Annotated in this window: 49 protein-coding genes (1 of these 49 cut by a window edge); 10 read left to right on the top strand and 39 right to left on the bottom strand. The window is 60.7% G+C overall.

Annotation, left to right across the window (positions count from 1 at the left end):
* From GM79_RS03945 to GM79_RS03920, 6 genes are all read right to left on the bottom strand, one after another.
* Window positions 1-181, bottom strand: partial view of a hypothetical protein gene (locus GM79_RS03945; protein WP_152559812.1) — the 5' portion only. The gene continues 245 nt to the left of window position 1, outside the view; 181 of the gene's 426 nt are visible here — the first part of the coding sequence; it begins with the start codon at window positions 179-181; the stop codon falls past the left edge of the window.
* A 90-nt stretch (window positions 182-271) separates the two neighbouring features.
* Window positions 272-943: a lipoprotein signal peptidase gene (locus tag GM79_RS03940; protein ID WP_051718482.1), complete on the bottom strand. Its 672-nt coding sequence runs from the start codon at window positions 941-943 to the stop codon at window positions 272-274.
* A 132-nt stretch (window positions 944-1,075) separates the two neighbouring features.
* The gene (locus GM79_RS03935) at window positions 1,076-1,747 is read right to left on the bottom strand and encodes a lipoprotein signal peptidase (protein WP_051718481.1); all 672 of its coding nucleotides are present in this window, start codon (window positions 1,745-1,747) and stop codon (window positions 1,076-1,078) included.
* A 167-nt stretch (window positions 1,748-1,914) separates the two neighbouring features.
* Entirely contained in the window at window positions 1,915-5,370 is a 3,456-nt protein-coding gene (gene ileS / locus GM79_RS03930) for an isoleucine--tRNA ligase (protein WP_035559560.1), read from the bottom strand.
* Window positions 5,371-5,471: 101 nt separating this feature from the next.
* The gene (locus GM79_RS03925; RefSeq protein ID WP_035559557.1) at window positions 5,472-7,919 is read right to left on the bottom strand and encodes an efflux RND transporter permease subunit; all 2,448 of its coding nucleotides are present in this window, start codon (window positions 7,917-7,919) and stop codon (window positions 5,472-5,474) included.
* Window positions 7,920-8,211: 292 nt separating this feature from the next.
* Window positions 8,212-9,714, bottom strand: coding sequence for a glycine--tRNA ligase (locus GM79_RS03920; protein ID WP_035559553.1), 1,503 nt, complete (start codon window positions 9,712-9,714; stop codon window positions 8,212-8,214).
* Between the two features lie 185 nt (window positions 9,715-9,899).
* On the opposite strand from GM79_RS03920, the gene GM79_RS03915 reads away from it, so the two are divergent.
* Window positions 9,900-11,303, top strand: a complete 1,404-nt coding sequence (locus tag GM79_RS03915) for an inorganic phosphate transporter (protein WP_035559550.1) — start codon at window positions 9,900-9,902, stop codon at window positions 11,301-11,303.
* Between the two features lie 185 nt (window positions 11,304-11,488).
* Here the strand turns inward: GM79_RS03915 and GM79_RS03910 are convergent, their stop codons facing one another.
* The 14 genes from GM79_RS03910 to GM79_RS03845 form a co-directional block, all read right to left on the bottom strand.
* Window positions 11,489-11,974, bottom strand: coding sequence for a hypothetical protein (locus tag GM79_RS03910; RefSeq protein ID WP_051718480.1), 486 nt, complete (start codon window positions 11,972-11,974; stop codon window positions 11,489-11,491).
* A 182-nt stretch (window positions 11,975-12,156) separates the two neighbouring features.
* Window positions 12,157-12,651 (bottom strand): DUF4385 domain-containing protein, encoded by a 495-nt coding sequence (locus GM79_RS03905; RefSeq protein ID WP_035559547.1) that lies wholly within the window; start codon window positions 12,649-12,651, stop codon window positions 12,157-12,159.
* Window positions 12,652-13,682: 1,031 nt separating this feature from the next.
* Entirely contained in the window at window positions 13,683-15,311 is a 1,629-nt protein-coding gene (locus tag GM79_RS22725) for an Ig-like domain-containing protein (protein ID WP_051718479.1), read from the bottom strand.
* Window positions 15,295-15,570: a hypothetical protein gene (locus GM79_RS03895; protein ID WP_152559811.1), complete on the bottom strand. Its 276-nt coding sequence runs from the start codon at window positions 15,568-15,570 to the stop codon at window positions 15,295-15,297. The genes GM79_RS22725 and GM79_RS03895 overlap by 17 nt, the downstream gene beginning before the upstream one ends.
* The gene (locus tag GM79_RS03890; protein WP_035559542.1) at window positions 15,570-16,475 is read right to left on the bottom strand and encodes a class I SAM-dependent methyltransferase; all 906 of its coding nucleotides are present in this window, start codon (window positions 16,473-16,475) and stop codon (window positions 15,570-15,572) included. The genes GM79_RS03895 and GM79_RS03890 overlap by 1 nt, the downstream gene beginning before the upstream one ends.
* Window positions 16,476-16,669: 194 nt before the next feature.
* A complete protein-coding gene (locus GM79_RS24590; RefSeq protein ID WP_152559810.1) occupies window positions 16,670-16,882 on the bottom strand; it encodes a hypothetical protein in 213 nt (70 codons plus the stop codon).
* Between the two features lie 119 nt (window positions 16,883-17,001).
* Window positions 17,002-18,870, bottom strand: a complete 1,869-nt coding sequence (gene mnmG, locus GM79_RS03880; protein ID WP_035559536.1) for a tRNA uridine-5-carboxymethylaminomethyl(34) synthesis enzyme MnmG — start codon at window positions 18,868-18,870, stop codon at window positions 17,002-17,004.
* A gap of 192 nt (window positions 18,871-19,062) precedes the next feature.
* Entirely contained in the window at window positions 19,063-19,788 is a 726-nt protein-coding gene (locus GM79_RS03875; protein WP_235183912.1) for an arginine-tRNA-protein transferase, read from the bottom strand.
* Between the two features lie 101 nt (window positions 19,789-19,889).
* Window positions 19,890-20,384 carry an rRNA maturation RNase YbeY gene (gene ybeY / locus GM79_RS03870; RefSeq protein ID WP_081867541.1) on the bottom strand — a complete coding sequence of 165 codons (495 nt, stop codon included), beginning with the start codon at window positions 20,382-20,384 and terminating at the stop codon, window positions 19,890-19,892.
* A 6-nt stretch (window positions 20,385-20,390) separates the two neighbouring features.
* On the bottom strand, window positions 20,391-20,837 hold the full coding sequence (locus GM79_RS03865; protein WP_035559534.1) for an ATP-binding protein: 447 nt from the start codon (window positions 20,835-20,837) through the stop codon (window positions 20,391-20,393).
* A 122-nt stretch (window positions 20,838-20,959) separates the two neighbouring features.
* Window positions 20,960-24,469, bottom strand: a complete 3,510-nt coding sequence (locus GM79_RS03860; protein ID WP_235183911.1) for a DUF4175 family protein — start codon at window positions 24,467-24,469, stop codon at window positions 20,960-20,962.
* Between the two features lie 236 nt (window positions 24,470-24,705).
* Window positions 24,706-25,473, bottom strand: a complete 768-nt coding sequence (locus tag GM79_RS03855; RefSeq protein WP_035559530.1) for an exodeoxyribonuclease III — start codon at window positions 25,471-25,473, stop codon at window positions 24,706-24,708.
* 60 nt (window positions 25,474-25,533) lie between these two features.
* Window positions 25,534-25,917: a hypothetical protein gene (locus tag GM79_RS03850; RefSeq protein WP_035559527.1), complete on the bottom strand. Its 384-nt coding sequence runs from the start codon at window positions 25,915-25,917 to the stop codon at window positions 25,534-25,536.
* A complete protein-coding gene (locus GM79_RS03845; RefSeq protein ID WP_035559524.1) occupies window positions 25,914-26,294 on the bottom strand; it encodes a carboxymuconolactone decarboxylase family protein in 381 nt (126 codons plus the stop codon). The genes GM79_RS03850 and GM79_RS03845 overlap by 4 nt, the downstream gene beginning before the upstream one ends.
* Window positions 26,295-26,497: 203 nt before the next feature.
* On the opposite strand from GM79_RS03845, the gene GM79_RS03840 reads away from it, so the two are divergent.
* Window positions 26,498-27,193 (top strand): ComF family protein, encoded by a 696-nt coding sequence (locus tag GM79_RS03840; RefSeq protein ID WP_035559520.1) that lies wholly within the window; start codon window positions 26,498-26,500, stop codon window positions 27,191-27,193.
* A 174-nt stretch (window positions 27,194-27,367) separates the two neighbouring features.
* Here the strand turns inward: GM79_RS03840 and GM79_RS03835 are convergent, their stop codons facing one another.
* The 3 genes from GM79_RS03835 to GM79_RS03825 all read right to left on the bottom strand — a co-directional run bounded on the left by GM79_RS03835 (window position 27,368) and on the right by GM79_RS03825 (window position 30,993).
* Window positions 27,368-28,636: an SUMF1/EgtB/PvdO family nonheme iron enzyme gene (locus tag GM79_RS03835; RefSeq protein WP_035559516.1), complete on the bottom strand. Its 1,269-nt coding sequence runs from the start codon at window positions 28,634-28,636 to the stop codon at window positions 27,368-27,370.
* A 69-nt stretch (window positions 28,637-28,705) separates the two neighbouring features.
* Entirely contained in the window at window positions 28,706-29,752 is a 1,047-nt protein-coding gene (locus tag GM79_RS03830; RefSeq protein ID WP_051718477.1) for a PorP/SprF family type IX secretion system membrane protein, read from the bottom strand.
* A gap of 92 nt (window positions 29,753-29,844) precedes the next feature.
* The gene (locus GM79_RS03825; RefSeq protein WP_035559512.1) at window positions 29,845-30,993 is read right to left on the bottom strand and encodes an OmpA family protein; all 1,149 of its coding nucleotides are present in this window, start codon (window positions 30,991-30,993) and stop codon (window positions 29,845-29,847) included.
* A 609-nt stretch (window positions 30,994-31,602) separates the two neighbouring features.
* On the opposite strand from GM79_RS03825, the gene GM79_RS03820 reads away from it, so the two are divergent.
* On the top strand, window positions 31,603-34,635 hold the full coding sequence (locus GM79_RS03820) for an AsmA-like C-terminal region-containing protein (RefSeq protein ID WP_035559509.1): 3,033 nt from the start codon (window positions 31,603-31,605) through the stop codon (window positions 34,633-34,635).
* A 112-nt stretch (window positions 34,636-34,747) separates the two neighbouring features.
* Window positions 34,748-35,593: a DUF4382 domain-containing protein gene (locus tag GM79_RS03815; protein ID WP_072008526.1), complete on the top strand. Its 846-nt coding sequence runs from the start codon at window positions 34,748-34,750 to the stop codon at window positions 35,591-35,593.
* Window positions 35,594-35,677: 84 nt separating this feature from the next.
* On the opposite strand, the gene GM79_RS03810 is transcribed toward GM79_RS03815, so the two are convergent.
* The 8 genes from GM79_RS03810 to fumC all read right to left on the bottom strand — a co-directional run bounded on the left by GM79_RS03810 (window position 35,678) and on the right by fumC (window position 41,616).
* Window positions 35,678-36,298 carry a thioredoxin family protein gene (locus GM79_RS03810; protein ID WP_035559506.1) on the bottom strand — a complete coding sequence of 207 codons (621 nt, stop codon included), beginning with the start codon at window positions 36,296-36,298 and terminating at the stop codon, window positions 35,678-35,680.
* 86 nt (window positions 36,299-36,384) lie between these two features.
* The gene (locus GM79_RS03805) at window positions 36,385-36,882 is read right to left on the bottom strand and encodes a DinB family protein (RefSeq protein WP_035559503.1); all 498 of its coding nucleotides are present in this window, start codon (window positions 36,880-36,882) and stop codon (window positions 36,385-36,387) included.
* An 83-nt stretch (window positions 36,883-36,965) separates the two neighbouring features.
* The gene (locus tag GM79_RS25955) at window positions 36,966-37,427 is read right to left on the bottom strand and encodes a DUF6970 domain-containing protein (RefSeq protein ID WP_235183910.1); all 462 of its coding nucleotides are present in this window, start codon (window positions 37,425-37,427) and stop codon (window positions 36,966-36,968) included.
* A 133-nt stretch (window positions 37,428-37,560) separates the two neighbouring features.
* Entirely contained in the window at window positions 37,561-37,974 is a 414-nt protein-coding gene (locus GM79_RS03795; protein ID WP_081867544.1) for a diacylglycerol kinase family protein, read from the bottom strand.
* Window positions 37,967-38,560, bottom strand: coding sequence for a GNAT family N-acetyltransferase (locus GM79_RS03790; RefSeq protein WP_035559500.1), 594 nt, complete (start codon window positions 38,558-38,560; stop codon window positions 37,967-37,969). Before GM79_RS03790 ends, GM79_RS03795 begins: the two co-directional genes overlap by 8 nt.
* Before the next feature lie 158 nt (window positions 38,561-38,718).
* Window positions 38,719-39,309, bottom strand: coding sequence for a DinB family protein (locus GM79_RS03785; protein ID WP_051718488.1), 591 nt, complete (start codon window positions 39,307-39,309; stop codon window positions 38,719-38,721).
* Window positions 39,310-39,406: 97 nt separating this feature from the next.
* Window positions 39,407-39,997 (bottom strand): Crp/Fnr family transcriptional regulator, encoded by a 591-nt coding sequence (locus tag GM79_RS03780; protein ID WP_051718475.1) that lies wholly within the window; start codon window positions 39,995-39,997, stop codon window positions 39,407-39,409.
* A 224-nt stretch (window positions 39,998-40,221) separates the two neighbouring features.
* A complete protein-coding gene (gene fumC / locus GM79_RS03775) occupies window positions 40,222-41,616 on the bottom strand; it encodes a class II fumarate hydratase (protein ID WP_035559497.1) in 1,395 nt (464 codons plus the stop codon).
* Window positions 41,617-41,836: 220 nt separating this feature from the next.
* Here fumC and GM79_RS23635 point away from each other — a divergent pair, with 220 nt between their 5' ends.
* The 3 genes from GM79_RS23635 to GM79_RS03760 all read left to right on the top strand — a co-directional run bounded on the left by GM79_RS23635 (window position 41,837) and on the right by GM79_RS03760 (window position 45,057).
* Window positions 41,837-42,226 (top strand): dodecin family protein, encoded by a 390-nt coding sequence (locus tag GM79_RS23635; protein ID WP_072008525.1) that lies wholly within the window; start codon window positions 41,837-41,839, stop codon window positions 42,224-42,226.
* A 192-nt stretch (window positions 42,227-42,418) separates the two neighbouring features.
* The gene (locus tag GM79_RS03765; protein WP_035559494.1) at window positions 42,419-43,891 is read left to right on the top strand and encodes a hypothetical protein; all 1,473 of its coding nucleotides are present in this window, start codon (window positions 42,419-42,421) and stop codon (window positions 43,889-43,891) included.
* Between the two features lie 77 nt (window positions 43,892-43,968).
* Complete coding sequence (locus tag GM79_RS03760; RefSeq protein ID WP_035559493.1) at window positions 43,969-45,057, top strand: proline iminopeptidase-family hydrolase; 1,089 nt, start codon at window positions 43,969-43,971, stop codon at window positions 45,055-45,057.
* A 116-nt stretch (window positions 45,058-45,173) separates the two neighbouring features.
* Here the strand turns inward: GM79_RS03760 and GM79_RS22720 are convergent, their stop codons facing one another.
* Both GM79_RS22720 and GM79_RS03750 read right to left on the bottom strand, forming a co-directional pair.
* Entirely contained in the window at window positions 45,174-46,352 is a 1,179-nt protein-coding gene (locus GM79_RS22720; RefSeq protein WP_051718474.1) for an energy transducer TonB, read from the bottom strand.
* Entirely contained in the window at window positions 46,339-47,025 is a 687-nt protein-coding gene (locus tag GM79_RS03750) for an RNA polymerase sigma factor (RefSeq protein ID WP_161787112.1), read from the bottom strand. The genes GM79_RS22720 and GM79_RS03750 overlap by 14 nt, the downstream gene beginning before the upstream one ends.
* A 102-nt stretch (window positions 47,026-47,127) precedes the next feature.
* On the opposite strand from GM79_RS03750, the gene GM79_RS03745 reads away from it, so the two are divergent.
* A complete protein-coding gene (locus GM79_RS03745; protein ID WP_035559490.1) occupies window positions 47,128-49,116 on the top strand; it encodes a vWA domain-containing protein in 1,989 nt (662 codons plus the stop codon).
* Between the two features lie 105 nt (window positions 49,117-49,221).
* On the opposite strand, the gene GM79_RS03740 is transcribed toward GM79_RS03745, so the two are convergent.
* The 3 genes from GM79_RS03740 to GM79_RS03730 form a co-directional block, all read right to left on the bottom strand.
* On the bottom strand, window positions 49,222-50,286 hold the full coding sequence (locus tag GM79_RS03740) for a DUF6268 family outer membrane beta-barrel protein (RefSeq protein ID WP_035559488.1): 1,065 nt from the start codon (window positions 50,284-50,286) through the stop codon (window positions 49,222-49,224).
* A gap of 104 nt (window positions 50,287-50,390) precedes the next feature.
* Complete coding sequence (locus tag GM79_RS03735; RefSeq protein ID WP_035559617.1) at window positions 50,391-50,846, bottom strand: DUF2147 domain-containing protein; 456 nt, start codon at window positions 50,844-50,846, stop codon at window positions 50,391-50,393.
* 230 nt (window positions 50,847-51,076) lie between these two features.
* Window positions 51,077-51,886, bottom strand: coding sequence for a porin family protein (locus GM79_RS03730; protein WP_035559486.1), 810 nt, complete (start codon window positions 51,884-51,886; stop codon window positions 51,077-51,079).
* A 417-nt stretch (window positions 51,887-52,303) separates the two neighbouring features.
* On the opposite strand from GM79_RS03730, the gene GM79_RS03725 reads away from it, so the two are divergent.
* Together GM79_RS03725 and GM79_RS03720 are read left to right on the top strand one after the other, a co-directional pair.
* Entirely contained in the window at window positions 52,304-52,711 is a 408-nt protein-coding gene (locus GM79_RS03725) for a BlaI/MecI/CopY family transcriptional regulator (protein WP_035559482.1), read from the top strand.
* Entirely contained in the window at window positions 52,689-54,056 is a 1,368-nt protein-coding gene (locus tag GM79_RS03720; RefSeq protein WP_161787111.1) for a TonB family protein, read from the top strand. Before GM79_RS03725 ends, GM79_RS03720 begins: the two co-directional genes overlap by 23 nt.
* Before the next feature lie 180 nt (window positions 54,057-54,236).
* Here the strand turns inward: GM79_RS03720 and GM79_RS03715 are convergent, their stop codons facing one another.
* From GM79_RS03715 to GM79_RS25345, 3 genes are all read right to left on the bottom strand, one after another.
* On the bottom strand, window positions 54,237-55,181 hold the full coding sequence (locus GM79_RS03715) for a WD40 repeat domain-containing protein (protein ID WP_161787110.1): 945 nt from the start codon (window positions 55,179-55,181) through the stop codon (window positions 54,237-54,239).
* A 4-nt stretch (window positions 55,182-55,185) separates the two neighbouring features.
* The gene (locus tag GM79_RS22715; RefSeq protein WP_051718472.1) at window positions 55,186-56,622 is read right to left on the bottom strand and encodes a WD40 repeat domain-containing protein; all 1,437 of its coding nucleotides are present in this window, start codon (window positions 56,620-56,622) and stop codon (window positions 55,186-55,188) included.
* Between the two features lie 82 nt (window positions 56,623-56,704).
* Window positions 56,705-57,052: c-type cytochrome (locus GM79_RS25345; protein WP_035559472.1), on the bottom strand; the 348-nt coding region annotated here is incomplete at its 5' end.

Here is a 57,052-nt window from a genome sequence, read left to right as displayed (position 1 = left end):
CTTCGACAACTTCAAATTTGAAGGTAGAGGCTGCCAAACTATAACCGCACTGTGCACACAACTTATCGGGAGTAAAGTCGATGAGTCGAGCTTTCAACTTTTGAAAAGTAGATTCCGGTTTTGAATTTTGACCACAAGCTAAGCAGGGAATAAGTAACAGGAATAATAGCGCGATTTTCATTATGCAAGAACGTCATAGTGATGCAGACCTTTTAACGAAGCGGTAGAGATGCTTCGACTGCGCTCAGCATGACGGTCTACTTCTCCCCTACTACGCCAGCTTCTCAGCGTCTGGAGCGACTAAGGTCGCGCTTTCGTGGTGCGGGGCGGCTACGGGCTGCGATTCGTTGAAAAAGCGGCTCTGGTTGAGCAGAATCAGCGCTACGCCGATGAAGATGGAGGAATCGGCGATGTTGAAGATGGGGAAACCGTTGCTGTAGCTGCCGCCGATGAGGGGCCAGGATTTGGGGAAATACCCCACGTAGAGCGGCACGTAAATCATGTCGATGACCTGGCCGTAGAACCAGCGCGTGGGCGAGCCCAGCGGGGCATTATTGTAGATGACGCCGTAGAAAATCGAGTCGATGAGGTTGCCGAGCGCGCCGCCAAGGATAAGGGCCATGCAGGCTATGTAGCCGGCCGCCACGCGCTGCCGGCACAGGCGAATGATATAGTATACCAAACCCAGTACGGCGAGGCTACGGAAGGCCGTAAGAATTAGCTTGCCATAAGGAGCGGGCAGCTGCGCGCCGAAAGCCATGCCGGGGTTCAAAATGTAGTTTAGCTTAACGACCTGGCCAAGAACCGGGATTTCGCCGGCCGAACCGGGCTGCATATAGGTATGCACCGCCCACTTCGAAAGCTGGTCGATGACGATAATGAACAGCGCCAGCAGGAAGAACCTGACGGTGGAATGGGGACGGGGAATAGTGGTTGGGTGCATTTCAGACAGTTTCCGGAGGCCGCGGCAAACGGGCGAGTAAAACGCAAAAGAACGTCATACAGAACGTAGTGAAGCCTCTTCATTGCTTCGACTGCGCTCCGTATGACGTTCCGGGCTGGCTCTAAAGGGCTGTTAGGCCCGGTTCTCCGCATCAGGCATTCCCAGCGGGCTTTGCTCGGCAGTTCCGGTTTTCTCCTCCTCTTCCTGCTTGAAAAAACGGCTCTGATTGAGCAGAATCAAGGCCACACCGACGAAAATGGAAGCATCGGCAATGTTGAAGATGGGCCAGAGCGAAACGTACTTCCCTCCTATCAGCGGCCAGTTTTGGGGTAGAAAGCCTTCGTAAATGTCCACGTAGAGCATGTCAATCACCTGGCCGTAGAACCAGCGCGTGGGCGAGGCAAAAGGGGCATTGTCGTAGATGATGCCGTAGAAAATCGAGTCAATCAGGTTGCCCACTGCCCCACCCATAATGAGGGCCATGCAGGCAATATACCCTCCCGAAGCGCGCTGCTTGCAGAGGCGGATAATGTAGTAGCTCAGGCCAAACACGGCCACCAGGCGAAAAGCCGTGAGCACCAGCTTGCCGTAGGGCGCCGGCAGTTCGGCCCCGAAGGCCATGCCGGGGTTCAGCGTGTAATGCAGCTTGAACCAGTTGCCAAAAACGGGGATTTCGCCCGCCATACCGGGCTGCATGTAGGTGTGCACGGCCCACTTCGAGAGTTGGTCGATGACGATGATGAACAGCGCCAGCAGAAAGAATTTGGCCGCCGTTTGCTGGCGATTGGAGAGGATTGGGTGCATTCAGGCGGTGCCAAAAGTGGCGGGAGCGACGGACTGTTTTATTACCGTCTTTTTATACCTTTTATAACTGACTGTCTGCGCTTTTAAGCTTAAATAGACGAGCTTATCAAGCGTTTGTGCGGCAGAGGACTCGCCGGGGATTTCACCACCCGACAAGTCGTTCAGCATCAGTCAGTTGCGACTTCCAAAAGGACCGGAACAGAGTAATCATCGAATTCGAGGACCGAGTCGCCGTTCACATCGGCGGCGAAGGTGAGGGCGAGAGCCTGCGTTTCGGTGCGGATGTAGTCGCCGAACGCGGCCACGGCGGCCATTAGCTCGGGCTGCTGGTCAGCGAGGGTGACGCGGATTTTGTCCTGCACTTCCAGGCCCGAGTCTTTGCGCAGGTTCTGGAGGCGGTTCACGAGCTCGCGGGCGAGGCCTTCCTGGCGTAGCTCGTCGGTCAGGGTCACGTCGAGGGCCACGGTGAGGGGGCCGTCGGTGGCTACGAGCCAGCCGGGCAGGTCGTCGGTGCGGATTTCCACATCGTCGGGGGCTAGAGTAATGGGCTGGCCATCAACTTCTACGGCGAGGCTTCCCTCCTTCTCCAGCTTTGAGATTTCGGCCGCCGTCATGGCCTGAATGCGGGCACCCACGGCTTTCAGACGCGGGCCGTATTGCTGGCCGAGACGCTTGAAATTGGGCTTCACCGACTTCACCAGCACGCCGCTTTCGCTCTCGTCGTCCAGGAATTCGATGTGCTTCACGTTGATTTCGGCGCAAATCAGGTCCTCCACGAGGCCGACTTGCTCCTTGGTCGAGTCGTTCAGCACCGGCACCAGGATGCGTTGCAGGGGCTGGCGCACCTTCAGCACCGACTTTTTGCGCAGCGAGTGGGCCAGCGAGCTGATGCGCTGGGCCAGCTCCATGCGCTCCTCCAGCTTGGGGTCGATGCGGGTTTCGTCGGCTTCGACCAGCAGCGTGAGATGCACAGATTCAATGCCCTGGCCGCCGGTGAGGTTGCGGTACAGCCACTCGGCGAAGAAGGGCGCGATGGGCGACATGAGCTGCGCCACAGTCTGCAGGCACTCGTTTAGCGTCTCGAAGGCGGCGCGTTTGTCGGTCGTCAATTCGCCTTTCCAGAAGCGGCGGCGCGAGAGGCGCACGTACCAGTTCGAGAGCTGGTCGGTCACGAAATCCTGGATGGCGCGGGCGGCTTTCGTGGGGTCGTAGCTATCTAGGTGGCCGCGTACTTCCGATATCAGCGACTGTAATTTGCTCAGAATCCAGCGGTCCAGCTCGCTCAGGTCGGCGTGCGGCACGCGGGCTTTCTCATCCATTTCGAACGCATCCAGATTCGCGTAAAGCGCATAGAATGAGTACGTATTGAAGAGCGTGCCGAAGAAGCGGCGCTGCACTTCGGTCACGCCGGCCGGGTCGAACTTAAGGTTGTCCCACGGTGGCGCGTTGGCGATGAGGTACCAGCGGGTGGCATCGGGACCGAACTGCTTGATGGTGGCAAACGGGTCGACGGCGTTGCCGAGGCGCTTGCTCATCTTCTGGCCGTCTTTGGCCAGCACGAGGCCATTGGCGATGACGTTTTTGAAGGCCACGGAGTCTTCCAGCATCACGGCCAGGGCGTGCAGCGTGAAGAACCAGCCGCGCGTCTGGTCCACGCCTTCGGCAATGAAATCGGCGGGGAAATTCTTCTGGAACTTCTCGCCGTTTTCAATCGGATAGTGCCACTGCGCGTAGGGAACGGCCCCGGAGTCGAACCACACGTCGATGAGGTCGGCCTCGCGGTACATGGGCTGGCCGGTGGGGCTCACGAGGAAAATATCGTCGACGTAGGGCCGGTGCAGGTCGATTTTTTCGCCGTTGGCGTAGGGGTTGTGGGTCATGACTTCGGCCGCTACGGCCTTGTCAATCTCCGCCTTCAGCTCAGCGATGCTGCCGATGCAGATTTCCTCGGTCCGGTCCTGGGTGCGCCAGATGGGCAGCGGGGTGCCCCAGTAGCGCGAGCGGCTGAGGTTCCAGTCCACCAGGTTTTCGAGCCAGTTGCCGAAGCGGCCGGTGCCGGTGCTTTCGGGCTTCCAATTGATGGTTTTGTTGAGCTCGATGAGGCGGTCCTTCACCGCCGTGGTCTTGATGAACCAAGAATCGAGCGGGTAGTAGAGCACGGGTTTGTCGGTGCGCCAGCAGTGCGGGTAGGTGTGCTCGTACTTCTCCACTTTGAAGGCCGTGCCGTCGCCCTTCATCTTGATAACGATGCTCTCGTCCAGCGTTTTGTAGTCGGCACCCGACTCGTCGTGGCCGTCGTAGTTCTTCACCCAGCGGCCTGCAAATTCGCCCATTTGGGGCACGTAGCGGCCCGTCCGGTCCACGATTGGACCGAGCGTGCCTTCGGCATCCGGCACCATCAGCGCCGGGATGTCCGCCAACTGTGCGGCCCGGAAGTCATCGGCCCCAAACGTGGGCGAGATGTGTACGATGCCGGTGCCGTCCTCCGTGGTCACGAAGTCGCCGTTGATGACGCGGAAAGCCCGCTCCTCCCCTTCAAACGGCGTGAAATCGAACAAACGCTCGTACTTGATGTCGATGAGGTCGGCACCGGTAAAGTCGCCTAGAATTTGCCAAGTAGCAATCTTGCCCTTGTTATAAACCAGGTTCCTATCTTCTTCGGGCAGATAATCAGGCAGGGTATCCTGACCTTCCTGCGACGGAACAGTTTTTACCCAAATCTTATCGCCAACATTAACATCATCGATGTTGTGTCCTGCTAAATCGAAATATGCGCTAAAACGACTTTTAGCAAGAACTACTACTTGTTTCTTGTAAGTATATGGATTGTAGCAACCTACAGCCACATATTTAATTTTAGAACCAACAGCAAGGCCAGTATTTGCAGGTAGTGTCCAAGGCGTAGTCGTCCAGGCTAGGATGAATGTTTCGGCAGCTTCTCCAGCAGCAAAAAGCTTCTCAGAAACTGGTCCTCGCTTCACCTTGAACTGCGCCACTACGGTCGTGTCTTTCACGTCCTTGTACGTCCCCGGCTGGTTCAGCTCGTGCGACGAAAGGCCGGTGCCGGCGGCCGGTGAGTAGGGCTGAATGGTGTAGCCTTTGTAAAGCAGGCCCTTGTCGTAGAGCTTCTTGAGCAGCGCCCAGCAGCTTTCGATGTATTCAGGCTCGAAGGTCACGTAGGGGTCGTCAAGGTCGACCCAGTAGCCCATTTTCTCGGTCAGGTCGTCCCACTGCGCCTTGAAGCGCATCACGGTTTCTTTGCAGCGCTGGTTGTAGTCGGCGATGCTGATTTTGTGGCCGATGTCCTCCTTCGTGATGCCCAGCTCCTTCTCCACCTGCAGCTCGATGGGCAGGCCGTGGGTGTCCCAGCCGCCCTTGCGGGGCACCTGCTTGCCCAGCAGCGTCTGGTAGCGGCAGAAGATGTCCTTCACCGTGCGGGCCATCACGTGGTGGATGCCGGGCGCACCGTTGGCCGAAGGCGGGCCTTCGTAAAACACGAACGTAGGCTGGCCTTCGCGGCTGCTCACGCTCTTTTCAAAGATGCCGTGCTCCTTCCACCAGGCGAGGATGTCCTCGCCGAGCTGGCCGTAGTTGAGCGGCTGCTTGTATTCGGGGTATTTCATTTTATTAGCTGTTAGCCGATAGCCGATAGCTATTAGCTTTTCTCGTTTTCGAATGGTGTAAAACGCTGACAGCTATTAGCTAATGGCTAACAGCTGAGAAATCAAATCGTGTAATCGCCGGAGTAGTCGCCTTCCTTTTTCATGCGGGCCAGGTTCAGTTCGGCATCGTCGTCTTCTTCGATGTAAGAATCGTCGTAATGACGAATCAACGCGTTGTTGTCGATGGAGTTGCCCTTGCCGTGGTCGAAGGTGATGAGCATGGCGGGCAGCAAAATCAGGTTGGAGAAGTTGGTAATTAACAACGACGCCGACATTAACAATCCCAAGGCCTTGGTGCCGCCAAATTCGCTGAAGGCGAAGATGCTGAAGCCCACAAACAGCACGATGCTAGTGTAAATCATGCTGGTACCGGCCTCGCTCAACGTCACCGATACGGCTTCGCGCACGCGGTTGCCGTTGAGGGCCATTTCCTGCCGGAACTTGGCCAGCAGGTGAATGGAGTTGTCGCCGTCGATGCCCAGCGCAATCACAAAAATGAGGGCCGTGCTAGGCTTGAGCGGAATGTTGAAAAAGCCCATGATGCCGGCTGTCAGCACCAGCGTCACGGCATTGGGTATGAGGGCAAAGAGTACCGTACGGGCCGAGCGGAAGAGAATGAGCACCACCAACCCCACCAGCCCGAAGGCCAGAAACAGGCTTTCGCGTAGGGTGTGAATGATGTACTCGTTGCCCTTGGTGAAGATGATGGTCGTGCCAGTGGGCCGGATGTCCATGCCCGAACCGTTGAAAATGCGGTTCATCTCGGGCAGGATGCGCTTGTTCATCAGCGAATCGAGGTTCTGCGAGCCGATGTCGGCAATTTTCAGGCTGATGCGGGCCTTCTGGCCGGTGCTGTCGGCAAAGGAGCGCAGGAGCTTGCTGTTCATGCCCGCCTCGTTGCCGGCGCCCTTGGAGTTGGCCAGGGCGGTGAGAATGTAGGGGCGCTCCGAATTATCAGGCAGCCGGAAAAACTGCGGGTCGCCGTTGTAAAAAGCCTGCGTACTGGCCTTGAGGAAAGTGACCAAGCTGACGGGCGGCGACAGCTCCGGCTGGGTACGCAGAAACTTCTCGAACTGGTCGATTTTCTCGAGGTTCTTGAGCTTGAGCAGGCCGCGCTTTTTGTGGGTATCCACTTCAAATTCCAGCGGCATCACGCCGTTGAAATGGCTTTCGAAGAAGGCCAAATCGGCGTTAACGGAGCTTTTCTTGGGCAGGTCGTCTACCATGTACGATACCGACTCGATGCGCGAAATGCCGAAGGCGGCGCCCGCAATCAGCACCAGCGCGGCCACGTACACGGTGGGCCGGCGGTCGAGAACGAGGTGGTCGAAAAACTCCAGTAGCTTGGTGAGCGGCTTGGCGTCGAGGTGCTCCAGTTGCTTGGGCGTGGGCGGCGGCAACATGCTGAACACCGCCGGAATCAGAATGAAACTGATGATGAAGGCCGCGAAAATGTTGACCGTGGCCACCAGCCCGAACTGGTAGAGAATGGCAATATCGGTGAAGGCAAACACGATGAAGCCCACGGCCGTGGTCGTATTGTTCATAAGTGTGACGAGGCCGATTTTGCGGATGACCCGCGTCATGGCCAGCATCTGGTTGCCCGATTTTCGGTAGTCGTAGTGGTAGCGCGAGAGCAGGTAGGTGCAGTTCGGAATACCGATAACGACGATAATACTGGGAATCAGGCCCGTGAGCAGGTTGATTTTGAAACCCAGCAGTACAATGGAGCCAATGCACCAGATAACCGTGACGCCCACCACAATGAGCGGGAACACCACCGCCGACCACGTTCGGAAAAACACCAGCAGCGTAAGGCCCGTCACCACCATCGCCAGAATGGTGAAAAACTTCATTTCCGAGGCCACCTTGCTCGTCATGGTAGAGCGCACGTAGGGCAGGCCGGCGTAGTGCAGCCGGATGCCGGTTTTCTTCTCAAACTGCGAAGCAAAGCCCAGAATGTTGTTCATCACGGCCTGCCGGCGCGAGGAATTCAGGTACTTCGGGTCCATGGTGAGGGCCAGCAGCGTGGCCCCGGTCACGGGACTGATGAGCTGGCCCTTATAGAATTCCACGCGGTTCACCACCCGCATCAGGCTATCCAGCTCCGCCTGAGTGCGGGGCGCCGTTTTGAAGATGGGCGTGGCCCGGAAGCTATTATTTGCCGTGTCTTTGCTGATATTCAGCAGCTTGCTCACGCTGAGCACGCCGTTCACGCCCTCGATGCGGGCGAGGGTATCGGTGAGCCGGCGGAACTCGTTGAAATTGCCCAGCTTGTACACCGAGCTGTCCTGCAAACCCAGCACCAGCACGTTGCCGTCTTCGCCGAACCGCTTTTTAAAGTCCTGGAAATAAATCATATCCGGGTCGTTCGGACTCACCACCTGGGCAAAGTCGTAGGTCATTTCCACGTCCTTGGCCTTCCAGGCCATGAACACGGTGATGACGGCCAACACGGCAATCAGCGACAGACGAAACCGGATGATGAAATAAGCGAGGCGCTCCCACATAAATTCCTTGGTATAAGCGGCAAAGTTACGTAAGCGCAGCGCGGGGCAACCTCGCCTCAGCCCCCAGAGTGGATACGTTCTGTTTTTGACGCTCTCTGCGCACGCCTCATTCCCTAGCCCCTTCTCCAAAAAAGGAGAAGGGGGACTAAATTTTAGTCTTAAAATTAGAAATCGGAGCTAGCACTAGTTCCCCTTCTCCTTTTTCGGAGAAGGGGTTAGGGGAAGAGGCGTACGTCGAGGGCACTAGGAGCAGAACGTGTTTACTCTGGGACTTGGGGTGAAGTCCGGCTCCTTACAATTGCTCGAAAATCCGCTTAAAGCTCACGGCCTCGCCGATGTAGCTTTTCAGCTCCGAAATCGGCATGCGGGTTTGTTCGCGGGAGTCGCGGTGGCGCACGGTCACGGTGTCGTCCTCCAGCGTCTGGCCGTCGACCACAATGCAGAAGGGCGTGCCGATGAGGTCCTGGCGGGTGTAGCGCTTGCCGATGGCGTCGCGCTCCTCCAGCACGAGGCGGAAATCGAACTTCAGGGCATCGAAGATTTCCTGAGCTTTCTCGGGCATGCCGTCTTTGCGCACCAGCGGGAAGATGGCCGCTTTCACCGGGGCCACGGCGGGGTGCAGCTTGAGCACGGTGCGGGTTTTGGTGGTCTGGGCGTCGCCCTCCCCTTCCGTAATGGTTTCCTCCTCGAAGGCATTGCAGAGCGTGGCCAGGAACAGGCGGTCAGCGCCCACCGAGGTTTCCACCACAAAGGGCACGTAGTTGCCGTAGGCCTTGCCGGTGGCCGGGTCGATGTCGGCGTCGAAGTACTGCTGCTTTTTGCGGCTCAGGGTCTGGTGCTGGGTTAGGTCGAAGTCACCACGTGAGTGGATGCCCTCCATTTCCTTGAAGCCGAAGGGGAATTCATACTCAATGTCCACGGCGGCCTTGGCGTAGTGGGCCAGCTTGTCGTGGTCGTGGAAGCGCAGCTTGGCGGCGGGCAGGCCCAGCGCCTCGTGAAACTTGCGGCGCGAAGCTTTCCAGGTGTCGTACCACTCGCCTTCGGTTCCGGGGCGCACGAAGAATTGCATCTCCATCTGCTCAAACTCCCGCATCCGGAAAATGAACTGCCGGGCCACAATCTCGTTCCGAAACGCCTTGCCGATTTGGGCAATGCCAAACGGAACCTTCATGCGGGCCGACTTCTGCACGTTCAGGAAGTTCACGAAAATGCCCTGGGCCGTTTCGGGGCGCAGGTACACGGGCGGCGCATCCGAGTCCACGGCCGAACCCTGGGTGCTGAACATCAGGTTGAACTGGCGCACCTCGGTCCAGTTGCCGGTTTTGGAAACGGGGCAGAGAATTTTTTCATCCAAGATAAGCTGGCGCACGCCACTCAGGTCGTTGGCCGTGAGCAGGCGGCCCATTTCGGCGGTGAGAGCGGCCCCACTGGCGGGGTCGCCGGCGTTTTCGTACTCGGCAGCTTTTTCCTCCAGCAGCACGTCGGCACGGTAGCGCTTCTTGCTATCGAGGTTGTCAATCAGCGGGTCGTTGAAGCCGGCGATGTGGCCGCTGGCCTCCCAGGTGCGCGGGTCCATGAAAATGGCCGCGTCGATGCCCACCACGTTGCCGTTGAGCTGCGTCATGGCCTCCCACCACAGGCGCTTGAGGTTGTTTTTCAGCTCCACGCCGTTGGGGCCGTAGTCGTACACGGCGGCCAGGCCGTCGTAGATTTCCGATGATTGAAATACGAAGCCGTATTCCTTGGCGTGGGCCACAATGTCCTTGAGTTGCGCGGGTTCAGATGCTGGGTTCATACCCACAAAAGTAGGCCGAGGTGGCCCAAGCTGAAACTTGTGCGTACAAGGCGCAAAATCTGACGCCTGAGCCGAACGGCACGGTAGCCCGGTGCCCACGTCACAATTCGGTAACATACCCTCTGTGCCCTACCGTCCTACCTTTGCTCCATGATTCAATTTAACTACTCACCAATTCCCTGTCTATGTTTGGTTTAGAACCCCACGTACTGCTGCTGCTCGGCGTATGCCTGCTGGCGGCCTGCGCGTTCGAGTTCGTCAACGGCTTCCACGACACGGCCAATGCTGTGGCCACCGTTATCTACACCAACACGTTGCGGCCTTGGGTCGCGGTGGTGTGGTCGGCGTTCTGGAACTTCATCGGTGTGTTTGCCGGCGGTATTGGCGTGGCCATGAGCATCGTGTACCTGCTGCCCGTCGAAAGCCTGGTCGATTCCAACGTGTACCACGGCATCGCTATGGTGGGTGCCCTCATCATCGGCGCCATCATCTGGAACGTGGGCACCTGGTACTACGGCATTCCGGCGTCCAGCTCGCACGCCCTTATTGGCTCCATCCTGGGCGTGGGCATTGCTTTTTCGCTGCTGCCCGAGTCGCGCGGCGCGGCCGTGAACTGGGGCAAGGCCGGTGAAACGGGCATTGCCCTGCTCGTGGGGCCGCTGCTGGGCTTCGCGCTCACCATCGGCATGATGTTCCTCTTTAAGCGCTTCATCCGCAACAAAGCCATTTTTAAGGAGCCCCACAAGCGCAAGCCCCCGCCCCTGTGGATTCGGCTGATGCTGATTGTGACCTGCACGCTGGTGAGCTTTTTCCACGGCTCCAACGACGGGCAGAAGGGTGTGGGCCTCATCATGCTGATTCTAATCGGCATCGTGCCCAGCTTTTTTGCCCTCGACCAAAGCAAAAACCCGCTCGACCTGCGCGCCTCCCTGGCCCAGGTAGAGCAGGTGATGAGCCGCGTGAACCGCAACGAGCTTAGCCCCGCCGACCAGAAAATGCTGGCCGAAATTCAGGTGCAGACCGCCGACATGGACCGCATTTTTGCCAATACCACCCGCATCGAAGACCTGCCCCGGCAGACCCGCTTCGAGATTCGGCGCGACATTCTGCTCATCGGCAACCGGGCCAAAAAGCTGCTCGCTTCCGAAAAAGTGAGCCTGAGCACCGCCGACCGCAACACCTACGACGGCGCCATCAAGGAGATGAAAAGCTTCACCGACTACGCCCCGTGGTGGGTGCTGCTCATGGTGAGCGTTTCGCTGGCCGCCGGCACCATGATAGGCTGGCAGCGCATCGTGAAAACCATCGGCGAGCGCATCGGCAAGGAGCACCTGAGCTACGCGCAGGGCGCCTCCTCCGAGCTCGTGGCCGCCATGATGATAGGCGCAAGCACGGCCGTAGGCCTGCCCAGCTCTACCACGCACGTGCTCACCTCGTCCATCGCGGGCAGCATGGTGGCCAGCCGCGGCGTGAAGAACGTGAACCCCGGCATGGTGCGCACCATTGCCCTGGCCTGGGTGCTCACGCTGCCCGTCACGATGGTGCTGTCGGGTTTGCTGTTCCTGCTCTTCCGCGCTGTTATTGGCTAGTGCTTTTGCCGCATTCAGAACACAAAAAAGGCTGCCCTTCAACGGGGCAGCCTTTCTTATGCTCGGTTAGTTAGCAATGCGGAGTTTGCTATCAACATCAGCTTTTCGGGGGATAACTCTACTGTTTTTAGTAGTTTATCCACTTATCCACAGATAAAATAGGCTTAAATGTGGATAACCCGACACTATTTAGGCCACTGCACTTCCATCTCGTCGTTGATGAAAACGCCGAAATTCACGAAAAGTAGTTGGCCCTCCTCGAAGTACAAGTCTATCATCGACTTCTCGTAGGAGAGTCGGACAGCGCCTTCTTCCATCGTTTCCATTTCGGGATTCACCTGGCCGTGCTGCTGCATGAGGGCCTTCACCTCATCAAGCGTTTTGCCATGAATGGCCTCGCCAAAGAGGCGGATGTTGGGGTTGTCGGTTTCGATGCAGCTCAGGCGGAAGTCGTCCTCGCGGTCGAAGTAGAGCGAGAGCAGGTAGTCTTCCTCGTGGTAGTTCCAGGCCTGGTGCTCGAAGTCGTCGTCGTCGTCGGATTCCTCAATTTCCTCGGGCTCGCCGACTAGGGTACGTACCTCGTCCATGGTGGCACCGAAGCGCAGGGGGCCCATGCCGGTACCCAGAATAATTTCGTTTTCGTCGATGCTGGAAGGTTGCGGGGTGTTCATACGGGTTGGATTGAAGGGGGAGAAAGCAAAGGTAGGTTTCAGTGATTAACGGTCAGCAGTCAGCGGTTGATGGCTAATGGGTTTTCGTCGATGTGCCGCCGTGGCCGGGACTACCAGGCGGTGCTGCACCATTGACCGCCAACCGTTGACCGCCAATCGTTGAACATTAACCACGGTAAAGCTCACTTTCCGTATTTCTCCACAAAGGCTTCTTTTTGATGCAGGTACTCAGGGTGGGTTTTGGCTTCGTCCCACTTGCGCTTGAAAATGGCGGCGGCTTCTACTTTGTCCGGGTCGGGGTCGGTGGTGCGGGGCAGCTCGGCGCGGCCGTGGGCGCCGCTCTGGCCCTTTTTGTCGGCCGGCACCGGGCCGTCGTACTTTTTGCCGCCGCGGTGGTTGGCGTAGCGCCGGGCGCGGGTAAAGCCCATCTGAATGAATTTCCGGGCCATGTCGGCCCCCACAAAATCGTCGGCCTTCAAATAAGCCTCAAACAGGCCGTAAATCGTTTCCGACGACTCCGTGGCCGCCGCCGCGTCTTTGAAGCGCCAGTGGGGCAGAATTTCGCCCTTGTAGGGCTGCACCAGCAGCACGCCCTGCTCGCCCCGGCCCACGCGGTACAGCTCGGGGTGCTGGCGGAAATCAACGGTGTGGAAATCGAGGGTATAGTCGAACGGCATGCGTTGCTATACGCAAAGTGCCCGGCCGTGGGATGCGGCGCCTTTGCCGCAAGCCCCGTTTTCAGTTTTTTGGCTGAGCTGCTTTTTCGGGGCCAAAACTTTGAACCGGGGCCGGCGGCTCAAACCCTTTACTCAGGACCAAACCCTTGAACCGGGGCCGGCGGTTCAAACCCTTTACTCGGGACCAAACCCTTGAACCGGGGCCGGCGGCTCAAACCCTTGAACCGGGACCAAACCCTTGAACCGGGGCCGGCGGCTCAAACCCTTGAACCGGGGCCGCGGCTCAAACCCTTTACTCGGGTTTTCCCCAACTCTATTTTTTTGTTAAATCTTTTTTCTAAAAAACCTTTTTTATTTCCACTCATTAGGTCGGTTGATAAGTGGATAAGCTCGGAGGGTTATCCCCAGCGTGGAAAACGTGGGGGTAACAAAGGGCTTATCCCCGCGCTATCCACCGGCATTGTGGAAAATATAAATTTGATTTGCAATACGTTAACTGCATTTTCAACATCTCCACCTGCTTTCCACATTTTCATTATCCCCGCCAAAACCGGGTTGTGGGAAGGCCGTCTGGGGTGTGGAAGTTATCCACGGTTATCCCCCGCCGTTTTTCCCTGTCGGGCGCCCGAAACCACCAAAAAAACTTCTACCCCACTTATCCCCGTGTTGCGGTACTGTTTCCCCCAGGTTATCCCCGAAATCGCCCACATCGGAAAGTGAGTGTGGAAAACCGCGTGGAAAACCGGTGGATTATCCCTGAAAAAGGCCGCCAGTAACTGGAAACAGCCATAAGTTATCCACGAATGTGGGTAAGTACGACCCGATTTGCTGTTTTCAGCAGGCTTACCCACTTATCCCCAGAATATGAAGCAAATGCTATGTAAGGTGGCTTTTGGCTCCGAATCGGCTGCCTTTGGCGGGCTCGCACTGCTTATACCGGACCCGCCGAAACGAGAAAACCCCTCTCCTTTCGCCAGCGGCCCAGGCGGCCGGCCGACGAAAAGGAGAAGGGTTTTAGGTGTGTGGCGACCTTAAAAAGCCAGCGGAGTCACGATGTCGAAGCCCGCCCGCACCTGCTGGGGCCGCGGGTCGAGGAACACCGGTTCGGGGGGCAGCAGCAGGTTGGGGTCGCCGTTGCGCCATTTGCCGTCGCCGTCGCGGTCTACCAGCACCCGCAGGCGGTAGGTGCCCGGCGCGAGGTTGGCAAACAGATACGAGCCCTTGGGCGAGGCCAGGCTGGCCACCACCTGCAGCTTATCGTCCAGCAATTGCAGCTCAAAATTCTGTTCCTTGGTGGTGATGGTGCCCGACAAGCTGTTGGAAACGTCCTGCTCGCTGATGCCCAGCCGCAGGGGCTTCAACCGGAGCCGCTCGCCGGTAATGGCGGTGATGGCCGTGGTATCGAGCACGATTTCGAGGCGGGTTTTGGCCTTCGATTTGAAGCGCACGGCGAGCTGGGTGCGGTCGGCGCTGAGGGTGCCATCGGCGGGCAGGCGCAGCGGTCGGCTTTTGGTCGAGTCCTCGACGAGCGTGCCGTATGGCTTATCGGGAGCCATCCGCAACGGCACGCTAAACAAGAACTTGACCTGACCCTCGGGGTACACGGCGGTCGGGCTGCCTTCTACCGAATACAGGGCCGGAGCGGCCGCCTTTTTGGCCGTGGCGGCGGGTACCGGAAACTTCAGGTTGAGGGTATCGCGCAGCACGTTGCCCGTGCTGTCGGTAGCCGTGAGCAGGAAACGGCCATCGCCCACGGACGGCGTCTTAAAAATGACGACGGACTTGCCGCGGTCGGCCAGCAAAACGGCCTCCGCCACGGCCGGCGAGGCCGGGCCCACCGGCGCTAAAGCCACCGTGCGCAGCCCCTCATTGAAACTCAGGCGCAGCTGCGTGGGGCTGTACTGGCGGCTGGTGCTGAGGGGTGGGCGCTGGTCGGGTTGGGTGAGGACCAGTGCCAGCGGCCGGGTGCTGTCGCCGCCAATGGCGACGGGGGCGGGCAGGTAGGCTATTTTCTCACCATCGTCGAAGCGGCCGTTGTTGTTCTTGTCGGCCACGGCGTAAATCTTATACTCCCCGGCTTTGAGAAAGCCCAGGCTGAACTTGCCTTCCTTATCGGTGAGCACGGAATAGTAGGGCCGGCCGCGGCGCACCCCGGCCGTATCGGCGGCCCGGTATAGGCCGATGCTGGCCTCGGCCACGGGTTTGGTGGTGAGCAAATCGGTGACGGTGCCACTCACTTTGCCCGAGTCCAGCACGGCGCCGGTGCTGAAGTTGAGGGCGGCATTTTTGGCCGGTAAGCCTTCGGTGATGTCCACCACGGCATCCCGGAAGTTGATGCTGTAGGTGGTATTGGCGTCGAGCGGCTTCTCGAAAAGCAGGGTGATGGAGTTGCGGTCCTCGCGCAGCTTGTAAGGGTTGTCGGCGGCCAGCTGGGGCGTGATGAGCAGGTTTTTGCTCAGCTCCTTGGTGACAACGGGCTCCGAAAAATCGAGGCGCACGAACAGCTGCTTCACGTTGCGGGCCGCGCTATCGGGCGAGCTGCCGATGAGGCGCGGCGGCGTGCGGTCGCGCGGGCCACCCAGGGGCGGGGCCACGGCGGCGCAGCTTTCAAGCAGGGCAACCAGCGCCAGCAAAGCCAGCAATTCAGCGCGAACGGACATTATACAACAGCAACGTGGTGAGCGTAAGGACAAGAATGGCGGCCCCGATGCGCCACGCCAACGGCCGGGTTACCACCTCGCTGGGCTCGGCCGTAACGACGGTTACGTTGCGGGCGGTATCCACCACGAACGTGGGCGGCGCAATTTTTACCGAATCGGGCCGCGTTGAGGCAGCTGGCGCGGGCAGGGTCTGGGCTAATGCTGGCAGCCCACCGGTGGCCAGCGCCAGCATTAGCCCCAACCGTGCCGCCCGCCGCATCAGGCCGCCGGGGTGCGCCGCCGGGCCACGTACAGCAGGCTCGAATACTGCCCTTCGTGCTGCGCCGCGTACTGGTTCGACTTGTAGCCCGCCTTCAGCACCGTGAGCAGGCCACCGGCGCGCTCGGCCTTGTGCTTCTCGCTGAGCATGCTCACGTAGTAGGCATCCAGCGGCATAGGCAAGGTTTCACTGACAACCAGCTTGTGCTTTTTCAGCAGCTGGGTCATGGTTTTGGGCGCAAAATGGTAGAGGTGGCGCGGCACGTCGTAGGCCGCCCACAGCTCGCGGTAGTGCTGGGCGTCGAGACTTTCCACGTTGGGCACAGCAATCAGCAGCACGCCATCGGGCTTGAGCAAGGCCGTGAGCTGGGTGAGGGTTTCGTTGAGGGTGTGCACGTGTTCGAGCACGTGCCACAACGTAATGGCATCGAAAGTGCCGGGCTCAAATGCCGTCAACTCCTGTTCGCCGATGGGCTGGCCGAGGCGCTGGCTGGCTTCCTGCCGGGCGCGCGGGCTGGGCTCCAGGCCCGCTACCTGCCAGCTCCCAGCCTTGGCCGCAGCCAGAAAATGGCCCGTGCCGCAGCCGTAGTCCAGCATTTTGCCCCGGCGGGGCGCGTACTTATTCAGCAGGCCCACCTTGCGGCGCATGGTGAAAAACCGGGCCACTTTGTAGGCCTGGTTCACCAGGCCGGCCGCGCTGCTGTTGTGCGAAACGTAGGCGTCCGACTCGTAGTAGCGGCCAATATCGGCCGCGCCGGGCCGGGGGTTGGTAAACTGAAACGTGCACGCCGCGCACTGCACAATGGCGAAACTCTCGTGGCTCACCGTGCGGTCTTCCACCACCAGCTTGTTCTTGAAATCTGTTTTGCCGCAAATCGGGCAGTTTTCTAATCGTTCGTAGGACACAGGGCAGATGTTCAGACTATAAGCGAAGCAGCCTGACTTGCATCAGGCCGCTATTTGTATTGCACTAGCAAAAATAGGCTTTTGGGGCTACAATAAGGCTGCGGCCTGAATTACAGTAGGCCGTTGCTCCATTTGCTCTGGACTATCTTGGTATGAAATCAGGTCGGCGATACAGCGAATCTGCACGGTCAGATTCACTCCGGGCTACCCAGTAGTGGCCCATCAATCGTAGTGCCGGCTCCGTTAAGCACCAGTACCGGCAGTGTGGCGATGACCCAAAGCCCCAATCCCAGACCAGCCCACAGCAGCCAGACCAAGGCCGGGCCCCACCGTCGATTCAGGAGTCTGCGAACCATAACCACAATGGCCAGCAGCCCTTGTGCCAGCAGCAGGAGCCAGCAACCCATTGCCCAGAAGTGAGTTTCCTCAGACCGGTAGCTAATCAGCAGTCCGCACAAAACTAGCCCGTTCAGCAGACCCGTCCAAAACAGGAAGCGAGACCAATTACTAGCTGCTTCTCCGGTTTTCATCGCCCCAAATACACCATCAGCACCGACACGTCGGCCGGGGAGATGCCGCTGATGCGCGAGGCTTGCCCAATGGTTTCGGGCTGAATCTTGAGGAGCTTTTCGCGGGCTTCGTGGCTAAGCGCGGGCATGGCCCGGTAGTCGAGCCGGCCCTGAATCACAAAGTTTTCCAACTCCTGCTGGCGCGCGGCCTGCTGGTGCTCCTTCTGCAGGTAGGTTTCGTACTTGATGTTGATGATGGACTGTTCCAGCGCCTCGGCATCGAACGCCGCCAAGGCGGCATCCAGCGCGGGCAGGGCCCGGCGCAGGTCGGCCAGTTCCACGTTGGGGCGGCGCAGCAGGTTCACGGCACGGGTTTTTTCGTGGATTTCGGCCGAGCCCAGCTCCGTGAGCAGCGGGTTGATTTCGGTGGTTTCGATGGCGAATTTCTGGAGCAGCTCGGCCAGCTCGGCGGCTTGCGCTTCCTTCATCCGCACGCGCGCCAGACGCGCGTCCGAAGCCAGGCCCAGCTCGTGGCCCAGCGGCGTGAGGCGCAGGTCGGCATTGTCCTGGCGCAACAGAATGCGGTGCTCGGCCCGGCTCGTGAACATGCGGTAAGGCTCGTCGGTGCCTTTGTTCACCAGGTCATCAATGAGCACGCCGATGTAGGCCTCGCTCCGCTTGAGTACGAAGGGCTGCCGGCCGTGCACCTTGTTGTGGGCGTTGATGCCGGCCATCAGGCCCTGGCAGGCGGCTTCTTCGTAGCCCGTGGTGCCGTTTATCTGGCCCGCGAAATACAGCCCCGCAATCCGCTTGGTTTCAAGCGTGAGGCTGAGTTGGGTGGGCGGGAAGAAGTCGTACTCGATGGCGTAGCCGGGCCGGAACATCTTGGCGTGCTCGAAGCCCGCGATTTCGCGCAGGGCGCGGTACTGCACGTCCTCGGGCAGGCTGCTCGAAAAGCCGTTCACGTAGCATTCCACCGTGCTCCAACCCTCCGGCTCCACGAAAATCTGGTGGCGGTCCTTGTCGGCAAAGCGGTTGATTTTATCCTCCACGCTGGGGCAGTAGCGCGGCCCCAGGCCCTTGATGCGGCCCTGGAACATGGGCGACTTCTCGAAACCCTCGCGCAGGATGTCGTGCACCCGCTCGTTGGTGTAGGTGATGTAGCAGGGCCGCTGCTGCGTAAGGCGCGGCGTGTCGAGGTAAGAGAATTTGCTGGGCACCTCGTCGCCGCCCTGCACTTCCATTTTGGAGTAGTCGAGGCTGCGGCCGTCCACGCGGGGCGGGGTGCCGGTTTTCATGCGGCCGGCCTCAAAGCCCAGCTCCAGCAGCTGCTCCGTGATGCCGCGGCTGCCCTTCTCCGCGGCCCGGCCGCCGCCAAAGTTCTTCTCGCCAATGTGAATGAGGCCGTTGAGAAACGTGCCGTTCGTCAGCACCACCGACTTGCCCCGGAACTCAATGCCGAGCTGGGTTTTCACGCCCACGCAGACGTCGTTTTCCACCACGATGCCGGTCACAGCTTCCTGCCAGAAGTCCACGTTTGCTATGCCTTCCAGGGTCAGGCGCCAGGCTTCGGCGAAGCGCATCCGGTCGCTTTGGGCGCGGGGGCTCCACATGGCGGGGCCTTTGGAGCGGTTCAGCATCCGAAACTGAATCATGGTCTGGTCGGTGATGATGCCCGACTGGCCGCCCAGCGCGTCGATTTCGCGCACAATCTGGCCCTTGGCCACGCCGCCCATGGCCGGGTTGCACGACATTTGGGCGATGGTGTTCATGTTCATCGTTACCAGCAGCACTTTCGAGCCCAGGTTGGCGGCGGCGGCGGCGGCTTCGCAACCGGCGTGGCCCGCGCCTACTACAATAACGTCGTATTCTTCTTGCTGAAACATAATTGTAGGAACGCGCCAGAGCGCGTTCGGTGTGCCGCACCGACGCGGTATAATTTAGAATTGAGCCAACGCTGAATGTTCTAACGCAGAACGCGCCAAGGCGCGTTCCTGCAAAATTACGCAATTCAGGATAGGCGCCGCGCCGCAACCACGCCGCCGTAATTGCGCAACGTAATGGCAGCGCCCGTAACGTTATTGCTCAGGGCTGCGCAGTTCCTCTGGGAGCCACTCGGCCAGCAGCTCGGCCGAATGGGCGGCTACTGCGTCCCAGGAAAATGGCTGCCACTGGCCCCGCACGCAGTCGAATACTTCCGTGGCTGAGGAACTAAGAAACAGCTTATAGTCGAATTTGGGGTAGTCGTGCACCACGTAGCCGGGATAATAATAGTCCAGCCGCAGGCGGCGGGCATAGTCGGCTTTTAGCAGCAGCAGGTATTTGCCGAGGCTGTGGCGGTGGTAAGTGGGGTCGTAGAAGTTGAGGATGCCCGCCAGGCTGCGGTCGCCGCGGTCGAAAATGCCGACGGCGATGAGGCGTCCGGCATCGCGCAGCTCGATGGTGTAGGTATTGAAAGCGTTGTGCGCCTCGCCGCCCAGCAGCACGGCCTCCACGCTGGGCGCGGCATCGAAGGTGATGGCATTCCGGTAGCGCGTGTACAGCTCCTCGTACTCGGCGGTGAGGCGAAACGGCTGAACGGTGGCCGCGAAACGGGCGTTGCGGCGCAGCAGGCGGCGCTGTTCGGGGCCCCATTGCACGTCGGCCAGCACCACGCGCAGCCAGTGGGCGGTGTAAATCCGGCCATCAAAAGGCACAAACTGGCAGGTGAACAGGTCCTGCTGCATGCGGTAGTAGCCCTGTGCCAGGTAATAATCCAAAGCTTCGCCCCGAATAAAGGATGGCGCAGGAGAAGAAGCGGACATAAAACGGGGCAAACAAACAATGGCCCAGCTATCGCAGCCAGCCGGGTTGGCAATGCCAAACTTCCCACAAGGCGGGCGTTAGCAGTCTGAAAAACGGTGCCCTAAAACGTGCGTAGCGAAAGGCAGTGGTCCTCTTTGGCGCGCATGGCCGTTTGGCTCAGCAGGTCCTTGTCGTGGTAGCCCAGCAGGTGCAGCACGCCGTGAATCATGACGCGGTGCAGCTCGTCGCGGAAACTCACGCCCAGGTCCTTGGCATTGTCGCGCACCCGCTCCACGCTGATGAAGATGTCGCCTTCCAGGATGTCGGCATCGTCGGAATTATCGAAGGTGATAACGTCCGTCAGCGTGTCGTGGTCGAGGTACTCCACGTTGAGCTGGTGCAGGTAGTCGTCGGAGCAAAAGATGTAGGTGAGCTGCACAATGCGGTGCTCATGCACCGCAGCCACGCGCTCAATCCAGCTGATGAGCTCCTCGGCGTCGGAGAGCTCAAATTCGGGCGCGTCTTCCACCATAAACTCGATGCCCGGGGCCTCGTGGTGCAAGTCGCCGGGCGGGGTTTCGTGGTGGGGAGGCCCCACCGGCGGGTGGCTGTTCATGCTGCTTTAGGCTGCGAGGTGGTCGGTAGCGGGGCTTTCGTCCACGGACGCGGCCGTGAGCTGGAACGTGAGCTGCACGCGGCGGCCTTCTTTGCTGAATTCTACTTCATCGGCCAAATGGCGGATGAGGAAAATACCGCGGCCGCCGGGGTTTTCCAGGTTCTCGGGCGCCGTGGGGTCGTCCAGGTTGTCGTAATTGAAGCCGGCACCTTCGTCTTCAATCTCAAACTTGAGCTGCTGCGGCTCCACGTAAAGCGACAGGTAGACGTTCTTGTCTTTGTCGAACTTGTTGCCGTGACGGATAGCATTGTTCACCGCCTCGGTCACGGCCACCATAATGTTACCGTAGATATCGTCCTCAATATGAAAGGTATCCTTGGAATTATCGATAAAACTCTCCACCACGCGGATGTTTTCGACGAGCGACGGAATCTGAATTTTTACCTGCTTCATAAGGTGGTTTGATGGGAAGGGCGGCAGCGTGTTAGGGGCGGCAAAAGTAGTAGATAGTACGGCAGACTTCCGCTTATCGGTTTGCGATAAGCGGAAGAACCGGCTGATAAGTAGGGCAACGCCTATTTAATCTTCTGAAAGTACTCACCTACTTCGCGTTGATAGTACGGAGTAAGGCTCGGGGGTGTACTACGTAGTAATTCCGTCTGGCGTTCTTTGTTTGCCTTGTATTTATCGAAGCCAGGTGGAAAAACAGGCGTCTTTACCTGCGCGGACTGGGCTTCGCGCTTGGTGTCCTGGTCGCGCTCGCGGGCCGACTTCTCTACTTCGAGCAGGCGGGTGAGAATTTGCTGCTGACGCAGGATGGTTTCCTGGGTCAGGCGCTTGTTCACGAGGTCGGTTTCGGTTTGCTCCATCATTTTCTTGAGCTCGCCGGTGCCGCCGCCGCCCTCTTCGCCTTTGCCGTCCTTGCCATTGGCGCCGCCCTCCTGGTCTTCCTTGCCACCTTCTTTGCCCTGGCCCGCCTTGCCGCCGGGCTTGCCCGCGCCCTGCTGCATTTTGTCGAGCTGCTGCATGGCCTGGCGCAGCATCTGCTGCTGGCCGGCCAGCTTGGCCAGCTCCTGCGACATTTCGCGGCCCGATTTGCCACTCTGCGAGAGCTTCTGAATTTGCTCGTTTAGCTGCTGCTGCATTTTGCCCATGTCGCCGGGGCCGGGCTTGTTGCCTTTGCCCTGCCCTTTGCCCTTGCCTTTTTTCTTGCCGGGTTTGCCTTGGCCGTCCTGGGGCTGGCCTTTGCCGGCCTGGGCTTCCCGCTGCATCTGGTTGAGGGAGCTTTGCAGCATCAGCGCCAGATTGTTCATGCTGGTCATGGCCTGCTGCTGGGTGGCGGTGGCGCGGCCGGGGTCGCGCTGCTGAATGTGGGTGAGGGACTCGTCCATGCGGCCGTTCATCTCGCCCACTTCGCGGGTCACGAAGCTCTGAATCTTGGGCTCCTTTTTGGCCAGGGCGTACAGCGAATCCTGGATAATCTTGGCGTCGTCGCGCAGCTTGCGTTGGGTCTGGCCCAGCTGCACGAAGCGCGGGTCGCTCTGGTTCACCTTCCGGAAATCCTTCATCAGGCCTTCCTGGTCGAAGCTCAGCGTGAGCAGGTTTTCCAGGATGTCGCGCAGGTCGTCGATGTTTTGCTGGGCCTGGTCGCTTTCCTCCTCGCTCATCTGGTCACGCATTTTCTTGGCCATCTGCTTCATGCGCTTGGCGGCGCTTTTCTGCTTGGCGGCGGCCTTGCCGTTCTGGTTTTTGCCGAGCTGCTCCTGGCTGTCTTCCATGTCCTGGTCGGTCTGCTGCTGCTCGGGCTTCTGCTCGTCGATGCCGTTCTGGTCGCCGGTTTCCTTGTCCAGCTGCTTCAATTCCTGCAGCTCTTTTTTAAGGTCCTCAAACGCCTGCTGGTTTTGGGCCTGCTCCTGCTTGAGCTGCTCGTTTTTGGCCTTTTGCTCCTGGTTCGACGCCTTGTTATCGGGGTTTTCCTTATCGTTCTGCGCCGTCTTTTCGGCCAGCTGCTCTTCGTCCTTGGCCAGCTCTTCCAGCTTATTGGCGGTTTCCTCCACCTTCTGCTCCAGTTGCATCTGCTTAAACATCTCCAGCGCCCGGTCCAGCTCTTTTTGCAAGGTGTCCTCCTTGTTTTCGAGCTGCTGCAGCAGTTTCTGCATCTCGGCGTCGGGCTGCTTTTGCTGTTCCAGCAGCTTCTGCAGCTTGTCGTAGAGCTTCTTGGTTTCGGGGTCGAGCAGGTCGTTCATGAGCTTTTTCAGCTCCTCGGCTTTTTTGGCCAATTCCTCGCTTTTGGGGCTGAGCTGGTCCTGCTTCTGCTGCAGCTGCTCGAACATCTTCTGCATCTGCTCCACCTGCTCGTTCATGCGCTGCTTCTCGTCCAGCATGTTTTCGAGCTGCTTGCGGTCCTGAAAGCTCATGTCGCGCTTGGTTTTCAGCTTGTCCTGAGCCTTGGCCAGCTCGCGCTCCAGCTTCTCGCTTTGTTTGGCGGCCTGGCTCATCTGGCTGGCCACCGACTGCGCCTGGGCGTTCAGCTCCTCGCGCATCTCGCGCCGGCCGGGCAGGCGGAACTCAATCGGCCGCGTGCGGCTGGACTTGGGCCCGTGCACGCCGTCGTTGTCCCAGGCCTCGACGTAGTATTCCAGCCGGTCGCCGGGCTGCAGGTTCAGCGGGTTCAGGTTCCAGGTGTAGGCGTAGGTGCCGGCGCTCTCGCGGGGCAGGCTTAGCGGGCGGGTGGCGTAGCTGCCCGCCGCCCGCGCATTACCACCCCGCATGAGGCGGTAGTGCAGCTCCAACCGGGTAAGGCCATAATCGTCGCGCACGGTGCCGCCCAGGGCCAGAAATCGTTGCGTCACGGTATCCGAAAACGCCTCCAGCGTTAGCGTGGGCGCCAGGTCGGGCACAGCCGTGAGCTGATAGGAAATCGGGTCGCGGTTCAGGCTGGCCGGGTTTTTCAGGCGCAGCAAATAAGGCTGCGAGCGCAGCACCCGCCGGCTGGCCACAAACGTGCCGTCATCGCCGGTGGCGGCCACTACTTCGTCGGGGTTCTGGAATACCAGGGCCAGCTCGTCGGTAGCGGCCGTGGCAAATTCCCAGCGCACGGTGCTACCCTCGGGCACCGTCAGGTTGCCGCCGTTCGCAATGGTTTCGGCCGTCTTGCCGGTATAACTCGGATAGGTAATGTTGACCTTGAAATCGCGCAGATTGGGCCGTTCCAGCACCGTCAGCGTGTACTCGGGCGAGTTGAACCCGGCGCCTTCCAGTTGAAAGGTCACGTCGCCCTGGGGCTGCTCAAACGTGTAGCGGAACTGGTCGCCGCGGCCCGCCACCTTGCTCAAACGGCGCTCGCCTTCGCCGTAGGCAATGCGCATCTCGGCTGGCAGCGCCGCGCCCGTCACGCCCACGTCCAGCGTAAAGTCTTCGCCCCGAAACGCCGTCAGCTTAGCATTTTTAATGACGAACTGAAACGGGGCCGGCGGCGAATACGCCCGCTTGTAGTGCCAGATGCGCTCGGTGCCCTGCACCAAAAAGCTGGGGTAAAGGGCCAGCAGCACCAGCAGTAGTGCTACCGGCACGGCGGCGTACTTCCACAGCGGCCGGCTCTGCTGCTTGATATCGATGCCCTGAGCAAACGAAATGTTGCCCAACTGCGCGGCCCGTTGCTCCAGGCTGGCAGCAACCAAGGCGTTGTCGCGCGCCTGGCCTTGCAGCTGCAAGGCATTCAGCAGCCGGTCTTGCACCTCCGGGAACAACTCCCCTACCCGGCGGGCGGCCTGCTCGTCGCTTAGCAGCCGGCGCAGGTTGGTGAGGGCGGCCAGGGGCGTCCAAATCCAACGCCCGAAGCTGTACACCACCAGCGCCAAAAAGCTGAACAGCAGTCCGGCGCGCACCGCCGTGGGCAGGTACAGGAAGTATTCGAGCACGTTGAACACCACAAACAGCGTGAGCAGCAGGCCCACAGCCACCAGCGCCCCCCGCACCAACAGGTTCAGATAAAACTTGCGCTTGAAAGCCTCCAGCTCCGTTCGCACCCGCGCCAGGGCCGGGTACTCGGCCGCCGCAGCACCGCGCTCTATCAGCATCGCCATAAATCAGGTCTTGTTCAGGAAAGATACATCACGACGGGGCGCTTGGTTTCTTTTTAGGGCAGGATAGGTTTTTCAGGGTAAGAGGGTTTGGGGGTAGGAGGGTTGTTTTCAGGGTAAGAGGGTTTGGAGGTAGGAGGGTGCGAGTTGTGCACAATAGCAAATGCACCTCTCCTACTCCTTTTGCCCTAAAAAACCCTCCTACCCTCCTACCCCCAAACCCTCTTACCCCAAAACACCTACCTTACCGAAACCCAGGCCGGGCAGTGGTCGGAATGCACCACGTCGGGCAACAGACCGGCTCCGGTCAGGCGCGGTTGCAGGGCGGTGTCGGCCAGCCAGTGGTCGAGGCGCCAGCCCACGTTGCGTTGGCGCGAGCCGGCCCGGTAGCTCCACCACGAGTAGTGGCCCACGGCCTCGCCGTGCTGCTGCCGGAACGTATCCACGAATCCATCGGCCAGCAACTCGCGGAACCACTGCCGCTCCTCGGGCGTGTAGCCGGGGCTGTTCTGGTTGGCCTTGGGGTTGTGCAGGTCGATGGCCGTCTGGCAGCAGTTGAAATCGCCGCCAATAAGCAACGGCGGCAGATTTTCCTTCTTCAGCCCAGCTACGTAGCTGCGAAAAAAATGTAGCCATTCGACTTTAAACGTCTGCCGTTCCGGCCCGCTCGTTCCCGAAGGCATGTAGGTGTTCAGCACCGAGAAGTCTTCGAAATCGAGCCGTAGCACGCGGCCTTCGTCGTCGTAGCAGCTTTGTCCGCAGCCGTGAACAACGGCTTTCGGCGCCACTTTCGAGAACGTGGCCACGCCGCTGTAGCCGGGTTTTTGGGCCGTGTGCAGGTAGGCGTGGTAGCCCAATGCTTCAAAGCCGGCCACGTCCAAGGCCTCGCGCCCGGCTTTGATTTCCTGCAGGCACAGCACGTCGGGTGCGGCCTCGGCCACCCAGTCCAGCAAGCCCTTGCTCAGGGCCGAGCGCAGGCCATTCACGTTGTAGGAAATGATTTTCATTCAGGTGTTTAGATAGAAACAGTCATGTCTTGACTGCGCGCGACATGACGTTCCGCTCAGCTACAGGTCATCGCCTGGGTCCAGCAGGAAATACTCCAGCACGTGCCAGCGCAGCATGCGCTCCTGCTCTTTGAGGTTGGCGAAGGGCACGGGGCGCAGCAGCTTGTAGTGCGGCCAGCCGTCCTCGTCCGTGCGTTCCAGCTCGTAGTGGCCGCTCAGGCTGAAAAGCCGGCAGGTGGCAATGTGCATCAGGTCCTGCTTCTGCTCCTTGGTGAAGGTGGTGATGCCCTGGTTCAGCTCCTGAATGCCGATGAGCAGCAGCAGCGCGTTCAGGTCGGGCCGCTTGCCGAAGCGCGCGTCCATTTCCAGCATCAACTCCTCCCAACGGGCTTCAAAATCAGCTTCCGACTCGTGGTTTTCGGCGGGGCTCAGGTCCTCGCTCATACCGCGTGTTCGGCGTGGGGTGGCGCGGGCGTCACGGCTTCCGTTTTCAGGATTTCCCAGTACTCCACGGCGCGGCGGAAGTGCGGAATCACAATGCTGCCGCCGATGATGTTGGCAATGGCAAACACCTCATAAATCTCCTCGTCGTTGATGCTCACCTCGAAGCATTTGCCGAGGTGGTACTTGATGCAGTCGTCGCAGCGCAGCACCATGGAGCAAGCCAGGCCCAGCATTTCCTTGGTTTTTACGTCGATGGCGCCGGCCGCGTAGGTATTGGTATCGAGGTTGAAAAACCGCTTGATGACCTTGTTGTCGGCCGCCAGAATGGTTTCGTTCATCCGCTGGCGGTACTCGTTGAATTCGGTTACTTGGGACATTGGGGGGTTTTTATAGAAGCAGAAACGTCGTGCTTATCTGGCGTCCGCGCAGCCGAAGCATCTCGCTCGCATCGTTGAGCCGATTGGATTACGTGGGCACGCGAGATGCTTCGCCTGCGCGGATGCCAGATGAGCATGACAGGCAATGGATGGTTACATTGCTCCTCCAAAATTAGTGCTCAAAACTTCGCCCTCCTGCTACCATGCTCCGCTCCCTGGCCGCCGATTTTATCGGGCTGATTTTCCCGCGCCTCTGCCTGGCCTGCCGCGAGCCGCTGGTAACCGGCGAAAACCACCTCTGCACCAGCTGCCGGGCCGAATTGCCGTACACCGATTTCCACTTGCTGCCGCCTGAGCAGAATCCGCTGGGCCGCCGCTTTTGGGGCAAGCTGCCCATTCGCCATGCCTTGAGCTACCTGCGGTTTGTACGTCACGGCCGCGTGCAGCACCTGTTGCACGAGCTAAAATACCAAGGCCAGCGCGATGTAGGCACCATACTGGGCCAACTCTACGGTGCCGACCTGCACGCCGCAGGCCTGGCGGCCGACTTCGACCTCATCGTGCCCGTGCCGCTACACCCGCGCAAGCTTGCCAAGCGTGGCTACAACCAAGCTGCTGCCTTCGCCACGGGCCTGGCCGCCGGCCTGAAAGTGCCGGCCAGTACCACTGCCCTGCGCCGCATCACCAACACCGCTACCCAAACCAAAAAGAACCGGGCCCAGCGCTGGGAAAACGTGGCCACGGTGTTTGAAGTAGACAACCCGGCTTTTATCACCGGCCTCCGCATCCTGGTTGTCGATGATGTGCTGACCACCGGTGCCACCCTCGAAGCCTGCGGAGCCGTGCTGCTGGCCGCCGGGGCCGCCGAAATCAGCATCGCCACCATTGCCTGCGCCTAACCTAATCACGGATTCGTCGGATTAACGACGGATTGCACGGACTCTGTAGACGCACTACGTTACCTCCCATGAAGATGTAAAACAAAAAAGGCTTGCCAGATGGCAAGCCTTTTTTGATACTAATGTTGTCTACAAAATCCGGGCAATGCGTCGTTAATCCGACGAACCCGTGATTTATTTGTTTGAGCCCGCGTTAATCATCGCGCAACGGAAACCGATGGTTGCCGTGGACGAATCCTCGGCCATAAAGCGGCGGGTGCCGGGCGACAGCCAGTAGGCCACATCGCGCCACGAACCGCCTTTGTACACGCGCACATGGTCGTCAATCAGCGACTGGTAGTTTTTCTTGTCGTATTTCTCGGCCGGGTCGGCCACGCCATTGCGGCGGAAGGGGTTCAGGTCTTCCACGTCCTGGTACGAAAGGGGGCGGTACACGTCCTGCACCCACTCGTTCACGTTGCCGGCCATGTTGTAGAGGCCGTAGTCGTTGGGTGGGTACGAGTAGATGTATTCGGTAATCATGGCGCCATCGTTCAGGCTACCGGCGATGCCGGCGTAGTCGCCACGGCCCCGCTTGAAGTTGGCCAGGAACTGGCCTTGCGTCTTGCCATAGGCGTTGCGGGTGGTTTTACCATCCCAAGGATAAATGCGCTTCTCCTCCTGGTTTTCGTTGCCAACTTCCTGCGTGCCTACCAAAGCTTGCGCGGCGTACTCCCACTCGGCCTCGGTGGGGAGGCGGTAGTTGGGTAGCACGTTGCCGTTTTCGATGGAAATATTGGTTTTCGCGTCACCGCCGTTGCTGGCCGTGCCTTCGGCGCCGGCATCCGCCGCGTCGCCTTTCTTCTTGCGGCTAAACAAGCCGCCCTTTTTCTTGGGGCCGCTTTCCTCGTCGCCTTCGCTGGCCAGACGCTGGTTCACCTGCGCCGTGCGCCAGGTGCAGTAGTCGTCGGCCTGCAGCCAGCTCACGCCCACCACAGGGAAGTAGCGGAAGCCGGGGTAACGCAGGTAATAGGTAACGTAGGGGTCGTTGAAAGACAGGTCGCGGGCCCACACGGTGGTGTCGGGCAGCGCCGAGCGGTAAAACTCCTCGGCCGAGTCGGTGCGGATAAAGTGCAGGTATTCGAGCCAGTGAATGTTGGCTACTTCGGCTTCGTCCATGTAGAACGAGGCAATGGTTACCGTGCGCTCGATGTTGTCGTGCGTCATGGTCACGTCCTCGGACTGCGAACCCAGAACCGTGCGGCCCCCTTCAATAAATATAAGCCCTGGGCCCTCTGGTACCGATTTGAAATTGGCCACGGCCATTCCCTTCTCAGTATTATATTCAATGCCCGTAGTAGAGGAATATTTACCCGGCTTCGAAGCTGTGGGGGGGCCGCCCTGACCACAGCTGGCCAGCGTCAGACCCACTACGGCCAAGCGTAAATAATGTGAGAGGTTCATAACAGAGTTAAAATTACTATGAGGAAGGAGGGGTTAGCAAGGGCAATTAGGACACAATAGTACAAAAAATTAGAATGCCGGACAAGGCGGTACCGGGTAAACGCGCCGTTTTAGCCGACGATAGGCATTTTCCAGGCGGTCAAACGAATAAAGGGCTAATGTTATTTCGTGGGCGCCGCCCAGGTCGGCGCTCAGGCGGCTCACCCCCACATCGTAGCTGTAGCCCAGGCGCAGGCCACCCGCCTGAATGCCGGCCACCGCCGCCAGCACGTGCTGAGACCCAACGCTGCCGGGCGAAAAGATATTGCGGTAAACTGCCCCCAGCGTCACGGGCGAGGCCGTGAAGTACATGCCCGTTTCGGTGCGTTGCGAACCGCCCTGCCGCGAATAGGCTGCTACGGGCGTGAAGCTCACCTCCTGCGTGGCCACCCCGGTGCCGGGCTTGATGATGAAGAATTTGTAGCCGCCCGATAAGCTCAGCAGCAGCGGCAGCTGGCTTTGGCGCTGGAAACCCAGGTTGGGCTGGTTGAGGTGCTGGCCGGCCAGGCTGAGCCAGCCCTGCTCGGTGTATAGCACCGCACCGGTGCCCAAGCTGAGGTAGTTAACGGGCTGAAAATCGAGCAGCTCCGCCGAAGGCCCCACCACAGTGCCATCTTCCAGCAGCTGGTCGCCAAACACGAAATTGTCATATCCGACGCGCTGGCGGCCGTAGCTGGCCCGCAGGCCGCCGCTGAGGGCCAGCTTTTCATTCAGGCGGGTGTGGTAGGCGTAGAGCGCGCCCACTTCCAGGCGGGTGTAGCCCACGGCCCCGCTCCGGTCCTGGTTCAGCAGCAGGCCCAGGGCGTGGTGCTGGCCTGGCCGGTCCAGGCGCAGGTCGGCGGCGGCCTGGGTGCTGACGAAGGCACCGGACAGGCGCGGAAACTGGTTACGGTAGCTCAGCGTGACACTGTAATCGTCGACCAGGCCGGTGAAGGCGGGGTTGGTGTGGAGGCGCGTGGCGAAGGGCTGCGAGAAAAACACATCCTGCCCCCGCGCGCCGGTCACGCTGCCGAGCAGCAGCCCCGCCGCCAGGGCCAGCCGCGGGCGGGCAAAGAACGGAAAACGAAATACGGGCATAGCAACCGGGAGAACGTTGCCAAACCGCTATTTAGTACGGCCGGCCCCGCGAAGATACGGCCCGGCATCCCGCAGCCAGGGCAATCAGGGCCTTACTTCTGCAGCACTTTCACGCTCAGACGACGGTTCATGGCCCGGCCTTCTTCGGTGGTGTTGGGCGCGATGGCGTAGCGGGGGCCGTAGCCGCGGGCGTCGACGCGGCTGGGGCTGATGCCCATATCGACGAGGCTGGACCATGCCGTGCGGGCCCGCGCCTCGCTAAGCTGCCGGTTGACCTTGCTGGTGCCGGTGCTGTCGGTGTAGCCACCCAGTTTGATGCGGGATTGGGGGAAGGCCCGCAGCAGGGCCGCAATGTTGCGCAGCTGGCCGATGGACTCCGCCGTGAGCGTGGCCTTGCCGGGATGGAAAAATACCCGGTCGAAATTGTACCAGCCGCGGGTGAGGTCCACGGTGTCAACTTCTGCCTGCGGGTTGGCAAGAAACCGGTAGAGGTTGCTTTCGGTAGAGTTGTTGCCGACGGCCTTAATGACCGTGCCGGAAGGCAGGGAGAGCGTGATGGGCGGCCCGGTTTCGTAGATGTAGTTGCCGCTCGCAGCATCGAAGTGGCCACTGACGAGCGGCGCGGCCCCCTTGGTTGGCTCGGGCTTGACACTGGCGCCGCGCCGGTAACGCGCTGGCCTGGCCGTGGGGCCGGGGGCGCCGGTTGCCGGAGCCGAGGGGGCGACAACCGGGGCAGCTGCAATGGCGGCGGTGATGGATTGCGGCGGGACCTTGGCCTGACCGTACGAACTGCTCAGCGTAGTAATTAAAACCGGGCCGCCGACCACACTTTCCGCTGCCAGGGCCTCAGTATAAATTCTGGTAGCGCCTTGGCGGCCAGCGCGGGCTTTGCTGCCGGATTCGGTGTCGAGCTTGCTGAGCGTGACCGTGAAAGTGGCCGTTTTGCCCTTTTCCAGGAAGATGCTTTCCACGGTTTGGGGCCGGTAGCCGCCTTCGCCTACCTGCATGAGGTAAGGGCCACCCGCCGGCAGGTTGGTAATGGCAAAGCCGCCGGCTGCGTTGGAGGCGGCCGCGTAGCGCGCACCCGAAGGCAGGTGAATAACCGTGACAGATGCCCCGGCCACCGATTTTTGGTCTTCGGACCGCACGTTGCCCGTCAGGCTCATGGCGGCATCCTGCGCCCGGCTAGTATGGGAAGCCAGCACCAGCCCAAGAGCCAAAAAAGCAGGGAAAATCTTCATGAGATAGATGAACACGAAAAACGTACTTTAACATCAGGCCCGCTCAATTACAAGGCACTAATTGAGCTATTGTTATGCCAGTGAAGTAGTCCCGATTACATTCTATGGCAGTTGCTCAGGAACTCAATTTTTAAGAGAAAGTCAACCGGAGACAGGCAAATATAATGGGAAAACATGTTTATAAAAATTTAATAATAATCTATAATTTATCTAATCAAGCGTTTCGGTTTATAATCACTGTAAGCGGGGCCTTATTTTGCAAAATGTGCAGATAGTGAGCTTTTTTAATTGGGGGTGCGTTCAAAATGGCCCTTGCCATGGCGAAAGCAGCAGCGTGAACGTAAGCGAGTACTATTGCATTTAAGCGGTCAAATATTTCGCTGATGGCCTTTGGGAATCAGCTTGCTTTTGTTGGGCCGGCATTGCTGTTTGGTGGATTCAGGCCGAGTATGCCCTTGCAATGAAGAAGCAGCAAGGTGGCGGGCCGTCATCGCCAGGTACGGTGATTTTGCGGCTGTCACGTTTGGCCTGATTTTGTCCTCACTCCTGAAAAGAAAGCGGTAGAGCGTGGGTTCTACCTTTGTTTTGATTTACTAACTGTCTCTCGCAATGCGGAAAATTCTTTTGGGTATCGGTATATTTTTGGTGGTGCTGGTAGCGGCGTTGGCGCTGGCGCCGGTGCTGTTTAAAGACAAGCTGCGGGCTTTGGCCGACGAGCAGATTGCCCAGCGCGTGCGGGCCACGGTGCAGTACGACCCCGCCAATATTGACGTGAGCCTGCTCAGCTCCTTCCCCGACATGACGGTGAACATCCGGGAGCTGCGCGTGATTGGCCTCGACTCGTTCAGCCGCGACACGCTGGCTTACCTGCCCAACCTGCGCGTGGGCCTCGATATAATGAGCGTGGTACGCGGCGGTCAGATTGACATCAAAACCATCGAGCTGGAGCGGCCCGACTTGAGCATGCGGGTGCTGAAAAGCGGCCTGGCTAACTGGGATATCATGATTTCGGACTCTGCTGCCGCTGCCAAAGGCCAGGACACCAGCCAGGTGAACCTCGCCATCAAAGGTTGGGAGATGACCGATGGCCGCCTGCGCTACGAAGACCTGACGATGCCCTTCGCTATGCAGGCCCGCGGCGTGAACCACAGCGGCAGCGGCGATTTTGCCAGCAATGTTTTCGACATGAAGTCGCAAACCACGGCCACCGGCCTCGACATGACCTACGACGGCGTGGCCTACGTGAGCAACAAGCAGCTCGACGCCGACGTGACGATGGAAATGGACCTCACCAAAAGCCTCTACACTTTCAAAGACAACAAGATTAAGCTCAACGACTTCCCGTTCAGCTTTGCCGGAGCCATTGGGCTGCCCAACGCCACGGATATTACCTACGACCTGACCTTCAAGGCGCTGGAAACGGATTTCAAAACCCTGCTGAGTCTGGTGCCGGGCGTGTACACGGAGAGCTTCAAAAACATCGAAACCAGCGGGCAGGTGGCCTTTGATGGCTACTACAAGGGCACGCAAAACGCGGTGAAAATGCCCGGCTACGGCGTGAACCTGGCCGTGACCAACGGCCAGTTCAAATACCCCGACTTGCCCCAGGCAGCCAAAAACATCAACCTGAAGATGCAGGTCGACAACCCCTCGGGCTACACCAACAACGTGAAAGTCAACATCCCGCAGTTTCACCTCGACCTCGGCCCCAACCCCGTGGATGGTAACATTACCATTGATGGCCTGGAACCCATGCGCGTGGACGGCCGCGTGAAAGCCAACGTGAACCTGGCCGAGGCCCTGAAAGTGTACCCGGTGAAGGACCTGGCCATGCGCGGACAGTTTTTCGTGGATGGTACGGCGAAAGGCATTTATTCCGCAACCCAGATGCCGGTGGTGAATGCCGCCATTCGCCTCACCAACGGCTTTGTGAAGTCGGCCCAGTTTCCGGCGCCGATTGAGAATATCAACCTCAACGGCACGGTGGTAAATACCACGGGCCAGGTCAACGACACCCAAATCAACCTGCCGCAGTTTCGGATGGTGCTGGAAGGCGAGCCGCTGGAAGGCCGCCTCTCGGCCCGCAACATCGACAAACCGGTGTTTGACGCCAACGTGAACGGCACGGTGGACCTCACCAAAATCACCAAGATTTTCCCGCTTGAGGGCATGACCGTGACCGGCCGCGTGACCGGCAACATTGCTGCCAAAGGCAACATGGCCGACGTGGAAGCCGGCCGCTACCAGAACGTGGTGGCCAGCGGCACCGTGAAGGCTAGCAACGTAACCTACAAGAGCCCCGACCTGCCGCAGGGCGTACGCATCAGCAGCGGCACGGCCACTTTCAACAACAACCAGATAAACCTGCAAAGCCTGAACGGCACGGCCGGCAGCTCCGATTTCGCGGCCTCGGGCACGGTGAGCAACTACATGGGCTACCTCTTCACGCCGGGCCAGGCGCTGAAGGGCACGCTGAACGTGAACTCGCGCAATTTCAACGTGAACGAGTGGATGGTGGACGAGGTATCGGCTAAGCCCACGACTACCGGCGGCAAGGCTCCGGCCAAGGCCGAGGGCGTGCTCCAGATTCCCAAATACTTCGATTTGGTGCTGAACAGCAAGGTTGATAACGTGACCTACGACAACCTGAAGCTGACCAACGCCCAGGGTACCGTAACGGTGCGCGACCAAATGGCTCGGCTCAACAACATGACGTTTAATACGTTGGGCGGCAGCTTCGGAACCACGGGTAGCTACAGCAGCAAAAACCTGGCGCACCCCAAGTTCGACTTCGGCCTGAACATCAAGAACCTCGACATTCAGAATGCCTTCTCGTCCTTCGCCACACTGAAGCGGCTGGTGCCGTTGGCCGGGCAGGTAGAAGGCTTGTTTGGTACCAACTTCAGCGTGAGCGGGGAAATGGGCGCCGACATGCTGCCCAACCTGGCCACGCTCACGGGCAAGGGCGTGATTGACGTGGTCAAGGCCGCCATCAATCAGTCGGAAGTGATGAGCAAGATTGCCAGCCTAACCACGCTGCCCGAGCTGAAAACCCTGCTGGTGACCAATAAAGCCATTCAGGCCAACATTGTGAACGGTAACCTGGTGGTGCAGCCGTTCGACCTGGCGGTGGGCGACGTGAAGATGACCTTTGGCGGCTCGAACAGCCTGGCTGGCGCGCTGGCCTACGTTACGGCCCTGAACGTGCCCACCGGCAAGCTCGGCAACGCGCTCAACAGCAAGCTCACGCAGCTCACCGGCGTGCAGAACATTCAGGGGACCGAGCGCGTGACGCTGGGCCTGAACATTGGCGGCACCGTGACCAGCCCCGTGGTGAAACTCACCAGCGGCAGCGTGAAGGACCAGGGCAAAGCCATTGTCGCCAATGTGGTGAAAACCAAGCTAACGGATGCCCTCCTGGGCTTGGCCCAGAAGAAGCAGGCCCAAAAGGACAGCACCACGCGCACCGAAGCCGCCGCCGACCAAAGCGCGGAGGAAAAACTTCGCATCGCCACCGAAAAGGCTCGTTTGGAAGCCCAGGCCCGACTCAAAAATCAGGTTGGGAAAGGCCTGAACAGCCTTTTCGGCAAGCCCAAACCCAAGCCCGCCGCACCCGTCGCCCCGGCCGATACCACGAAATAAGCCAATTGAATCTTGAGGCGAATAAGCGTGGCAGAATTATTGCCACGGCCCGCAACCAACGGATTTACCATTCCGTTTCACGCCAATTACTTCAATTTCACCGATTTACTATATGAACCTTACTCGTTTGTTTCCCCTGACTTGCGTTGCGCTGCTGGCCCTGGCCGGCTGTTCCAAAGACTCCGACTCGGGCAGTGCCGACAGCGCCAAGCTCGAAGTACGCCTCACGGATGCCCCCGGCGACTTTCGCAGCGTGGTGCTGGATGTGCGGCAGGTAGAAGTACACCTCAAAGAGGAAACCGACCCAAACGGCTGGAAGATGCTGGCCTTCACGCCCCAGGCCATCAACGTGCTGGAGTATGTCAACGGTAAGTCGGCCCTGCTGGTGAACGAGGATTTCGCGCCCGGCGACTTGAAGGAAATCCGCCTCATTCTGGGGCCTGATAGCTACGTGGTGGGCCGCGACGGCCAGCGCTACGACCTCAAAACCCCCAGCGGCCAGAGTTCGGGCGTGAAGCTGAAGCTGAACAAAGCCACCCTGCGCAAGCGCGAAACCTTCCAGCTGCTACTGGATTTTGACGTGGCCAAATCCATTGTGGAGCGCGGCAACTGGAAGCCCGGCAACGATAAAAAAGAGCGGTACCTGCTCAAGCCCGTTATTCGGGTGGTGGCCCAGGACCTGCGCGCCGGCATTCGCGGCACCGTGAATCCGGCGGCGGCCTTGCCCCAGATTCTGGCCATTCGCTCCTCCATTCTCGGCCCCGATACGGTTAGCACGTCGGCCGATGCTTCGGGGGCCTACCAGCTCAACGGTCTGGCCGCCGGCACCTACCGCGTGGAGTTTTTCCCCAGCACCACGGCTCCGGCCAACGGACCGGCCTATGTTAACATCGTTCGCACGGGCGTGGTGGTTACCAACGAAAAGGTTACGGACTTGGGCACCACATCGCTCAACTAAGCAGCAAAAACCCAACCTGACCCAAATGGCCCAGTCTCGCAAGAGGCTGGGCCATTTGGCTTATATCCAACTGAAACGGACCTTCTACAGCCGCTGAATCAGCGCCAGCAGCTCGCGTTGGGTACTGAGCGTTTTGTCTTTGGCGTACCAGCCATGCAGCTGGGTCGCGAATTCCTCGTACGGTACGCCTGCCTTTTTGAGACGCACGCACAACTCCTGCGCCGGAGCCGGGCGCGGGCCCCAGGCAGCGGCCTCGTTCAGCGCATCGGCGTGGAGCACCATGAGCCGGGGGATGGCCCGGCTGCCGTTAGTGAGGTAGCGGGCCATGAGGTCGGGGTTATCGTCGCGCAGCACGTAGCGCGTGGTGAGTTGGCTATGACTGGCCTGGGCAATGGCCTCGAATACGGGCACGAGCTGGGCCGCGTCGCCGCACCAGCCCTCGGTGATTATCAGCCATACGTAGCGCCGTGGCAGCTGCGCCAGTGCCTGTTGCAGCTCGGGCAGCAGCCGGATGGTTTTGTCCAGGCGCTGCATGCGCTTGATGTTGAGGTGCGCGTAGCGGATAAATTGCTCGCTTTGGTTGGGGCCGGTGGTGCGGTTTTGGGCTAGCAGCTCGTCGAGCAGGTGGCGATAGGCGGCGTAGGAATAGGCCTTGTGAAGCCGCTCAGACGTGATAACCGGAGCCGGTGAAAGATTACCCGACATAAAAAACAGGCGCTGCGATTAAAAGGAAAACTAAAAACCCCTTCCCGTTCCGGAAGGGGTTTCGAAATCAAAAGGCCGTGGCCGCTTTAAAGGCTAGGCACAGCCTGCCGGGCGGCCGCCGACAGCTCGCGGCAATAGGTAATGAAGTCGGAATTGACGGGTTCCAGGCCGTGGTCGCGCAGGCGGGTGGCTACCTGGGCGCGGTGGTAGCTGGCGTGCACTACGGCGTGCGTCAGGATGTCGTGCACCTGGCTATCGTATTTGTCGCTCAAGGAGTTGGTGTAAGAAATAAGGCGCTGCAGCTCGGTTTCGTCGGCGTGCACCATGAGCTGGTGCAGGGGCTCCGAGGTTTGGGCGTGCAGCTGGTGGCAGGTGGCCAGGTCGTGTTCCTGCCACACTTTCACGGGGCTGGCCGTGCCGCCAATGCGCGAAATCCAGATGGCCTGGGCATTGAGCACGTGGCTGAACAGGCGCAACACCACGGGCGGGATTTCCTGGCCGGTAGCGGCCACTTCGTCGAGGCGGTTCAGCACGGTGGTATTCGCCCACACGTTGAAAGCGCCGAGTTTTTCTAAGGTATTCATAACGGAGTATTGAGTTATGAATTATGAGTGTTGAATTTTGAATCAGTAAAATAGTAATCCAAAATTCAATACTCATAATTCCTTTACCTGGGGTCTTGCCAGACTAGTTTTTCGTTGGTTTTATTTTTTTCGAAGTCAGGGCACTGGCCATCGCCTTTGCCCGTGATGCCGCCATCGGGCTGGCACACCAGGCGGCCCTTCGCGTCAAATACCTGGGAGTATTGGTCGCAGCACGGTGCCGAAATATAGTACACCTGCTGGCCATCGTAGGTATAGCTCAGCATGCGGGTGATGGGGTTGCGCTTGCGCTCGCTTAGCACCTCGGCAATGCGAGCTTTCAGCCAGGCCGGGCGGGCGGTGGTGTCGGACACGGCTACGCGGGCCGGCACGGGGTCCACGGTGTTGGCGCTGGTGGGCACGGGCGTGTCGGGGCCGCTCGCGTAGCCCGACGACGGCGGCGTGGTGGGCGTGGTCACGCTCACTTGGTTGGGGGCACAGGCCGCAGCGAGCAAGGCACAGGCGGCAAAGGCGAGCAGGTTTTTCATTTCAGGGATTTAATCGGGTCAACAGGCCGGCCGCGCCGCACTGCCGCCTGCTTTACGCCGGGCTTATCCAATGAGTTGGTTTTTCCACGCCATTTCGTTGGTCCGCAGCTGTTCGTCATGAAATCAGCAACGGCTACCAACTGTCGGGCAGCATGCGGGGTCCAAACACCAGCACGCCCACCACCAGCGCACCCAGCGCGGCCAGCAGCACGGCGCCCGCAGCCACGTCTTTGGCCTTGCCGGCCAGCGGGTGGTAGGCCGGCGAGGCCAAATCGGTGAGGGCTTCGATGGCGGTGTTCACCAGCTCGGCGGTCCACACGCCGGCCACGGCCAGGGCCACCAGCGCCCATTCCAGCCGGGCCAGGTGGTAATAAGCCCCTAGCCCGATTACTATCACCGTAGCCACGGCATGAAACTGCAGGTGTACTTCGGAGCGCAGAGCGGCCCAGACGCCGCGCACAGCGTGCCCAAAGCTAGCCACGCGCCGGCGCCACAGCCCCTCGGGCGGCCGCAGGCGGTCCGAAACGGGTTGGGTGGGCTCAGCCACGGTATTCAAAGGGCTGAAAAACTGTCTGGCGCAGCTCCGACCAGTCCGATTGGATGACGCTGAAAATGACAGTGTCGCGTCGGAAGCCGCCCTGCGTGAGGCGGTGGCTGCGCAGCGTGCCTTCTTCGGTGGCGCCCATGCGCGTCATGGCGGTGCGCGATTTGTCGTTGCGCGCGTCGGTTTCCAGCTCTACTCGCTCGTGGCCCATCTGCCCGAAAGCGTGGCTCAGCAGCAGGTGCTTGCAGGCCCAGTTCAGGCCCGAGCGCTGGAAATTTTGGCCCACCCAGGTGTAACCAATGCTGATGCGCTGGTCGGCTTCGGCTTCGTTGTAGTAGCTGGTGCTGCCGGCCAGCTGTCCCGTTTCGCGGTCGATGATGACGAAGGGGTAGCGCAGGCCCTGCTCCCGCGCCTCCAGGGCCTGGCGGATGTAGGCGGCCAGGCTCACGGCGTCGTCGCCGCGGGTGAGGGTGTACTTCCACAAGTCAGCGTCGAAGGCCACGACCTTGAGGGCTTCGAAATCGCCAATTTCCAGGGGCCGCAGGCGCACGCGGTTGTTTTCGAGAACGATGTTAGCAGAGAAATCCATGCGGCACGACAAAGTAAGTAGGACCGCAAAGATGCCGCAAAAAAGAAACCCGCCCCTTACCGGGCGAAGGACTGGTGGTTGCCAATGGGCATTTTAACAGAATTTGACGTTGCTGCCTGCGGCCTCTGGTTTGGGCGGGTGCATGCCCGCGCCGCCCGTTACATGCTGGCTACCAGCAGCGGCGGCTTAGTTGGGGCCTTCGCGGCGGGAAATTCCGCTCTCACCCGCAGGGCCTGCTGCACGTGGCGCTGCGCGTGCAGCACTTGCAACTCAAAGGCTTCGCCCAGGCGCATTTTTATCAGTCGCAGAAACTCTACCGGAACGGATTTGCGGTTGAGGTTGGCGTGGTGAGCCTGGGCGAGTAGGGCACGCAATTGCGCCTGCTGCGCGTAGAACTCAGTCAGGACTTCGCCCCCCAACTGGCTGCCACGGGGGTTCATGTAGTTGAAGGTTTTTATTTTCTTAGCATTTTCAGGCGTCATCATGTCGATGAATCTGCGTCCCAGCCAGCTATAGCGTACCTCCCTTTTTGTGGAGGGGCCCGGTTGGTCCAGGGCGTGGGCAAAGCGCGGGTTATAGTAGCGGCTGTAGCGATTAAGGTGCTCCAGGCATTCGAGGATGCTCCAGGCCGCGGGCGCCGGCTTATGGTTGAGCTGGGCCAGTTCCAGGGGCGCCAACTCGGTTTGCACGGTGGCAAGGAGCTGGCGGAGGCTGCGGTCGAGCTGGTCGAGGAAGGCGGTGCTGGTCATGGCGCTGATTTTTCTCAAAGGTCCGGCCCGCCTTATTCCTGCGCCTTGATTGAAATCAATATTTAAAGGAATGAGCCAATGGCTAACAGCCAATAAATCACCGCAGGCGGCTCAGCGTTTCGGGCGTCATGCGCAGGTACGAGGCCAGGTACTTCTTGGGCACCTGCTGGAAGATGTGCGGACTGCGCTTCCGTAGCCGTTCCAGGCGCTGGGCGGGCTCGGGCAGCAGCAGGTCGATTTCGTGCTCCATGCGGCCAATGAGGACTTTTTCCAGTTCGGCGCGCCACAGCCGGGCCAGGCCGGGGCTGCGGTCGAGGCACGTCTGAAACTCGCTCCTGGTAATGGCTATCAGGCCGGTGGCTTGCAGCGCCTGAATGGCGTATTCCGACGGCTTGCCCATTGCAAACGAAGGAAACGCGCACACCATTTCGCCCGCGTGCACGAAACCCACGCAGATTTCCTCGCTGGCCGTGGGGTAAAAAATCCGCAGGCTGCCGTGGTGGCAGAAGTACAGGTACTGCTCGGTTTGCCCCGGCGAGACCAGAAAATCGTGCCGGCCCACACGCAGCGTCCGGGTCCAGGAGGCCGCGAAATCGGTGACCTCGGCGTCGCTCAGGTACGGCGCCCGGCCCAGGGTGGCCGCAAGCAGGGCGCGCGCCTCGTCGGCAAAATCGGGAGCTGAAGGCATGGGCGAAAGTTAGTTGTTGGTTGTTAGTAGACTTGTTCCCAAATAAGTAGAAATGAAAAAACGGTCATGCTGAGCTTGCCGAAGCATCTCTACCGCACCGTTGGACGGTTTCAACGGTGCGGTAGAGATGCTTCGGCAAGCTCAGCATGACCGTCAATTTTACACTTTTCTGTATTTTTAGGAACAAGTCTACTAACCAACAACGGGCAACCAACAACTAAAAACTACCGCCCCACCATTTCCTCGGGCTTCAGCCACTCGTCGAATTCGGCTTCGGTCACGTAGCCCAGCTGCAGGGCGGTTTCCTTGAGCGTGGAACCGTTTTTGTGGGCGGTTTGGGCGATTTCGGCAGCTTTATAGTAGCCGATGTGCGGGTTGAGGGCCGTAACCAGCATCAGGCTGCTGTCGACGTGCTTTTTGATGTTGGCTTTGATGGGCTTAATGCCCGAAGCGCACTTATCGGTGAAGCTCACGCACACGTCGCCGATGAGGCGGGCCGAGTGCAGGAAGTTGTAAATCATCATCGGCTTGAACACGTTCAACTCGAAGTGGCCCATGGAGCCGCCCACGGTGATGGCCACGTCGTTGCCCATTACCTGGGCCGCCACCATGGTCATGGCTTCGCACTGGGTGGGGTTCACTTTGCCGGGCATGATGCTGGAGCCGGGCTCGTTGTCGGGAATGTCAATTTCGCCAATGCCAGCGCGCGGGCCCGAGCTGAGCATGCGGATGTCGTTGGCAATTTTCATCAAGCTCACGGCCACCGTTTTGAGGGCACCGTGGGCTTCCACGATGGCGTCGTGCGCGGCCAGGGCTTCAAACTTATTTTCGGCCGTGACGAAGGGCAGGCCGGTGAGGTCGGCAATGTGCTTAGCCACGCTCACCGAGTAGTTGGGCGGGGTGTTGATGCCCGTGCCCACGGCCGTGCCGCCCAGGGCCAGCTCGCTCAGGTGGGCCAGCGTGTGCTTGATGGCGCGCAGGCCGTGGTCGAGCTGCGACACGTAGCCCGAAAACTCCTGGCCCAGCGTGAGCGGGGTGGCGTCCATGAAGTGGGTGCGGCCGATTTTCACGATGTCCATGAACTCCTCCGACTTGGCCTTCAGCGCGTCGCGCAGCTTCTCGATGCCGGGGATGGTGTTCTCAGTCAGGATTTTGTAGGCCGCGATGTGCATGGCCGTGGGGAAGGTGTCGTTGCTGCTCTGGCTCTTGTTCACGTCGTCGTTGGGCGCCAGGGCTTTCTTTTCGTCGGCGAGCTGGCCGCCGTTGAGCACGTGGCCGCGGTAGGCAATCACCTCGTTCATGTTCATGTTGCTCTGCGTGCCGGAACCCGTTTGCCACACCACCAGGGGGAAGGCGTCGGCGAGGCCACCGGCCAGGATTTCGTCGCACACCCGGCCAATGAGCTCGGCCTTGTCGGCGGGCAGCACGCCGGCGTCGCGGTTAGTGAAGGCGGCAGCTTTTTTGAGGTAAGCAAAGGCGGCGATGATTTCCTTGGGCATCTTGTTGATGTCCTGAGCAATAGGGAAATTCTCGATGGAGCGTTGCGTTTGGGCGCCCCAATACGCGGTGGCGGGCACTTGCACGGTGCCCATGGTGTCCTTTTCGGTGCGGAAATCCATGCTGGATGTAAGTTGGTGAATGGGTGAAATGGAGAGAGCTGAAGTGCTGATGTGGCCGGGGCCGTCCGTAAAAGTACGCTGCCGATAAAGCGCGGCATTTTTTACAACCAGCCCAGCCGCCGATATAGCTTCCCGCGTACACGCAAAAGCCCATCGGCCCACTAGGCGGCTTCGGGCTTCAGTAGACTCTCACCATTTCACCACCCCAACATCTCACCACATGTCCTCCATCAAACAAGTCATTGAAATCCTGGCCTCCTCCGAAAAAAGCTTCGAAGATGCCCTGCAGCGCGCCATAGAAAGCGTCAGCACGTCGATACCCAACATTTCGTCCATCTACATAAAGGACCAGAGCTGCAAGGTGCGCCACAACCGCATTGTGGAGTACCGCGTGACGGCCAAAGTGAGCTTCGGCACCCCCACCGATGGCCCGGCCGACCTGGACCTCTCCGAGATTGAGCGAACCTTCGCGGAAGCCCCCGTGCCCGGCGGCAATGGCGCCCCCGACTACAGCCAAGTGGCCGTGAAAACCGAGCCCGAGCTGCCCCGCGAAGTAGAGCCCGGCGGCAGCGCCACCGAGCCCGAGAGCGGCGGCGGCTACAGCGGCTAAGTGTGATTACCGATTTAATTGATGGCCCGGCGCCGCGCTGTTCCCTTTCGGGACCAGCGCGGCGCTTTTTTGTAGAAAGCTTGGTGCGAAGGGCCGGAAACCGGAAGTTGCGAGCAGGCAACTAGCACTACCTTTCGCCAACTTACCGGGCCGCGGACGGTATGCGTCCTCAGCCCTCTTTCTGCAAAAAATATGAAGCTGAAACGCCCCGCGCTCCTGCTCACGGCCGGCCTGCTACTGCGTCTGGGGATAACTACCCTGGCCTGGGCCGGCCCGCCCGACAACCTGCGCGCCTGTTGGAACCAGCAGGCAAAGCCGATGCAAACCCAGTACGTTTCTTTCCCCTACCGCGAAACCCTGGCCAAGCTCGAACACAGCTTTCAGCCCTGGCAGCAGACTGCTTACACCGGCGCTGGCCGCGTGTGGACCAACGCCACGGGCTTTGCCAAAAGCGACACGCTCCGAAAGGGCGCGGCCACGTATTTCTCCCAAACCCAGTTCACGGGCGCCACCCTGCTTTTCCAGGACTACGGCGACAAGGAGCTGAGCTCCGTGACCACGGCGGCGTTTCAGGAGTATGCCGTGCAGGCGGCCCGCTACGCGCCCGGCTTGCTCATTCAGCACTTTTACGGCCGGCATATTGCCCCCGACCCGGAGAGCACGCCCGCGCTGACGGTGTACAAAGCGACGGTGAACCGCGTGCTGGTCCGGCTCTTCATTCGCACCGCCGACAACCAGCTGAGCAAGGTGACATCCCTGCACCACGACGAGCTTTTTGGCGACGTGACCACCACGTACAGCTACCGGGACTACGCCAGGCTGGGCAAGCTGGTCTATCCCCGCACCATCGTTATCGAGTCAATCAATGGCAAGCTGACCGATACCGTTACCATCGGGGCGGCGGCGGTGGCGGCCACCGCTCCGGTCCTGCTCACGGCCCCGGCGGGCTACGCCCTGGCCCCAGAAACGGCCGCGAAGCCCGAAACCACGGTGGAGCAGTTCCGGCCCCGTCTGCATCTGCTCAACCTGAAGCACACCGACGACCGAGTGCTGGTGGTGGAGTTCGACACGTTTTTGCTGGTGGCCGAAGCGCCGCTCAACAGCGAAAACGGCGAGTTGATTATTGGGGCGGCCCGCCGGATTGCACCCGGCAAGCCCATTCGCTACTTCGTGGCCGGGCACTACCACCCGCACTACCTGGGCGGCGTGCGGCCCTTCGTGCACAAGGGCGCCACCGTGCTCACTACCGCCGCCGACCTGCCCTACGTGCAGTACCTGGCTGCCGCCCCGCACACGCTGCAGCCCGATAGCCTGCAGCGCCAGCCCCGGCCGCTGCGCACCGAAGAAATTGTGAACCGCAAGACCATTGCCGAAGGCGCGTTCCGGATGGAGATTTATGTGATTGGCAGCCAGTCGCAGCACACCAACGACTACCTTATTTATTACTTCCCCACCGAGAAAATCCTCTTTCAGGACGACCTGGTGTGGATAGCGAAGCAAGGCGAACCCAGGAAAGCCAGTGCCCGCCAGGCCGGCCTCTACCACGCGGTGCTGGCCCTGGGGCTCGACGTGCAGACCATTGTGCAGTCGTGGCCGGTGCGGGACTACGGGGTGAAAACCATCATTCCCTTTAGTGAGCTGCAGGAGTCCATGTCCGTGAAATAAATCCCCTGCAGGTACCGGGCGTAGTGGGTTGCCCGGCTATCAATCAGTCTCATCAATCATTTTACCCCGTTCCTAAAATGAAATACTTTAGTTTCTACTACCTGGCCTTGTGGCTCGCAAGTGGCTCGCTGATGGCAAGTTGCGGCCGGACCGATGCGCCCGCCGCTGATAGCACAACCGCAGCAGCAGCAGGCCCACCAGCCTCCTACTTCGAGCCCACCGAAACCGGTGTGCAGGACGGTGGCGTGCGCATCATTCCCATCAACACGCCCAAGGGCAAGTTCAACGTCTGGACCAAGCGTTTTGGCAATAATCCCAAGATAAAAGTGCTGCTGCTCAACGGCGGGCCGGGGTCTACGCACGAATATTTCGAGTGCATGGAAAACTTCCTGCCCAAGGAAGGCATCGAGTTTATTTACTACGACCAACTGGGCTGCGGGCTGTCCGACAACCCCAAGGACACCGCCATGTGGAGCCTGCCGCGCTACGTAGAAGAAGTGGAGCAAGTGCGCCAGGCCCTGAACCTGACCAAGGACAACTTCTACCTGCTGGGCCACTCCTGGGGCGGTATCCTGGCCGCCGAATACGCCTTCAAATACCAGCAAAACCTCAAAGGCCTCATTATTTCCAATATGATGATGAGCTGCCCCGCCTACGGCCGCTACGCCGACGAAGTGCTGGCCAAGCAAATGAAGCCCGACGTGCTGGCCGAAATCCGCGCCATCGAAGCCCGCCAGGACTTCGCCAACCCGCGCTACATGGAGCTGCTCATGCCCAATTTCTACGCTGAGCACGTGCTGCGCCTGCCCCTCGACGAGTGGCCCGAACCCGTGAACCGAGCCTTCAGCAAAAGCAACCAGTCGCTCTACGTCACCATGCAGGGGCCCAGCGAGTTTGGTATCTCGGGCAAGCTCACCAACTGGGACCGCACCGCCGACCTGCCTAAGCTCACCGTGCCCGTGCTGTCCATCGGCGGCAAGTACGACACCATGGACCCCGAGCACATGCGCATGATTGCCACCAAAGTGCAGAAGGGCAACTCGCTCATCTGCCCCAAAGGCAGCCACATGAGCCTCTACGACGACCAGCAAACGTATTTCACAGGCCTCACCAAGTTCCTGAAAGCAGTGGACGACGGCACGCTCAAGCCGGGCGCTGAACTGTAGTTGCTAGCGGTCAGCGTCTATGAGTTAATGAGGCTGGTGCGTGTCTCTGACGCGCGCCAGCCCGCTGCTTAAGCAGCAGTGATTGAGACAAAGTTCTAACAACCAGCAAACAACAACTAAAACGGTACCGTGATTTCCATGGGCAATGGCGCCCGGCGGCCGCCGGAAATTCCTGGTTGCCAGGCCGGGCCTTCGCACACGATGCGCAGGGCCTCGGCATCATAGTCGGCACGAATGCCCCGGATGACTTTCAGCTCGCTCAGCTTTCCATCGGCACCCACCACAAACTTCAGGCGCACGGTGCCCGTCAGTCGGGTAGCAGGGGCTTCGGGCTCAAAGCCAGCGGCTTCGCTGCGCAGGTATTCGCGTAGGGCCGGCGAGCCGCCTACGGGGGCGGGGTTAATGCGGGGGCTGGCCGGCATGGGCGTGTTGGCCACGCGGGCCGTGGCAGTTTTGGCGGCCAGCGAAACGTCTTTGGCTTTGGCCGATTCACCAGCTACGGCTTTGGCGCGCCCCACTGCGAAATCATCCGCAGCCGACTCCTTTGCCTGAACCTCATCAATGTTCGGAGCCAGAGGTGCCGCGGCCACGCTGGCCGGTGCTGGCGCCGCATCTGCAGTGGCCGGCGGCAGCGTCGTTTCACTGGTCGTCGAAGCTTCCGTCCGCATGGCATAATCGGCTTTCGCCTCTTGTTCTGGCGGGCGCACACGTTCGGGCGCACGGCTGGCCATGCGCCTGGCAGCGGAGCGAGTAGCCGCAGGCGCTGGCCTTATGGCCGCGTAGTCGGTGGGTTCTGGCGCGCTGAAAACCGCCCCGTCGTCGGCGGCTGCTGAGGGGCTAGCTGCTGCAGGAGCGGCTTCGGCCGACGTGCGCGGCGGGGCCTTGGCAGTGGGTTGCGGGAACTCGGTACGGGTGATGGCAACCGTGTCGGGGGCAGAGCGCTGCTCCAGGCCCCAGATGCCCCCGGCTACGGCGGTGCCCAGCAGGGCGGCCGCGGCTGCCAGGCGGGGCCACGCCGCCCACCGGGGAGCCGGCAGCTGCCTGGGTTGCCCGGTGCTGGTGCGGGCCTGCAAGCGGGCGCGTAGCGTAGCCACGGCCTGGTCGGTGGCGGCGGCATCGCTCATCGAAAACCCGTCAATCAAGTCAGCGCAGCGCTCACAGTCAAGGGTATGGGCCTCGATGCGGTGCTGCTTGGCCGGGGTCAGCGTGCCCGTCGCGTAGGCGCGCAGCTCTGCCGTGGCCGGGTGAGGGCCAGAAGCGGGCAGCGGGGCAAAAGGCGAATCAGCGGGCAACATGGAGCGGGTTGTGGTTGGAGGCGGGAAGCGTGGGGCGGGTGGGAGCCGCTGGTTTGGGCGACGGCTCCAACTGCCGGCGAAGCATGCGCTTGCCGTTTTGCAGGTGGCTGCGCACCAGGTTCAGCTCCAGGCCGGTTTCGGCGGTGATTTCGCGGTAGCTTTTCTTTTCGAGGTAGAACAATTCGAGGCAGCGACGCTGGGCCGGGGGAAGCAGTTCCAAGGCGGCTTCGATGCTTTGCAGGCGGTTTTCGGTTTCTTCGGCTTCTTCCGCGGCTGCGGTTTCATCTGGCAGATGCCGGGCGGCGGCCAATTCCACATCGGCGGCATCCGGAAAGCTGAGGACGAGCGGGCCGGCGCTGGGGCCGGCCCGCTTGCGGGCGCGCAGCTGCATCAGGCAATGGTTGCGGGCGGTGGTGTGCAGCCAGGCCGGAAAATTGTCGGGCGCGTGGGTGCGCAACGCCTTCACGAGGTGCTCGAAAAGCTGCATCACGGCATCCTGGGCGTCCTCGTCGGGCGGGGCGAGGTAGCGCCGGCACACGGCAAAGGCTTCGGGCAAATACCGGTCGTAGAGCAGGCCGAGGTCCGTTACCGCGCCGTGCAGGCGGTAGCGGGCCAGCAGCTCCTGGTCGGAGAGCGGCGCAGCGGCAGCAGGCGGGGAGCGGCGGAAGAACATCTGGCTGGGAAGATAGGCGACGCTACTGTTTTTTTCGGTTCCGATGTGCAATTCCACGCCGGCCCGCATCAGCTAGCTATACCTCACTTCAATACTGCTGCCATGAAAAACCTCATGCTTCCGGCGCTACTCGCGCTGCTGGTTTCGGCCCAACCCGCCGCGGCCCAAACCCCTCAGCCGGCCACCGCCATGCAGGATACCATGCGCAACCACCAGGTGCGCGGCACCGTGCGCGAGCAGGGCACCGGCCAACCCATTCCCGGCGCCACGGTGCTGGTGAAAGGCACCAACGTCGGTACTTCTACCGATGCCCAGGGGCGCTACAGCCTGCTCGTGACCAATGCCGCGCGGGCCACGCTGGTGTTTTCCAGCGTGGGCTACGTGACCGTGGAGCGCGCCGTGGGTCCGGCCCGCGTGCTCGATGTGGCGCTGGCCCTTGATGCCAAGCAACTCAACGAAGTAGTGGTGACGGGCTACGGCGTGCAGCGCGCCGTGCGCAACGTGACGGGCAGCGTGAGCCAGATACTCAATGGCCGGGTTGCTGGCGTTCGGGTTGATAAAAAGAGCACGCAGAGTAGCAACGACATGAGCACCTACAGCGACCAGTCGGCCGGGGCGCCCTACCCGGCCCGGCCCGAAGCCGGTGCAGGCGATACCTACGCCAAAGTGAAAGAAAATGCCTTTTTCACGGTCAAAAAAGACCCGCTCAGCACCTTCGCCCTCGATGTGGACGCCGCCAGCTACACCAACGTGCGCCGCTTTCTCAACGAAGGCCAGCTGCCCCCGCGCGATGCCGTGCGCGTGGAGGAAATGCTGAATTACTTCCGCTACGAGTACCCCGCGCCGGCCGCTACTTCGCCCGACCCCGTGCGCATCAGCACTGAGCTGGCTGTGTGCCCCTGGAACCCCACGCACCAGCTGGCCCGCATCGGCATTCAGGCCAAAAAGATTGAAACCGCCAAGCTGCCGCCCGCCAACCTGGTATTCCTGGTTGACGTGTCGGGCTCGATGCACGGCGCCGACCGCCTGCCGCTGGTGCAGGCCGGCCTCAAGCTGCTGGTGAAGCAGCTGCGGGCCCAGGACCGGGTGGCGCTGGTGGTGTACGCCGGCGCGGCTGGCCTGGTGCTGCCGCCCACGCCCGGCTCGCAGCCGCAGGTCATCCTCGATGCCATCGACCGCTTGCAGGCGGGCGGCTCCACGGCCGGCGGCGCGGGCCTGCGCCTGGCTTATTCCACCGCCCGGCAGCACATCAATAAGGAAGGCAACAACCGCGTGATTCTGGCTTCGGACGGGGATTTCAACGTGGGCGAAAGCTCCGATGAGGCCATGGAAAAGCTGATTGTGGAGCAGCGCGAAAGCGGCGTGTTTCTGACGGTGCTGGGCTGCGGGCGCGGCAACCTGCGCGATTCGCGCATGGAAGCCCTGGCCGACAAAGGCAACGGCAACTACGCCTACCTCGACAACCTCGACGAGGCCGGCCGGGTGCTGGTGGCGCAGTTCGGCGGCACGCTCTTCACGGTGGCCAAGGACGTGAAGCTGCAAATCGAGTTCAACCCCGCCCGCGTGGCCAACTACCGCCTCGTGGGCTATGAAAACCGAATGCTCGAAGCCGAAGATTTCAACAACGACCGCAAGGACGCCGGCGAGCTCGGCGCGGGCCACACCGTCACGGCCCTCTACGAAATAGTGCCCGTGGGCAGCGCCCAACCCCTGATTGACGACCTCAAGTACCAGCCCACCAAAGCCGCTGCCGCCAGCATGCAGCAGTTCCTCACCAACGATGTGCTGACCGTGAAGCTGCGCTACAAAGAGCCGCAGGGCAGCACCAGCCAGCTGCTGAGCCAGCCGTTGGTCGGCGCGCCCGTTGCCATCTCAGCCGCCACGCCCGACTTCCGCTTTGCCGCCGCCGTGGCCCAGTTCGGCATGCTGCTGCGCCAGAGCGAGCAGCGCGGTACTGCCACCTGGGCCGCCACCGAAAAGCTGGCCGACGGTGCCCGTGGCACCGATACCGACGGCTACCGCGCCGAGCTCGTGCGCCTCGTGCGCCTGGCCCAAGGTCTGAGCGGCAGCGGTGCCGTGGGCCAGCGGTAGGGTACGGGTCCTGCCCGCGCCGGTCGTTACTTTTAAACCAAACAGGCCCCACCGTTGCAGCGATGGGGCCTGTTTGGCGTCATACGTTCCAAGCAATGGGAAGCGCTACGGGCTAACCAAGTTCAGGCTGATATTGAAATACAGGGGGTTGGTGAGGGTATTCTTATACAGCGACGGCTCCGAGCCCAGCGTGCTTTCCTTCTCGCCGGTCACGTCCTGGTTGCGGAAGGCGTCGTTGCGGTAGTTGTAGCGGAAACCGGCCTGGGCCGACACCCACACGAAGCCCGAGAGCTTCTGCTCGTAGGTGAAGCGGGGCTTAAGCTCGCCGCGGCGCAGGTACACTTCGTCGGGGCCGATTTTGCCCAAGTAGTAGGTGTTGCCCTCCAGCTCGTAGCCGAACTTCAACAAGGCGTTGGTGCCGAAGTTGCGACGCACCTCGGCGCGGGCCGGGAAAATAACTTCGCAGCCCCACTTGGGCGAAAAAGTGCGGTTGTAGAGCAGCACGGGAATGTGCAGCAGCTGGCCGGCGCGGTAGGTCCGGCTCAGGCCCAGGCCCCACTGCAGGTTGTCGTTGGGCTTCCAGCCGTAGATGCCTGTGGCGCTGAAGGTAACGGCCTCGGTCTTCAGGTCCTTGAAACCCCGGTAGTTGCCGCTGGCGTCGAGGTTGAGCTGCAGGATGACGAAATGCTTCTCGTCGACGGGATTGAAGATGGTGGTGTTGATGCCAGTGGTGCGCAGGCCGTCTTCGAGCTTGCCGAAGTAAGGCGACCGTTCGGCGTTGGCCAGGTCCAGGCCGGTGTTCCAGTACGTCAGGCCCAGGTTGAAAATAAAGTCGTTGCGCGAGATAACTGGCGCGTTGAATGCCAGACGCAGGCCGCGGGCCGAGTTGATGTGCGTTTCCACGGCCGGGGCCGTGCTGGCGGGCAGCGGCCCTTCGGTGGTGAGGTTGTAACCCAGCTGGGCCTCGTAGCCCACCGAAATAAGCTTGGTGGGGGTGATGAAGAGGACTTTTTGGGTGTTGTAGGAGCCCGCGCCCGCGCCGGCATCGCCAAATGCGTCGAAGTTTTCGTCGTCCGCCGGCGCGGTGGTACGGGTGCTGTCGGCGACCTGGGCTGCAGCGGGTGTCATCGCCAGCAGTAGAGCGGCAAGGGCAAAGTAATGGTGTTTCATGCAGGGGGTGGGATGGTTCAGGAAAGAGCAAATATTGAAAACAAATGTTCCCGAGCCACTACCCAGGGGGTAATAGCTCGGGAATTAAAGGCAGTAACCGGCGGCTACTTTTTCACCTGGCGTTTCCACACGTCGGTCCGTCCGAAGAGCGAAACACCGATAAAGCCGCGTACTTCCAGGGTGTTAGCGTCGACCAGCGTCATTTCGCAGCTGTAATCGCTGCCGTTTTTGGGGTCGTAGATTTTGCCGTCCTCCCACTTGTTATCGCCGGCGAAGGTGAAGTCGCGCATATTTACCAAGCCCTTGAGGCCCACTTTGCGGTTGGCTTCCTCGGGGTTGTTCACGTCAGTACGGGGTGTGCCGTCGGGGTTGTTGGGTACTTTGAGCCACACCAGGCGGCCGTAGTACTTGTCGCCCTTCTTGAAAATCTGAATCATGCCGGTACCTTCACCATTCTTCCAGATGCCGAGCACGTCATCGGGTTTGGCGGCAGCCTGGGCCGAGAAAGCAGCCACTACGAGGCTGAGGAGCAGTACGAAACTTAAGAAACGCTTGGTCATGGTGGGAATCAAATGAAAAGTGAGGAATTGTTGAAAACAAATGTATGCAAGCAGCGCAATAATCTGACAAAAAGAACGTCCCGCCAAACGATATTTGGTAAACAGGCCCCGCCGTTGCAGCGGCGGGACCTTCTTAACCGCTAATTTATAATTCGCTAACTAACAATAGGGGAACGAAATATGCGTCACAAAAATGGCTGATAATCAGCAGGTAATAGTAGTGTCAGGGTTTAGAAAGAGTAGTTCAGGCCGGCTTTGATTACCCGGTTCTGGGCATCGAAGCGGTTGCCGGTATCCAGCGACGACAGGCCGTAGTCGTAGCCCGCACTCAGGCCCAGGCCGTTTTCGAACTGGTAGCCCAGGCCCGCCACGGCGGCAAAGTCCACCTTGCGAATTTGGTTGGAGATATCGAAATCCTCCCGGAAGGCATTGAAGCCCAGTGCGCCGGCTTCGACGCGGGCCTTGCCGCTGACCAGGAACGAGGCCTGCGGCCCGGCGTAGAGGTAGAAGCCGGGCGTAACGAATACTTTGGCCAGTACCGGCACATCAACGTAGGCCAGGCGGGCCGTGCCGGTGAGGTTGGTGTTGAGGAAATCGAGGGCTGGCACGGGCACTTTGCCACGCAGCACGGTGCCCTTTTCGGAGTACGAAACGCCGGGCTCAATGGTAAAGCGCGGGCCCAGGGGCAGCGTGGCGTAGAGGCCGGCGTAGAAGCCCGGCCGTATTTCCTGGGTGATGGCGCCGTCGGGTAGGTAACCGGTGAGCTCGGTGAAGCTCTTCACGGCGTCGCCCTGCACGTCGGCCAGGTTCAGGCCGCCCCGGAAACCGAACCGGACCCCGGACGTGCTGCTGGCAGGTGTGGAATAAGCGGATTGGGTGCGGGCCGGAGCACGGCGGGCCGGTGTGGTGGCACGGGGCGATGGGGCAGCCTTGGGGTTGCCGTAAGCATCGCGGGCACCCTGCGCCGAGGCCGAGCCGGCAGCAGCAGAAATCAAAAGGCAAGCCACGGCCAGGCCGCCCGAGAGGCGTGAAATTTTCATAACCAGAATAGTTGGAGAGGTGAAAGCAACCGGCCCGCTACTGCCGGGCCAAACGCCCGGCTACTGGGCCGATGCAGGGGTATGGTTCAAAACCGTGCCAAACCAATAACGCACGCTGTCCGGCAGGGTATCAGTCTTTCTTTGAAAGCGAAATTCTGCAATGTGTAGTACTGCTTTACAATTAGTTAACGTTGAATTGTCCTTGCTTTTAACTGCAAAAGGGGACTTTTAAGTTGAATCAAAACCGCAAAAAACATTGCTATAAAGCAGGAGCAGGATGCTGGGTAGAAGCCGGTGCCATAACAAGAGCGAGCCAAATAGTCCTTCTGAAAACAGGCACCAACTAATGAAATAGTTTTTAAACTAAAATATTAGTTGTACGTTTGCCTTACCTCGTCATCATCCTCTTTCCCCCCAATGGATTCCAACTCTTTTCCCGAACTCACCCGCGCCGAAGAACAGGTGATGCAGGTGCTCTGGCGCCTCGGCCCGTCCTTCGTGAAGGACGTGCTGGCTGAGCTGCCCGCGCCACAGCCGGCCTACAACACGGTTTCCACCATCATCCGCATTCTCGAAACCAAGGGCTTTGTGGACCACGAAGCTTTTGGGCGCACGCACCGCTATTTCGTGCTGGTGCAGCAGGATGAGTACCGGCGCTTCTCGCTGCGCAAGCTGCTGGGCGGCCACTTCAGCAACTCCTTCGGCCGCCTGGTTTCCTTCTTTGCCAAAGAAGAAAACCTTGATGCCGCCCAGCTCGACGAGCTGCTCCGCCACGCTTCCGAACCCCAAAATCCAACTTCCGATGAACCCAATCAGCCTGCTTAATTGGATGCTGCTCAGCACGGTGCTGCTGGGGGCGTGGTGGCTCTGCTACCGGTTTTTGCTGCGCCAGGAGCGCAGTTTTGCCTACAACCGCGCCTTTCTGGTACTGGGACCGGTGCTGGCGGCGGGCCTGCCGCTGCTGCCGCTGGCGTGGCCCACGGACTGGGGCGCGCAGCCGGGCGTGCTGAGCGGCGTGTCGGCGGTATTGCTGCCCACGGTGGTAGTAGGCGCCGATGCCACCCGCGAGGCCACCGGCCTGGACTGGTCGTTTTGGGTGCTGGCGCTGTACCTGAGCGGCGCCGTATTTATGCTGCTGCGGCTGGGCTGGGAACTGGGCCGCCTGTGGCGAAGCACGCGCCGCCTGGCCCGCGAGCAGGGCGATGGCCATACCCTGGCCCGCACCCACGGTACGCTGCCCACCAGCTCGTTCGGCCGCACCGTGTTCTGGGACGAAACCCTACCGCTGAGTGCCGCCGAAGCGGCCCAGGTGCTGCGCCACGAGCTGGCCCACGTGCGCCAGGGCCATACCTACGACCGCCTGCTGCTGGAGCTGCTGCGGGCGGGGCTCTGGTTCAACCCCTTCGTGCATCTGAGCGGCCGGGCCCTGGCCCTCACCCACGAGTATTTGGCCGACGAAGCGGCCCTGCGCGGTACCGCCTCGGCTCCGTTTTCCCCCACGCATTCCTACGCTCACCTGTTGGCCCGGCAAGTGGCCACCCGCCTCGGTTTCTCCATTCCACTTACGCATTCCTTCTCCCATTCCCAAACCTTACGTCGCATTGCCATGATACAGAAAACCTCCCCCATTCGCCGCTGGAAGCAGTGGTTCGCGCTGCCACTGGTGGCTTCATTATTTATCATCGTAGCCAGTGGGCGTACGGCGGCTCAGGGCGTTCCCGGCCCCCAGCCCACGCCTACCGCCGTGCTGCGGGAGGGCACCCCGCCGCCACCGCCACCGGCTCCTGTGGGCAACACTGCCCCGCTGCTTCAAACGTCGCCGCCGGTCTATACTTACGTCGAGAATATGCCACAACTACCCGGCGGTGGCGGCAACAGAGCCATCGTAGAGGCCATCACAAGTAAGCTGGTTTATCCAAAAGTGGCGCCAGCTGACCGCAAAGAGGGCCGGGTGTTTGTGTCATTCACGGTGATGAGCGACGGCGCGGTGCAGGAAATAAAGGTCATAAAGGGTATCTCCGCTGCTTACGACGCGGCGGTTGTGGCCGCGGTTCAGCAGCTGCCGCAGTTTGTGCCCGGCACCCAAAGCGGCAAACCCGTGGCGGTATCGTTTACCGTGCCCGTAGCATTCAAAAACGCAACCCCACCCGCAGGCAGCGGCAAAAAGTAATCAGCCGGAAAACGATACCAGCCAGCAATATTTCTGGAAGAAACCGCCCGAAAAGCTCCGCCAGTGGCCGGAGCCTTTCCGCGTTGCAAACGGGCTGCTCTAACAACAACCGGTCCGACCGCAAAGAGCAGCCGGACCGGAGGATGTAATTGCCGAACGGCAAGCGCCGCAGCGAGTATGCTACTGCGTGAGCCAGGTTTTGGGGCCGCCGGTTTCGTAGCTGCTGAGTACCAGCGCCCCGTTTTCGGGCTGGAACTGCACCCGGCATACTGCCGGGGCACCGGGGCTGGCAAACGCCTGCTCGGGGCGTTGGGCGGCCCGGTTCCAGGTCATGGTTTCGCCGGTGGCGAAGCCCAGGGCCAATAGTTGGCCAGTAGCGTCGGCGGCTACGGCCGTCAGGGCTTGGGGCAGGCGTTGGGCGAGTACCTGCGTGCCACTCACGGGCCACACTTTCAGCTCGGCGCCGCCGGTGGCGGCCAGCAGGGTGTCGGCGTGCAGGCAGAGGCTGCGCACGGCAGCCGTGCCCAGCAGGCGGCTGGCTTGGGTGCGCGTGGCCAGGTCAACTACTAGGGCCGTGCCCGTGTCGAAACCCAGGGCCAGTTGCCGGCCCTCGGCCCCGAAAGCCAGGGCGGTCAGGTGGCTGTTGGCGGGCAGCTGGAGCTTGAGGGGCATTGGGGCAGCGGCGCTGCGCAGGTCCCAGAGCCAGCAGGCGTCGGCGGTGGCCAGCACGGCCCGGCCGCCGCCCGGCGCGAAGGCCACGGCCAGCAGCGGCCCCGGGGCCTGCCACTGTCGCAACGGCGCCAGCGTTTCGGCGCGCCAAAGGCGTACCTGCCCGCTGGCATCGCCGCTGAGCACGGTGTCGGGGTGGGGGGAGCAGGCCAGGGCCGTTACGGGCTGGGTGTGGCCGGTATAAGTACGCAGCAGCAAGCCGGTGCGGGTTTCGAACACGGCTACCGGGGCTGCGCCGCCGCCCACGGCCACCAACGCCCCGGTGGCGCTAAAGGCACTGAGGCGGCCATTGCCCACAGCCGGCCGAAACTCGCGGCGCGGAATGGGCGCGGCCGGGCGCAGGCCCGACAGGCTCAGCAGCCCCAGCCCCAAAAGCAGAGAAGCAACGATGCGCATGAGCTTACTGGGTAATGGTGAATGATTTGGAGCTGCCATCGATTGGAGCCATAATGGTAGCCTGTCGCAGCGTGATGCCGCCGTTCTGGTACTCAAACTGTGGCGTGCCGTAGGCCACGCGCGCAAAGCTCTCGCGGAAACGCTCGGCTTCGCGCGGGGCCACCTTCACGCGGTAGGGCGCCGGAAACAGGGGCGAAAGCAGCGTGAAATACTCGGTGTCGGCGTCATAGTCGCTCAGCACGAAGCTTTGCCAGTTGGCCGTGTTGCCATAAGAGGCCAGCATTTTCTGGCTGCCTTCCTGTCGGAACGCGGCTTCGCGGTCGGCGCGCTTGGCCAGGCGCTTCTGGTACTCGTCGCTTTTCTCAAACTCGCTCTTGCGGCCCCACTTTTCCATATTGGTGGCGGTGTAGGCGTTCAGTCGCTCTTCGGAGCCGGGCACGGCCCATATTTTGCAGCTGCCGTCGCGGCTCACGCTGGCCAGGGTGCGGCCATCGGGGCTGAAGGTCACGTTCTCGACCTCGGCCGTGTGGCGGTCGGCGCTCACATCCTGCACCAGCAGGCCGGTGGCTACGTCCCAAAGGCGTACCTTACGGTCGCCGCCGCAGGTGGCAATCAGTTGGCCATCGGGGCTGAAGGCCGTGCCCCACACGTCGGATACGTGGGCCGGAATGGTGTACACTACCTTCTGCTGGCGCACATCCCAGAGGCGGGCGGTGTTGTCCCAGGCCCCGCTCACGGCGTAGGCCCCGTTGGGCGAATAGCGGGCGTCCCACACCTCGTCGGTGTGGCCGTTGAGCACGAATTTCTGCTGCCAGGTACCCGTGTCGAAGACCCGTAGCGTGTGGTCGCCGCTGGCGGTCAGCAGCTCATCGCCGGCCGGGTTAAAGGCCACCGAGGTCATGTTGGTAGTGCGGCCCTTGGCGGTTTTGGCTTTATCGTAAGTGGTGGCGGACGCGGCCGCTTTGGCCGGGGCGCCCAGCGTGGCCAGGCGCTGCCCGCTGAAGGTGTCGAACACCAGGGCCTGCCCATCCCAGCCGGCGCTGGCCAGCATTTTGGAGTTGGGGCTGAAAGCCACGTCGCGCACGTAGTCGGTGTGGTCGGTGTTTTTGCGCAGGATTTCGCCGGTCAGGGCATCCCACAAAATCAGGGCCTTGTCCACGCCACCCGAGGCGATGTAGCGACCGTTAGGGCTGAATTTCACAGTCACCACGTCGTCGGCGTGTCCTTTAAGCAGTAGCGTTTGCCGGCCCGAGGCCACATCCCACACCACAATGTCGTGGCCCAGGCCGCAGGTTACCAGGCGCTTGCCATCGGGGCTGTAGTCCACGCCCAGCAAAGCGGCTTTGGTTTGAATGTCGCGCACGGGCGCTGCCGAAGGCACCGTAGTGCCGGCCGATGCCCCGGATTGGGCGTGGGCCGGGCTCAGCGCCAGACTTGCCAATAAGACGGTGATAGTAAGTGATTTGAATATGAGTAAATAAAAACAAACAAGTGAAAACAAGAAAGAAAAAAGGCCGGCCGGGTTAGTACAGGCCGCCCACGGCGCGGGTGGGCAGGGCGGGTAGCTCCGGCAAGCGGGCCGGGGCGGTGTGGTTGGCCGAGGTGGTATCGGTGAGGGTGGTGAGAAAGGCCACGAGCTGGGCGTTTTCGGGGTCGGTGAGCGGGCGGAACGGCTGGGCGCGGTGGTAGGCATCGGCGAGCACGGCCGCCAGGGTGGGGGCGCTGCCGTCGGCGCGGTAGGGCATGGTAACGGCTACGTTGCGCAGGGTGGGCGTTTTCAGCCACTGGCCGGGCGCCACTTCGTGCCGCTGGCCGTCGCGAAACTGCGGCCCACCGTGGCAGCTGGCGCAGCGGCCCGCCCCGGCAAACAG

The organism is Hymenobacter sp. IS2118, assembly GCF_000715495.1.
Lineage (GTDB): Bacteria > Bacteroidota > Bacteroidia > Cytophagales > Hymenobacteraceae > Hymenobacter.
The sequence above is the reverse complement of the archived record's forward strand: the minus strand, read 5'-3'. Positions and strand labels throughout refer to the sequence as shown.

Bases quoted from the DNA above. Each gene is read 5' to 3' on its own strand.
- GM79_RS03940 (WP_051718482.1), bottom strand. From the start codon at position 943: ATGCACCCAACCACTATTCCCCGTCCCCATTCCACCGTCAGGTTCTTC.
- GM79_RS03935 (WP_051718481.1), bottom strand. From the start codon at position 1,747: ATGCACCCAATCCTCTCCAATCGCCAGCAAACGGCGGCCAAATTCTTT.
- ileS (WP_035559560.1), bottom strand. From the start codon at position 5,370: ATGAAATACCCCGAATACAAGCAGCCGCTCAACTACGGCCAGCTCGGC.
- GM79_RS03925 (WP_035559557.1), bottom strand. From the start codon at position 7,919: ATGTGGGAGCGCCTCGCTTATTTCATCATCCGGTTTCGTCTGTCGCTG.
- GM79_RS03920 (WP_035559553.1), bottom strand. From the start codon at position 9,714: ATGAACCCAGCATCTGAACCCGCGCAACTCAAGGACATTGTGGCCCAC.
- GM79_RS03915 (WP_035559550.1), top strand. From the start codon at position 9,900: ATGTTTGGTTTAGAACCCCACGTACTGCTGCTGCTCGGCGTATGCCTG.
- GM79_RS03910 (WP_051718480.1), bottom strand. From the start codon at position 11,974: ATGAACACCCCGCAACCTTCCAGCATCGACGAAAACGAAATTATTCTG.
- GM79_RS03905 (WP_035559547.1), bottom strand. From the start codon at position 12,651: ATGCCGTTCGACTATACCCTCGATTTCCACACCGTTGATTTCCGCCAG.
- GM79_RS22725 (WP_051718479.1), bottom strand. From the start codon at position 15,311: ATGTCCGTTCGCGCTGAATTGCTGGCTTTGCTGGCGCTGGTTGCCCTG.
- GM79_RS03895 (WP_152559811.1), bottom strand. From the start codon at position 15,570: ATGCGGCGGGCGGCACGGTTGGGGCTAATGCTGGCGCTGGCCACCGGT.
- GM79_RS24590 (WP_152559810.1), bottom strand. From the start codon at position 16,882: ATGGGTTGCTGGCTCCTGCTGCTGGCACAAGGGCTGCTGGCCATTGTG.
- mnmG (WP_035559536.1), bottom strand. From the start codon at position 18,870: ATGTTTCAGCAAGAAGAATACGACGTTATTGTAGTAGGCGCGGGCCAC.
- GM79_RS03875 (WP_235183912.1), bottom strand. From the start codon at position 19,788: ATGTCCGCTTCTTCTCCTGCGCCATCCTTTATTCGGGGCGAAGCTTTG.
- ybeY (WP_081867541.1), bottom strand. From the start codon at position 20,384: ATGAACAGCCACCCGCCGGTGGGGCCTCCCCACCACGAAACCCCGCCC.
- GM79_RS03865 (WP_035559534.1), bottom strand. From the start codon at position 20,837: ATGAAGCAGGTAAAAATTCAGATTCCGTCGCTCGTCGAAAACATCCGC.
- GM79_RS03860 (WP_235183911.1), bottom strand. From the start codon at position 24,469: ATGGCGATGCTGATAGAGCGCGGTGCTGCGGCGGCCGAGTACCCGGCC.
- GM79_RS03855 (WP_035559530.1), bottom strand. From the start codon at position 25,473: ATGAAAATCATTTCCTACAACGTGAATGGCCTGCGCTCGGCCCTGAGC.
- GM79_RS03850 (WP_035559527.1), bottom strand. From the start codon at position 25,917: ATGAGCGAGGACCTGAGCCCCGCCGAAAACCACGAGTCGGAAGCTGAT.
- GM79_RS03845 (WP_035559524.1), bottom strand. From the start codon at position 26,294: ATGTCCCAAGTAACCGAATTCAACGAGTACCGCCAGCGGATGAACGAA.
- GM79_RS03840 (WP_035559520.1), top strand. From the start codon at position 26,498: ATGCTCCGCTCCCTGGCCGCCGATTTTATCGGGCTGATTTTCCCGCGC.
- GM79_RS03835 (WP_035559516.1), bottom strand. From the start codon at position 28,636: ATGAACCTCTCACATTATTTACGCTTGGCCGTAGTGGGTCTGACGCTG.
- GM79_RS03830 (WP_051718477.1), bottom strand. From the start codon at position 29,752: ATGCCCGTATTTCGTTTTCCGTTCTTTGCCCGCCCGCGGCTGGCCCTG.
- GM79_RS03825 (WP_035559512.1), bottom strand. From the start codon at position 30,993: ATGAAGATTTTCCCTGCTTTTTTGGCTCTTGGGCTGGTGCTGGCTTCC.
- GM79_RS03820 (WP_035559509.1), top strand. From the start codon at position 31,603: ATGCGGAAAATTCTTTTGGGTATCGGTATATTTTTGGTGGTGCTGGTA.
- GM79_RS03815 (WP_072008526.1), top strand. From the start codon at position 34,748: ATGAACCTTACTCGTTTGTTTCCCCTGACTTGCGTTGCGCTGCTGGCC.
- GM79_RS03810 (WP_035559506.1), bottom strand. From the start codon at position 36,298: ATGTCGGGTAATCTTTCACCGGCTCCGGTTATCACGTCTGAGCGGCTT.
- GM79_RS03805 (WP_035559503.1), bottom strand. From the start codon at position 36,882: ATGAATACCTTAGAAAAACTCGGCGCTTTCAACGTGTGGGCGAATACC.
- GM79_RS25955 (WP_235183910.1), bottom strand. From the start codon at position 37,427: ATGAAAAACCTGCTCGCCTTTGCCGCCTGTGCCTTGCTCGCTGCGGCC.
- GM79_RS03790 (WP_035559500.1), bottom strand. From the start codon at position 38,560: ATGGATTTCTCTGCTAACATCGTTCTCGAAAACAACCGCGTGCGCCTG.
- GM79_RS03785 (WP_051718488.1), bottom strand. From the start codon at position 39,309: ATGACCAGCACCGCCTTCCTCGACCAGCTCGACCGCAGCCTCCGCCAG.
- GM79_RS03780 (WP_051718475.1), bottom strand. From the start codon at position 39,997: ATGCCTTCAGCTCCCGATTTTGCCGACGAGGCGCGCGCCCTGCTTGCG.
- fumC (WP_035559497.1), bottom strand. From the start codon at position 41,616: ATGGATTTCCGCACCGAAAAGGACACCATGGGCACCGTGCAAGTGCCC.
- GM79_RS23635 (WP_072008525.1), top strand. From the start codon at position 41,837: ATGTCCTCCATCAAACAAGTCATTGAAATCCTGGCCTCCTCCGAAAAA.
- GM79_RS03765 (WP_035559494.1), top strand. From the start codon at position 42,419: ATGAAGCTGAAACGCCCCGCGCTCCTGCTCACGGCCGGCCTGCTACTG.
- GM79_RS03760 (WP_035559493.1), top strand. From the start codon at position 43,969: ATGAAATACTTTAGTTTCTACTACCTGGCCTTGTGGCTCGCAAGTGGC.
- GM79_RS22720 (WP_051718474.1), bottom strand. From the start codon at position 46,352: ATGTTGCCCGCTGATTCGCCTTTTGCCCCGCTGCCCGCTTCTGGCCCT.
- GM79_RS03750 (WP_161787112.1), bottom strand. From the start codon at position 47,025: ATGTTCTTCCGCCGCTCCCCGCCTGCTGCCGCTGCGCCGCTCTCCGAC.
- GM79_RS03745 (WP_035559490.1), top strand. From the start codon at position 47,128: ATGAAAAACCTCATGCTTCCGGCGCTACTCGCGCTGCTGGTTTCGGCC.
- GM79_RS03740 (WP_035559488.1), bottom strand. From the start codon at position 50,286: ATGAAACACCATTACTTTGCCCTTGCCGCTCTACTGCTGGCGATGACA.
- GM79_RS03735 (WP_035559617.1), bottom strand. From the start codon at position 50,846: ATGACCAAGCGTTTCTTAAGTTTCGTACTGCTCCTCAGCCTCGTAGTG.
- GM79_RS03730 (WP_035559486.1), bottom strand. From the start codon at position 51,886: ATGAAAATTTCACGCCTCTCGGGCGGCCTGGCCGTGGCTTGCCTTTTG.
- GM79_RS03725 (WP_035559482.1), top strand. From the start codon at position 52,304: ATGGATTCCAACTCTTTTCCCGAACTCACCCGCGCCGAAGAACAGGTG.
- GM79_RS03720 (WP_161787111.1), top strand. From the start codon at position 52,689: ATGAACCCAATCAGCCTGCTTAATTGGATGCTGCTCAGCACGGTGCTG.
- GM79_RS03715 (WP_161787110.1), bottom strand. From the start codon at position 55,181: ATGCGCATCGTTGCTTCTCTGCTTTTGGGGCTGGGGCTGCTGAGCCTG.